We start from the raw sequence: 57,671 nt of genomic DNA, 5'->3' as shown, positions 1-57,671 counted from the left end.
TGTTCAGCGCGGGCGGCAACCTGACGCCATCGATGGCCTGGATGGACCAGCGCGCGCGCAGCAACCACAGCGCCACCGACGGGCGCTTCGTGATGCCGGCTATCCTGCGCGCGGCGGCGCCCAGCGGCAGCCTCTACTACGGCAACGCGAGTTCGGGCCAGCTGAACAACGGCCGCCCGGACCAGTCTCCGGTCGGGCTGGTGCTGGCGCCGTCGCCGGTGAGCCCGCGCTTCGCCGTGCAGGGCACCGGCGCGCTCGAACTGCTGGCGGGCGATTCCATCTACGCCGCAGGCTATGCGGTGACCCAGTCCGGCGCCGACCCCACGGCGTTGCCCAGCCCGTTCAACCCGGCCTTTGTCGGCGTCGTCGGGAAGGCCTGGTTCGGGGCCCACAATGTCGGCAACCTCGACCCGCAGGCGCTGGCGCCCAGCCTGATGTTCTGGAAGGGGCTGGAGAGCGCGCAGCTCTATCCGCTGTTCAGCCTCACCCCGCCGACGGCATCCGGCTACGCGCGCGTCGGGCAGCCGCCCGCGCGCTTCTATGCGAGTGACGGCGATATCGTCGGGCTGCGCACCGGCACCATCGTCTACCGCGGCAATTTGAATGGCGCGCCGGGCAACCATGAAACCTGGTACGAGGGCAGCGGACCGGTGGCGATCCGTGCCGGGCGCGATATCGTCAATGCCGGCACGCCCCTGGGCAGCTTCGAGCTGGCGCCGGAAAATGCGCTGGGCTGGCTCGGCGAGTTCTACAGGGGCGAGCCCGACGCGCCGCTGCGGCCCACCCCGATCTCGGGCGGCAGCGCGCGCGGCAACCTGATCGTGCATAACAACGCGGACGATGTCTCGGTGGTCTCGGCCGGCCGCGATGTCCGCGGCGGCAGTTTCTACGTGGCCGGCTCCGGCCTGCTGGAAGTGACCGCCGGGCGCGATCTCTACCTGGCCGACAAGGGCGAGCTCAAGAGCATCGGCGCGGTGGCCAATGTGACGCCGGGCGACCGCTCCAGCGGCGCCGGCATCGCGGTGGCCGCCGGGGTGGGCGCCAGGGGCCTCGACGGCCTCGGCTTCCAGGCCTTCGCCGCGCGCTACCTGGACCCGGCCAACCAGGCCGACGCCGGCCGCCCGCTGGCCGGGCAGCCGGGCAAGGCGGTGACCATCTACGGCGGCAAGCTGACACTGGCCGACTGGCTGCGCGCCGAATTCGGGTACGGCGGCGACGAAGCGGGCGCGCCCGCCTTCCTGGCCGGCAAGCAGGCCGAACTGGACCAGGCGCGCCAGCAGGCGCAGGCCGCCGGCACCAGTGCGGCCAACCGCGACCTGCAGCGCGAATACGGCCTGGCCGGCCAGCTGCACCTGGTCAACTGGCTCACCGGCCGCTTCGGCGGCAGCAATGGCCTGGGCCTGCATTTCGACGCGGCCACCATGGATGCGCGGCAGTTCTTCGCCGCGCTGCCGCCCGAGCAGCAGCGCGCCTACCTGCGCAATGTGTACTACGCCGAGCTCAAGGCATCGGGCCGCGAGTACAACGACGCCGAGGGTCCGCGCGCCGGCAGCTACCTGCGCGGCCGCGAGGCCATCGCCACGCTGTTCCCGGAGCAGGACCGGCAAGGCGCCAGGCTGGACTACCAGGGCGACCTGACCATGTTCAGCAGCGCGCGGTACTACATGAGCGGCATCAACAACCAGGATGGGATTTACACCACCCGTCCCAGGGCGGGCGTGAAGTACCTGACCAAGGCCGAGTGGGTGGCCGCGGGCAGCCCAAGCTACGAGGTGCCCTACTACGATGTGCTTGATGCCGGCATCCATACCAACTTCGGCGGCGACATCAGCGTGCTGACGCCGGGCGGGCGCACCCTGGTCGGCGTGGACGGCGGCTTCGTTCCGGGCGAGGGCTCGGGGATGCTGACCCAGGGCGCGGGCGAGGTGCAGATGTACGCGAAGGACAGCATCCTGCTGGGCCAGAGCCGCATCTTCACCACCTTCGGCGGCAATATCCTGGGCTGGTCCGAGCAGGGCGACATCAACGCCGGGCGCGGCTCCAAGTCCACCGTGGTCTACACGCCGCAGCGCCGCGTGTACAACGACATGGGCCTGGTCACGCTGTCGCCCACCACGCCGAACACCGGCGCGGGCATCGCCACGCTCAACCCGATCGCAGAGGTCCCGCCCGGCGACATCGACCTGATCGCACCGCTGGGCACCATCGACGCGGGCGAGGCCGGCATCCGGGTATCGGGCAACGTCAACCTGGCCGCGCTGCGGGTGGTCAATGCCGAGAACATCCAGGTGCAGGGCAAGTCGACCGGCATCCCGGTGGTGGCGGCGGTCAACGTCGGCGCCCTGACCAATGCCAGCGCCGCCGCCTCGCAGGCAGCCAGCGCCGCGCAGGATGCGGTGCAGCGCGACCGGGCCGCGGCGCGCCAGGCACTGCCGTCGGTATTCACGGTACGGGTGCTGGGCACCGGCACCGAGCCGGCCGAAGGCACGCCGCGCCCCCGCGAAGGCGCGAGCGCAACGCCGGCCAGCTACGATCCGAAGGGGCCGGTGCAGGTATTGGGGCAGATGGCGTTGAGCGAGGCGCAGCTGAGCCAGCTGACGCCGATCGAGCGCAGCAATCTGCGCTGATGGCGCCCTGACGATCGAGGGAGCGCTTTGGGGAGGCTTGCCTGGGCTCGGTACGAGCTCAGGCAAGCCTCCTCATTTTTTATCCGCTCATGGGCCATTGTCGGCCGGCCCAGGTGCCGGCGACAAAGGCCTGGGCTCGGCACGTGGCCAGCCGGCTTGCATCACGCCACCTTCGCCGCGACCGCCTCCGCCTGGCCGTCCGCCGCTTCGCGCTGGAGCGCTGAAGCGCGCTGCACCAGCTTGCTCAGGCTGGGGTTCATCGGCTTGAGCTCCATGCGCTCGGCTGCGAGCGCGCAGGCCAGGTTGGCGCGTTGGCCTCGCAACGCCGCCTCGATCAGCGTCAGGTTGATGAGATCGCGCTGGGCGTGGCTGCCGCCAAAGCGATGCGCGATCTGGCGTGCCGGCAGCAGCAACTCGATGGCGTGGTCGTAGTCTTGCCGCGAGAAGGAGAGCAGGGCTTCGGTCACCGGCAGGCCGACCTCGCGGGTCATCATCGCGTTGGAGCCACTGCCACCTGCCGCAGCGCGCATGCTGGCAAGCAGGCCGGCCAGGGCGCTGTCGCGCCCGGCGCAGAGATAGGCCATGGCGGCATGGGTGTCGTTGAAGGCGTAGTAGCCTTCGGCGCCGCGCGCCTGCCAGGTGTCGGCGACTTCGTTCCAGCGCTCGCCCACGTCGATGCCGCGCAGGTGCAGGCGCCACAGCATTGCGCAGGCATCGATCAGCTCCAGCGCCACCGCGGAGTGGTTCTCGCGGATGTGCGCGTCGTAGATGTCCAGCACCTGCCTGGTATGGCCGAGTTCGAGATGGAACAGCGCCAGGTGCCACCAGTTGTGCACGGCCATCATATTGTCCTGCGACCAGTCGGCGGCGCGCCCGCTCAGCCAGTCGATGCCTTCGTCCTGGCGGCCCTGCATTTCCATCACGTGGGCGACCGCATGAATGGCCCAGGGATCGCGCGGATTCAGTTCCAGGGCGAAGCGGCCGCGTTCCTCGGCTTGCTCGTACAAGTGCGTTTCCTCCAGGCCGAACGCATGCATGCCCAGGACGTAGCTGAAGCCGGGTATGCGCGTAGTCCAGTGGGGCAGCACCTGGGCGATGCGGTCGCGCAGCAGGGTGGACTGCCCGAGCAGGAAGTCGCCGATATGGGCGATCTGCAGCGCCAGGCTGTCGCGCGGATAGTCGACCACGATGTCGCCGTACAGCTGGATCGAGCGCGCGAAGTGGCCATCCAGCCAGGCGCGTGCCGCCGCGATATGCCGGCGCTCGCGCTCGTTGGCGCTGGCGGACAGCGCTTCGCCTGCCTCAATGCTCTGCCTGAGCATCGGCTCCACGCAGCCGTCGCCAGCCGTGATCATCATCCCCGCGCGCATGGCATGGCCCATCACGAAGCCCGGATCGTCGGCCAGGGCATGGTCGATCACCGTGAGCGGGTCGCCATAGTAGCCATGCAGCAATTCCAGGGCGGCTTCGAAGCGCTCCATTGAGTTGGTGTTGGTGCTCGAGACCGAAACACCGCGCGAGTCAGTATGTGTCATGACGCAATCCTTCCAGTGTGACCAAGGCAGCCCTTGCCTCGATGGCAGCCCCTGTTCGTCCGCTATGTCGGAGCCACGCGGCCCGGGGTTGTCGTCATACTAGGTAGCGGGCGTGAACGGGCCCGGCAATCCAGCGTGAAAGAAGCGTGAAAATTGCGGCAGGCCAGGAAGTACCGGCTTCGTATCTTTGCGCTGGCAAGGTGCGCGTGATCCTGTGCCGTCGCCTATAAATGATGGGCTTTCAGGTTTCCATATCATGGCCCGCGCCCGTCTTGACCTGTTCGGCGGCTTCCAGCTGAGTTCTGCAGGAGGAACGCCGATTCCGCTTACTGCCCGCAAAGCGCGCGCAGTGCTGGCCTATCTCGCGCTGGCGCAAGGGCGTGCCCAGCCGCGCGACAAGCTGGCCGCACTGTGCTGGGCCGAAAGCAATGCCGAGCAGGCGCGCAGCAGCCTGCGCCAGGCGCTCAGCGCGGCGCGGCGCGCGCTGGAAGAGGCTGGCCAGCACGTGGTGCTGGCAGAAGGCGACTGCGTGACGCTCGGCGAAATCGAGGTCGACGTGTGCGAGTTCGAGCAGTGTGCCCGTGAAGCCACGCCCGCGTCGCTGGCGCGCGCCGCGGCGCTGTACCGGGGTGACTTGCTGGATGGTTTTCATGCTGCCGCGCCGGCGTTCGACCACTGGTTGGCGATCGAACGCGAACGTCTGCGCGGCGTGGCATTGGGGGGCATGGCCAGGTTGCTGGCGCACCACGAACAGGCCGGCGAGACGGAGCAGGCCATCGCCAGTGCCACCCGCCTGCTTGCACTCGATCCGCTGCAGGAAAGCGTGCACCGGGCGCTGATCCGGCTGTATGAACGCCAGGGCCGGCAGGCGCTGGCGCTCAAGCAATACCGCTTGTGCCGGGCGGCACTGCAGCGCGAACTCGGGGTATCGCCTGAGCCCGAGACCGAGGCGCTGTACCAGGCAATGCTGCGGGCCCGCCGCGAGCCGGTGGCTGGCATGGCTGCGGCCGGTGACGACGGTGCCGCGGTGCCACCTGCTTCCGCCGTGATGGCTGCCGAGCCGCAGTTGCGCCACGCCGTGGTCCTGGTAGCCAGCCTGGACGATAGCAGCGCTGGCCTGGAGCCCGAGCCATTGCACGATGCCCTTGCGCGCTGGCGCCAGCATGCCAGGGCATTGGCCAGCGCCTGCGGCGGCCATATCACCGATGAAATCGGCACCCGGCTGACCATCGTGTTTGGCGTTCCGGTGGCGCATGGGAACGACGCCGAGCGCGCCCTGCATACCGCCGGGGCGCTGCATGCCGGTCTGGCGCGGCTGGCGGAATCCGCCAACGCCAGGCTGCTGGCGCGCGTAGGCCTGGCCAGCGGCCAGGTGCTGGCCGCCTGCGGCGCAAGCGGCATGACGCTGACCGGCGGGCCGGTTAGCGTGGCCTTGCAGGCGATGGAGCGCGCCGAGCCTGGCGCAACCATGGTGTCGAATCGGGTCTACCAGGCGCTGCCCGGACGCCTGGAAGCGGACTGCGTGGCGCACGCCGTGCTCCCCGGCGTGGCCGAACCGATTCCGCTCTGGCGCGTGCGGCGCTTTCTCGGGGTGGAACAGGCGCCGGCGCAGCACGCCTTCGTCGGGCGGCAAGCGGAACTGGCCCAGCTCGCCGGCGTTGCCGACAGCTGCCTGCGTTCCGGCCATGGCCGGGTCGTGCTGATCCGCGGCGAGGCCGGCATCGGCAAAAGCCGGCTCGCCGACCGCTTCGTCGCGCTGGCGCGCGAGCATGGCCTGGAGGCACACCGGGCGCTGGTGCTCGACTTCGGCGCCGGCAGCGGCGGCGATCCCTTGCGCATGCTCGCGCGCAGTCTGCTGGGCGTCGCGCCTCGCACGGGCGCGGATGGCGCCGCCGCCGAAGACGCGACAGGCGCGGCCATCGAGCAAGCGCTCGCGGCCTGGCAACTCGGCGAGGATGAGCTTGTGTTCGCCCGCGGCATGTTCGAGCAGCCCCAGTCCCAGGAGCAGGCCGCTGCACTGGCCGCGATGGACGCCGCCAGCCGGCAACGCGGCGCACAGCGATTGATGGTGACGCTGGCCACCCGCCGCAGTGCGGTGCGCGCGCAGTTGATCGTGGTCGAAGACGTCCACTGGGCCGAGCGCACGGTGCTCGATTGCCTGGCCCAGCTGGCCGCGGCAACCCGCAGCCATGCGCTGATCCTGGTGCTGACCGTACGTCCCGAGCACGACCCGCTCGATGCGGCCTGGCGGGCGACCAGCCAGGGAGCATCGCTGACCACCATCGACCTCGGGCCGCTCGACGATGCCGAGGCGCACGAACTGGCAGCCTGCCATCGGCAGGTCGATCCTGGCGTGGCCGCTACCTGCATTCGCCGGGCTGAGGGCAATCCGCTGTTTCTCGACCAGTTGCTGCGCGGCGCGGAGGCGGGTGCGGACGAGTTGCCCGGCACGCTGCAGAGCATTGTGCTGGCGCGGATGGACCGGTTCTCTACCGCCGACCGCCAGGCGCTGCAGGCCGCTGCCGTACTGGGCCAGCGCTTTGGCCCGGCCGCGCTGCGGCATTTGCTCGAGGATCCCGCGTACGCTTGCGAGCACCTGGTGCAGGAGGCCATGGCCCGGCCGGAAGGCGACGACTTCCTGTTCATGCATGCGCTGATCCATGAGGCGGTGTACGCGTCGCTGCTCAAGTCGCGGCGACAGAATCTGCACCGGCGCGCGGCCGCCTGGTACGAAGGGCGGGACCCGGCGCTGACGGCCGAGCACCTGGATGCCGCAGGCGATCCCGGCGCGCCCGAGGCCTATGCCGCCGCGGCGCGCCATGAGGCGGCGCACTTCCGCGGCGAGCGCGCATTGCGCCTGGTCGAGCGTGCGCAGCGCCTGGATAGCGACGACGCCTGCAGGCACACGCTTGCCTGCCTGCACGGCGAGCTGGCACTTGACCTGGGCCTGCCGACGCAATCGCTGCAGGCGTTCCGGCAAGCGCAATTGCTGGCGAGCGATGCGGCACAGCGGGCCCGGGTGTGGCTTGGCACGGCGGCCGCCTTGCGCCTGCTCGACCGCTATGTCGAAGCCCTGGCGGCGCTGCGCGAGGCGGAGCAGGCCGCCGCTGCGCTGGGCCAGCCCGAGCGGCTGGCCGAGATCGAATCGCTGCGCGGCAATCTCTATTTCCCGATGGGCGACATGGACCAGTGCCTCGCCGCCCACCAGCGCGCCCTCAGCCATGCCAGGGCGGCCGGATCGGTGCTGGGCGAGGCGCGTGCGCTGGGCGGCCTCGGCGATGCGTACTACCAGCAGGGCCGCATGCTGACCGCGCATGCGCATTTTGTCCGCTGCGTCGAGCTGGCGCGGGCGCACGGCTTCATCCGCATCGAATGTGCCAACCTGCCGATGGTGGGCGCGGTGGAACTGTTCCGCAACGAACTTGCGGCCGCGCAAGCCAGCTGCGAGGAAGGGCTGCGCCTGGCGCGGCGCATCAGCGATGCGCGCAGCGAGATGCTGGCCTACGACGTGATGACATCGACCGCACAGCTCGCCGGCGACTGGCCGCGAGCTGAAGCGCACGCGCGGCTGGCACTGGCGCTGACGCGGCGGCTGGAGGCCCGGCGCTTCGAGGCTGAAGTGCTGGCACGCCTTGGCCTGGCCATCGGCGCGCTCGGCCAGGTGCAGAAGGCAGAGTCCCTGCTCGACGAGGCGCTGCAGCTGAGCCACGCCAGCGGCGTGCGGTATTCAGGGCCAACCGTGCTGGCGTTCCTGGCGCGCACTACGCCCGATCCGGACAAGCAGCTCGACGCCCTGCGCCAGGGCGAGGCCATTCTGGCCCAGGGCTGCGTGAGCCATTGCCACGTCGACCTGCTCGAAGCTGCGATCGACGTTTCACTGGCGGCGCGCCGGTGGCAGGAAGCCGAACGCTACCTGGCAGCGCTGCAGGATTACATGCAGCATGAGCCGTTTCCCTGGGGAGACTTCCTGATCCGCAGGGGCCGCGCGTTGATCTGCGCCGGACGTGAAGAGGGTGGCGGGAGCACGCCGCCGCTTTGCGCCCGCTTACGGCTGCTCAGGGACGAGGCACACGCGGCCGGTCTGAATGAGTCCCTGGGTGCCATCGATGCGACACTGGAGCGGCTGACGGCGACATCGCGTATCGAGTAGGACGCATCAGGCCTGTCCTGATAGGTGCACGAAGCCGGCAAGGTGTGCGGGGGTGCCCATTGCCTGGTAAGCCGCGCAGAGCCCCTCGATCATGAGAGCGTTCCAGCCGGTGAGAATGACAGGGCGCCCGGCAAGCGCGTGGCTGGTTTCCGGCATCAGGCCACCCCAACCCCTTGTGACCAGCACTGGTATCGCCAGGTAAAGCCATCGCGCGGTGGCATGGTGTCGGCGGGTGCCCCACCGCCACGATAGGCGAAGGTGTACAGCACCAGCGCGGTGCGCCGCGAAGAATACCGGTCCCGCAGGGGCATGGCCTCCCTTGCGGGCCACCAGCGCGGTGCAAGCAGCGCGCCGCTGACATAGGCCAGGCCGCAGTGCCCCCAGCCGGCGGCCGACAGCTGCCACAGCCAGCGGTAGCCGGCGTCGGGAGGGCGTGAGCGAGCGCGCATGCGACTCCTTGTTTCAGTTCGGATCAGGTACGGCTCTGATCCGATCCGTCCACTTTTGCATTTCCGGACGGTTTGCCGAGCAGGGACTGCGATTGGTTAAGGCGACTGTGGCAAAAAAAGCTGTCCGGGGCAATGCAAGTTACAGTGCGCCTGCGGCACGTCACCAGCAGGACACCTAGAGGTTTGTCGTCAGCTTGGGCCCCGCTCAGATTCGGCAACCCGAATCACTCAATGGCGGCGCCCGCGAGGCGAGCGGTCAACGTCGTCCTGTATGCCGCCAATAAAAAAAGCACCTTCTTCAGGTGCTCAGCTTTCAACCATCGGGGTGAGTCCGAACCGGCTCAGCAACTTATGATCCGGTTCGGGCCTGCAGGCATATGTGGCCTGCACGATCACGCTTCATCTGGTAAACCTTCCAGGAAACATGATCGTTTCGCTGACTTACCTTCGCTTTATCAGAGCGTGTCTCAGTCAGCACTTTGATTATAGGGCAGCCGACGGTCAGGTCAACCTGAATTCGGATGTCCTGCCGTGCGAGCAGCCTGATCCATCGAGCTCCGCTACAGGGACGAGATGAACTCGTCCCACGGCGTCGCTTGCAGTGTCTCGGTCGCGGCGTGTCCATAGCCTCGGATGATCAACGCCGCCCGCTCGAGTTGCTTCAGGTCGTCCGTCTCAACAATGTCCACGACGTCAAAGCGCCCGAGTGTCAGATAGCTGTCCTTCCAGGTGACGGCGGGGCATTCGGCCTTGATTTTCTCGGCCACCGTGGCGGCGAGTTTCTTCATGTCCCTGGGGTCCGTGAACGCGTCAGGAGCGAGACGGCTCAGGATGACGTATGTAGTCATGGCATACCTCCGTGCAAGAAATTGCTCCGCAAACCGGCACGGCAGTCATGCGGGAACAACCAACCGGCCGCAGGTCTTTCAGTCTATGTCATCGTCGCTCGCCTGCTGCGACGTGTCCCCGAGCCCCGTGGGCCGGGCCATCAACGAACTCCCCGCGGCCATGGCTTTGATCAGCCATGCGCCTGCGAATGCAGTTCCACCACGTCTCGATCGGCTACCGGATGATCGGCGCCCACCTGCTGGCCGCTGAACTTGCCACTCCCCCAAATGCGGGCGAACTTGAACGTACGCGCGAGATCAGGGTGCACCTGCAAGGCGACATCCAGCACGGTGTCGCCGCGGCGCATCGTAAAAGGCCGACGCTGGTCGACGGGTTTCCCGGGTGCCTTGGTGTAGACACGCACGATGCCCAGAGCCTTGAAAAGGAACGGACCGACCTCGGCCAGTCCTCGCCCGCCGGTTGCCGAGGTTGCGAGCGCCGGAAAGCGTACATCGAGCAGGTCTTCGAGCACGGCCGCGTCTTCCGGGTTGGCGAGATCAGTCTTGTTGGCCAGCAGCAGCGCAGGGAGGTGAACACTGAACGGGTCAGCCGCCGGTTCCGCCGTCGCCCCAGGGCTGTCGGCCTGACCCGGCCAGCGCTCCGACAGGATGATCTTTGCCTCGGCGAGCCGCCGCAGAATCAGCGCCAACTGTTCTGTACAGTCTGGCGCACTCAGATCGGCCACGAGCAGTACGCCGTCTGTCGCCCGCAATATGTCAGTGAGCCCGGGTTGCATGAATACGACGGATACCGATGGCAGATCCACCAGCTGAAAAGCAATGTCGTCGAACGGCAACATGCCGGGGACCGGCAACTGCGTAGGGTGGGCGTAGGGCCCGACCTCGCTGCCCGATCCTGTCAGCCTTGCGTGCAGGCTGGATTTTCCCGCGCTGGGCGGGCCGATCAGACAGAGCTGGGCCGCACCTTCGGGATGCACCGCATGTGCCGGCCCTCTGTGAGCGGCCTTCCCGTGGCCCGCAGATGCCTGGGTGAGTTCCCTGATCCGCGACTTGATATCGGCCTGCAGATGCTCCGTCCCCTTGTGTTTCGGGATGACACGGAGCATCTCCTTCAGGCATTCGAGCTGCTCGCGCGGCTGGCGTGCCAGCCGATAGGCTTGTTCGGCCTGCTTGTACTCTGGAGTGAGGTTTGCTGGCATGGGCTGTCGCCAGAGTTTCAGCGTCCGGAAGCCGAAAGAGCGATCCAATCGCCAAAGGGCAGTTTGATTCTAGTCTGTCATCCGCGCTGCTAATGGCAGGCGGGGCCGGCAGTGGCGGCGCCGTAGCCGGTCTCCAGCCCGACCTTTCGCTCAGCACGCAAGGCAGCCCGCCGGCCCCGTACGGTGTTGACCCCGCACAGCAGGCCCAGCCCGACGACGAAGTAGCTGCCGGTGACCAGCAGCGCCTGCCGGTGATCGCCACCCGTCAGCCAGCTTGCCATGCCATAGGTCAGTGGCCCGGCAATCGAGGCCAGCTTGACCGCCAGGCCCCAGAGCCCGAAGAACTCGGCCGCGCGCGAGGGCGGGGCCAGCAGCCCCACCATGGCCCGTCCGGCGGACTGGGCCGCGCCCAGGCACAGGCCGGCCACGTTGGCGGCAAGCCAGAACAGCGGCGCTTCGCGCGCGGCGTGCGCTAGCACGATGGTCAGGATCCAGCCCAGCAGCGTCAGGGCAATGGCGCGCACGTGGCCGATGCGGTCCTGCACAGGTCCGAACAGGAAGGCGCCGGCCGCCGCCGTCAGGTTGACCACCAGCACCAGGGTCAGGGTCTGCTGCATGGTGAAGCCCATGGCCTGGTTGGCGTAGATGGCGGTCAGCGTGATCACTGCCTGGATGCCGGCCTGGTAGAACAGGGTGCACAGCAGGAAGCGGCGCAGGTCGCGGAACTGGCGCAGGTGGCCCAGGCGTTGCCATACCCTGGCCCAGGCCATGCCAGTCCCCTGTTCGCCAGCCGGCATGGCCGCAGCGACCTGCGCAGCGCCGCGGTCGCGCAGCAGCAGGAAGGTCGGCAGGCTCGCCAGGGCAAAGATGGCCGCCGTGATCAGCATGGTGACGGGTACGAACTGGCTGGCGACGTGGCCGCGTGCGGTGGCCCAGTTGACATAGAGCAGGCATGCGCCCAGCGTGACCAGGCCACCGATATAGCCAAGGCTCCAGCCCCAGCCCGATACCCTGCCCAGGGCGCGGGTGTTGGAGAGCGACGGCAGGAAGGCGGCGATCAGGTTTTCGCCGCTGCCGAAGAAGAAGTTGGACAGGACCACGCACAGGATGGCGACGCCAAGGGTGCCGGGCTGCGCAAAATAGAGCAGGGCGGTGAACACCACGCAACCCGCCGTCGTCACCGCAAGCAGTGGCTTCTTGGCTGCGCGCAGGTCGGCGTAGGCACCGACCAGGGGCGCGCTGAGCACCACCAGCCCATAGGAGAGCGAAAGTGCCGCGGTCCACGCCAGCGTGGCCCAGGGCGCATTGCCGGCCACCACGGCGACGAAGTAGGCATTGAACAGCGCGGTGATGACCACCGTGGTGTAGCCCGAATTGGCAAAGTCGTACATGGCCCATGCCCACACTTCGCGCGGCCGTACGTCGACGCCCAGGGCAGAGGGCACGCGGGGCGCGCGAGCGTGGCCACCCGGTTGGGGCACGGTCATGTTCCTTCCTCCACGATGCGGCGCCGCTTCAGCCGAAGCAGGACGCCATAGACGGCCAGCGCCGCGAACACGTGCTTGAGCGTGTGCCCGCTGACCAGCCCCGTCAGCGCCGCGATCTGGTGGTCCAGCACATCGCAAACCAGGGCCAGCACATAACAGCCGGTGATGGCCAGCACATCCCGGTCGCCAGTGTAGCGCGGCGCATAGAGGCAGAGCAGCAGCGGCACCACCAGCATGGCCAATGCCTGAACCAGGAGGTATGGGCGCAGGTCGCCGATGCCGCGCGCTTCGCTCCATGCCCAGTAGCCGACGCTGGCCGGCGCCGCGATCAACAGCAGCGGCAGCAGCCGCAAGCCCGCCTTCAGGCTGACCCGCTCGCACAGGTTGGCGCCCAGCCAGGACATCAGCGCGAACGCCAGCGGGGCCCTGTCCCACACCAGCCGCTGATTGTCCGGTGCGAGGTGGTAATAGCCGGAGCCCAGGCCAACCAGGAAGACGGCGCAAAAAAGCAGCCGGTAAGGCCAGGCCTCGGCCGGCGCGATGAAGGCGCGACTGGCAGCCGTGGTGCCCAGATAGCGCAGGCCGGCCGCGCCCGCGAGCAGGAACAGCAGATTGGAGCCGATGTCGAGGCAGTGGGGCGTGCCGAAGCACACGTAAGGGTCGGCATAACGATGGTATTGCGGCGGCTGCGCGATGCGCGGCAGCAGCCAGGCCGCGGTGGCCATGGCCGCGACCAGCAGCCAGACTGCTGCGGCCCTGGCGGCAGGGCGGGCTTGTCGGCAGGCGCGCATGATGGCCTCCTTCCGCTGGTGGGCGTCCCCGAGATTTCCATGCAGATTACGACGGTAGCACGCCGTGGCACGCACGATAAGACCTCAAGATATCCTGAGGTCAATGCATGAGGCGAGAAGGCATGCGGGATGTGCGCCACGGCCGGCCGGTGGCGCGGGTGCTCGCTGGCATCGTTCCAGCCACAGGACACTGCATCGCAATCCCACCGTCTACCGCGCGGCGGCCGCTGAATCTATCATTGGCCCATGGATCATTGCCTGCCACTATCGGCCGGCATACTCGGAGATCAGACATGAAGCGCATTCTGGGCGTCTACAGCGCACCGCGTCAGCACTGGGTCGGAGATGGCTTTCCGGTGCGCTCGATGTTTTCGTACATGAGCCACGGCAAGCAGCTGAGCCCGTTTCTGCTTTTGGACTACGCCGGGCCGGCCGACTTCACGCCGACGCAGCGCCCGCGCGGGGTTGGCCAGCATCCGCACCGCGGTTTCGAGACCGTGACCATCGTCTACAAGGGCGAGGTCGCGCATCGCGACTCGACCGGGCAGGGTGGCGTGATCGGCCCCGGCGACGTGCAGTGGATGACGGCGGGCGCCGGCATCCTGCATGAGGAATTCCACTCGCCGGCCTTTACGCAAAGCGGCGGCGCGCTGGAAATGGTGCAGCTGTGGGTCAACCTGCCGGCGCGCGACAAGATGACCACGCCTGGCTACCAGGCAATCGTCGACCGCGATATCCCGGTGGTGCCGATGCCCGATGGCGCCGGCACGGTGCGCGTGATCGCCGGCGAGTACGCGGGCAAGGCCGGTCCGGCGCGCACCTTCACGCCGATGCAGGTGTGGGATATGCGCCTGAACCAGGGTGCCAGCACGCGGCTGGCGCTGCCGGAGGGCTGGCATACCGCGCTGGTGGTGCTGCGCGGCAAGATCACGGTCAACGCGGAGGCGACGGTGCGGGATGCCGAGATGGTGGTGCTGGACGGTGCCGGCGAGGATGTGAACATCGAAGCCAGCACTGACGCGGTGGTGCTGTTGCTCAGCGGCGAGCCGATCGACGAGCCGATCGTCGGCCATGGCCCGTTCGTGATGAACACTGAAGAGCAGATCGCCGATGCCTTCCGCGACTTCAGCAGCGGTCACTTCGGCAGCATCGCGGCGGGCGGCCGGTAGGCGCCCGCTGCTGCAACGGGGCGAGGCTTGCGGCTCGCCCCGCTCCGGCATCAGAAGATCTGCCGGATCCCCACGGTCACGCCCACCATGCTCTTTTGCCCGGCCATGGTCGGGTACTTGAAGGCAAAGGCGGTGGCCGCGCCGTCGAAGCTCAGGCCGCCGTTGCGCGCATAGCCGGCCGACAGGTACACGTCGGTGCGCTTGCTGAAGTTGTAGTCGGCGATAAAGCTGACCTGCTGCATGTTGGACGGGTTGGTTTCGGCGGCCGTGGCGGTGGCGCGTGCGCCCTTCACGTCGGCGTAGTAGTAGGCCAGCGACAGGCCCAGTGCGGGCGTGGCCTGGTAGTTGACGCCGGCCCACCAGTAGTCGTCGCGCAGCAGCGTGTTGCCGTTGGCGAACTCTCCCTTGTTGTAGCGGTAACCGAGCGTGAACTTGAACGGCCCGGTGTTGTACAGCGCCGCCGCGCCCAGCTTGGTCATGGTCCCGGGCTGGCCGGTGACCGCGGCAGGGCGCCAGATGTCGGCAGCGATCGAGGCGCCGAAGCCGCTGCTGTTCAGGTACATCAGCGAGCCGCCGTAGGCGATGTTGTCGCTGAAGTGGCCCGGCACCTCGCCGGCACCGCCGTTGGCCAGCAGCACGGTGGCATTCTGCACGGCCACGCCGGCGCCGAACGAGAAGTGCGCGGCGGCCTGCAGCGGCCCGAACTTGCCGGTGTACTTGACCATGTTGTCCTGACGGTAGTTCAGGCCCATCCACCAGATGCCCGGCTCATAGGTGGCGGCAAAGCGCATCGGCGCGAAGTTGGCCATGCCGTCGAAGAACGACGTGTACTGGCGGCCGAAGGTCAGCTTGCCGAAGGTGTTGTTCTGCACGCCGACATAGGACTGGCGATTGAACAGCGGCGCGCTCTGCAGGTTGCCGCTGTCCCACTGGAAGCCGCTTTCCAGCACGAACAGCGCCTGGTTGCCGGCGCCAAGGTCTTCCACGCCGCGCAGGCCCCAGCGCGAGGCGGACAGGCCGCCGACCTGCGGCATGCCGATGCGCTTGCCGCCCTGCGTGGGCGTGGCGGCGGATGCGGCCACGCGGTTGACATACTCGATCGATCCGTCGATGACCCCATACAGCGTCACGCTGGACTGTGCATTGGCGCTGCCTGCAGCCGCGCCCAGTACAGCCAGCGTGATAAGCGATTTCTTCATGCTAAGTCGTCTCCTGTTGGTTTTTTATGGAAGGCGCTGGCCGGTTGCTACGCCCGGCTCTGTTCCATTAGACCTTTGTGCGTGGTGTCAGGCCCCCTCCTAAAAGGAGTGAATCGGGGTCTGGGTGTTGCCATGCCGCACGGTTGATGGCAGGAGGAGAGTCCCTATTGACTTAGAACCCGTTTCAGAATGAAAACGGGGCGCGAAGGCAGCTGCTGGCGAAGCACAAAAGAAAACGGGGGCTCGCCAATGCGAGCCCCCGCTTCGGTGCGGCTGGATTTACTGCACGTTGCCGGCGACCGCGATCACCTGGCCGGTGATGTAGTTGGAATCCGGCGAGCAGAACAGGTACACGCCGCCCGCGGCTTCTTCCGGGGTGCCCCCGCGGCCAAGCGGATTGCGCTGGGCGTGCGACTTCAGCATCTCCGGATTCAGCCCGACGCGGATTTCACGGCCTTCGATATTGACCGTGGCGCCGGCCTTGGCGTCGGCCGAGGTCATGCGGGTGTGGATCAGGCCAAACGCCACCGCATTCACGTTGACGTTGAAGCGGCCCCACTCGCGCGCCATGGCGCGGGTCATGCCGATCACGCCGGCCTTGGCGCCGGAGTAGTTGATCTGGCCGGCATTGCCGTTCAGGCCCGAGGTCGACGAGATATTGACGATCTTGCGGTACACCTCGCGGCCGGCTTCCTTGTCGGCGGCGGCCAGTGCCTTGATGTGCGGGTAGGCGGCGCGCAGGATGCGGAAGGGCGCGGTCATGTGGCAGTCCAGGATGGCGTACCACTGCTCGTCGCTCATCTTCTGCACCACGTCGTCCCAGGTAAAGCCGGCGTTGTTGACGATGATGTCGATGCTCTTGAAATTGCTCATCGCCGTGTTGATGAAGCGGTCGGCAAAGTCCGGTGCGGACACGTTGCCCACGCAGGCCACGGCTTCGACGCCCATTGCCTTCAGTTCTTCGACGGTCTGTTGCGCAGGCTCGGCGTCCAGGTCATTGATGACCAGGCGCGCGCCTTCGCGTGCCAGCCGCATGGCGATGGCGTTGCCGATGCCGCGGCCCGAACCGGTGACCAGTGCCACCTTGCCTTCAAGTGCTCCCATTTCAGACTCCTTGTGCTTGATTGGATTTACAGGGCAACGACGGCGTCGCCGAGGATCTTGCTTTCGCCATACTGGTTGGCGGTCTGGATTTCCAGCTTGACGCGTTTCTCGCCGTCGACTTCCAGCTTCTCCACCACGCGGCCGGTGCAGGTGATGCGATGGCCCAGGTGCGTGATGCCGACAAAGCGCACGCCGAACTGGCGCAGCTGGCGCTGGTCCACCCACTGCGTCAGCAGGCGGCCCAGGTAGGCCATCGACAGCATGCCGTGGGCAAACACGTCGGGCATGCCGGCCTTGCGGGCGTAGTCGGTGTCGATGTGGATGGCGTTGTGATCGTTCGAGGCGCCGGCAAACAGCGCCAGCGTGGTGCGGTTGATCGGTTCCAGCGTCAGCGGCGGCAGGGTGTCGCCCACCTTGACCTGGTCGAAGCTCAGTTTGCTCATGGGGGTTCTCCGGTTCAGCCGTTGCGATGCACCAGCACGCTGCGCAGGTCCGCCACGTGCTCGCCGTCCTGGTTGGCGACGCGCGTCTCGCGCACCACGAACTCCAGCGCGCCACCCTTCTTGTCGTAGATGTCGGTGATGGTGGTCTTGAAGTGCAGCGTGTCGCCCGCATAGGCCATGCGGTGGTAGTCGAAGGACTGCTCGCCGTGCAGGATGCGGTCCGGCCGGATGCCGAGTTCCTGGCGCCAGGTGCTGGGCGGCTGCGTCAGCTCCAGCGAGAACAGGAAGGTCGGCGGCAGCGGCAGGCCCGGGTGGCCGGCGTCGCGCGCGGCGGCCTCGTCGATATAGACCGGGTCGGTCTGGCCGGTGGCCTTGGCGAAAAAGCGCAGCTGGCTGGCCGGCGCGGAGGTGCGGAAGTCCGCAATCACCCGGCCGATATGTTTCTTGTCGATCATGGATGGGCTCCTGTGTCGGTGTGGGCTCAGGCGTGCTTCTGGTACAGCGTGACCACGCAGGCGCCGCCCAGGCCGAGGTTGTGCGTCAGGGCCAGGCGTGCGCCTTCGACCTGGCGCTGGTCGGCGGTGCCGCGCAGCTGCCGGACCATCTCGTAGCATTGCGCCAGGCCGGTGGCGCCCAGCGGATGGCCCTTGGACAGCAGGCCGCCCGACGGGTTGACCACCCACTTGCCGCCGTAGGTGTTGTCGCCGTCGTTGACCAGCTTCTCGGCGCCGCCTTCCGGGCACAGGCCGAGGCCTTCATAGGTCAGCAGCTCGTTCTGCGCAAAGCAGTCGTGCAGCTCGATCACGTCGATGTCCTGCGGGCCGACGCCGGCCTGCTCATACACCTGCTGCGAGCCTTCGCGCGTCATGTCGAAGCCGACCACGCGGATCATGTCGCGTGCGTCGTAGGTGCTGGGGCGGTCGGTGGTCAGCGACTGGCCGGCGATCAGCACGTCGGTCTTCAGCCCCTTCTCGCGGGCGAACTCCTCCGACACCACGATGGCAGCAGCGGCGCCGCAGGTCGGCGGGCAGGCCATCAGGCGCGTGAGCACGCCTTCCCACAGCGCCGGCGCGGCCAGCACGTCCTCGGTGGTCAGCACATTGCGGAACACGGCCAGCGGGTTGTTGGCGGCGTGGCGGCTGGCCTTGGCGCGAATCCTGGCGAAGGTTTCGAGCTTGGTGCCGTACTTGTCCATATGGGCCTTGCCGGCGCCGGAGAACTGGCGGATGGCATTGGGCAGGTCCTTGCGGTCGACCAGTTCGTCCACCAGGCCGATGGCGCGCTCCAGCGCCGGGGCGCGGTCGTCCCAGCGCGACTTCAGCGCGCCGGGCTGCATGAACTCGAAGCCGACGGCGAGCGCGCAGTCCACCGCGCCGCTCTGCACCGCCTGGCGCGCCAGGAACAGAGCCGACGAGCCGGTGGCGCAGTTGTTGTTCACGTTGATGACGGGGATGCCGGTCATGCCGACCTGGTACAGCGCCTTCTGGCCGCAGGTCGAGTCGCCATACACGTAGCCGGCGTAGGCCTGCTGCACGTCCTCATAGCTGAGGCCGGCGTCTTCCAGCGCCTGGCGCACGGCCGTTGCGCCCATCACGTCATAGGTGTCGCTGCTGCCCGGCTTCTTGAACGGGATCATGCCGGCGCCGGCGACGAAAACCTTGCGAGTCATATGTGTGCTCCGATGAGTGTTTGTTTTGGGGCCAGTGCTTACAGCTTGCGCGCGATCAGTTCGCGCATCACTTCGCTGGTGCCGCCGTAGATGCGGGTCACGCGCATGTCGGCAAAGGCGCGCGCCACCGGGTACTCCATCATGTAGCCGTAGCCGCCGTGCAGCTGCACCATCTGGTCCAGCGCGGTGCCCAGCACTTCGGTCGAATGCAGCTTGGCGATGGCGGCTTCTTCCAGCGTCAGGCGGCGGCGGATGTGCTCGCCGAGGTAATGGTCGACCAGCAGCCGCACCGAGATCGCCTGCGTCTTGATGTCGGCCAGCTTGAACTTGGTGTTCTGGAAGTCCCAGACGGTCTGGTTGAAGGCCTTGCGGTCCTTGACGTAGGCCAGCGTGTGTTCCAGGCAGACCTCCAGCTTGGCGGCAGCGCTGACCGCGATCGACAGGCGCTCCTGCGGCAGCTCGGCCATCAGGTAGGCAAAGCCCTTGCCCTCCTCGCCCAGCAGGTTGGCCACCGGCACGCGCACGTTGTCGAAGAACAGCTCGGCGGTGTCCTGCGCGTGCTGGCCGACCTTGTCCAGCTTGCGGCCGCGGCGGAAGCCCTCGCGGTCGGCTTCGACCACGATCAGGCTGACGCCGCGCGCGCCGGCGGCCGGGTCGGTCTTGCAGACCATGATGATCAGGTCGGCGTTCAGGCCGTTGCTGATGAAGGTCTTGCTGCCGTTGATCACGTACTCGTCGCCATCGCGGAGGGCGGTGGTGCGGATCGCCTTGAGGTCGCTGCCGGTGCCCGGCTCGGTCATGCCGATGGCGAGGATGTATTCGCCGGAGCAGACCTTGGGCAGCCAGCGCTGCTTCTGTTCCTCGTTGCCGATGCGGGCGATATACGGCGCGATGATGTCGGAGTGCACGCCGAAGCCGACCCCGCTCAGGCCGGCGCGGGCATACTCTTCGGCATAGATCGCGGAGTGGCCGAAGTCACCGCCGCCGCCGCCGTACTCGGTCGGCAGCGTCACGCACAGCAGGCCTTCGCGGCCGGCCTTGAGCCAGGTCTCGCGGTCGACCTTGCCGGCCTTGTCCCATTCGGCTTGCCTGGGCAGGCATTCGCGTTCCAGGAAGCGGCGTACGGTGGTACGGAACATCTCGTGGTCGTCACGATAGATGGTGCGGTTGATTTCCATTGGGTGACTCCGGATATCGGTCTGCGGGAGGTTGCCTCGGCCAAGGTATGCGGCCACTGGTATGGCGCTAAGGTACCGGGGAGGAGGGGGCCGCGAACACCACCCGCATCAGGTGGCCGGAGACAGCAAAGAGGGGGCCGCGCATGGGTTGCGCGGCGTTGGGGGGAGGGAGAGGGGGAGCGAGGGAGCGGCGGCGCCGTCAGTGCGGCGCGTCAGGCGGCTGGGCGCCGCCGGCATGGTTCAGCTCGCGGTCGCGGGCGCGGGCCACGGCCTCGTCGCGGCTGCTGACGCCCAGCTTGCGGAAGATGTTGCGCAAGTGCCATTTCACCGTTTCCGGCGACAGGCCCAGGGTACGCGCGATCTTCTTGTTGGGCAGGGCCTGGCCGAGCAGGCGCACGACATCGGCTTCGCGGTCGCTCAGTTCCTCGAAGCGCGCATCGGCCCTGGCCGGGCTGCCGGCGGGCGCGGCAGCCGCGGCGGTGCCGCCCGCTGCGCCCGCTTGCGCGGCGCGCGGCGGCACGGTGGCCTGCAGGCGTTCGACATAGAAGGCCAGCACCGGGTCCAGCGTGGTGTCCGCGGCCACGCGCACGATCTCGCCGAGTGCGCCGGGGCAGGCATCGATCACGCTGCGCATCAGGCCGAGCCGGTGGCCCCGGCGCAAGCCTTCCAGCACATGCGCGCGTGCCGCCTCGGCCTCGCCGCGGCGCGATGCCACCACGGCCGCCAGCATGTGCATCTGTGCCACATGACGTTGCCAGCCGCGCGCCTCGCAGTACGCGATCAGCGCTGCCGTGCGGGCCTCGGCCCCGCGCATGTCGTCATGCGCCAGGCTGAGCAGCAGGTGGGCGCGCTCGGTCACCATGTGGATGGCGTCCAGCGAGCCGCGCGGCGCGTTGCGATGGCGCGCGGCAATGGCGTCCAGGCGCGCCAGCGCGGCCTCGGCGGCGGCAATGTCGCCGCTGGCCAGGTGCAGCCGGATCTGGTTGGCCAGGCTCTGCGCGACCAGCCGGTCAAGGCGCAGTTGCGTGCCGTAGTCTTCCAGCCGCTCCAGCTGTGCGAAGGCATCGAGCCGGTGGCCGCAGATCCAGTGCGCGGCTGCCAGCACGGTGTGCACCCGCAGCACCGAGTCGGGGATCGATACCCGTTCGAGCACGTCGACCCGGTCTTCCAGCAGCCGGCGCGCGGCCTCCAGGTCGTTCTGCTCATACAGCGCCTCGCCCAGCAGTGCCGCGGCGAAGTACTCCGGCTCGGCGCCGGCGCCGCCGTGGCCCGCTTGCTCGACTTCGCGCAGCACGTCGCGGGCGACGCGCTCGGCCTGGATCATGTTGCCTTCCAGCGCATGGCTGAAGCCGATCATGCAGCGCCCGTTGAGCATGCCGCTGGCGGTGCCCAGCAGCGGCACGCCGTCGATCACCAGCGGCGGCGCCTCGGTCTGGATGCGGCGGGCGCGCTCGTAGTCGCCCAGGTGCATGTAGAGCCACGACAGCAGGTTGTTGCGCGAGCCGATAAACAGCGCCGGCATGTCGGCGGGCGCGCTCTCGATCTGCGGCAGCAGCGCCAGCGCGCCCTGGCTGTCGTCGCGCAGCAGCACCAGGGAAAAGCGCAGCAGCGCGAGCCGGTAGCGCAGCGAGGCGTCGCCCGGCGGGATATCGGCCTCCAGCCGGTCCGCGGCCGCGGCGCACGCGTCCAGGTCGCGCGAGAACATCTGCGTGCGCAGCGCCAGCAGGCGCAGTTCCGGGCGCGCCTGCACCTGGTCGGCGGGGATGGTGCGCAGCAGCCCGAGCGCCTTGCGCACCTCGCCGCGCATGATCAGGGTGTCGGCATAGCGCTGCACCAGGTCGGCGGCGGTGTCGGCATCGCCGGCCAGCACCGCATGGCGCACGGCCTCTTCCAGCATGCGATGGTCGCGGAACCAGCGCCAGGCCGCCGCGTGCACGGCGCGCTGCTGGGCCTCGCTGCGCGAGCGGAAACGCTGGGCCAGGGTTTCGCGCAGCAGCGGATGCAGCCGGTACCAGGATTCGCGCTCGGGGCCCTGCGCCGGGGTGATAAAGAGGTTCTCCTGTTCCAGCCGCGCCAGCAGCGCCAGGATCTCGCCTTCGCCCAGCGCCTGCTCGCCCAGGGCCTCGCACAGCGACGCGGTGAAGCGTTCGCACGCGGCGGCACGCACCAGCAGCTCGGCTTCGTCCGGCGCCAGGCGCGACAGCACCTCGCGTTCGAAATACTCGGCGAAGGCGCCGGCATCCTGCACGCTGGCCTGCACGAAGCCGGTGGCAAAGGTGAGGCCGCTGGCGTTCGCCTTCTTGCGTTTCCAGTGCGCGGCAAAGAGCTGCAGGCCGGCTACCCAGCCGTCGGTCAGCTCGTGCAGCATGCGCGCATCGCGCGGGCTGATGTCGCCCAGCTGGGCGCGCAGGAAATGCTGCGATTCAGCCAGCGTGAAGCGCAGGTCGCGCTGGTCCAGCTCCAGCAGCATGCCCTGGTCGCGCAGACGCCCGAGCGACAGTGGCAGCGCCACGCGCGAGGCCAGCACCACATGGAAATTGGCCGGGGCATAGTCGAGCAGCCACTGCAGCGGCTCCAGCACGCGCGGCGCCGTCAGGTGGTGCACGTCGTCGAGCACCAGGGTCACGTCGCGCGGGTGGGCGGCGATGCCGCGCACCAGCGCGATGATGGCGCGCTCGACGGCTTCGTCGTCCGGGCCGCGGTCGGCCAGCACCATGGCTTCCCGCGTCAGCGCGGGGCTGACCTCGGACAGGCAGCCGAGCAGGCGGTCCAGCCAGCGCTGGCGCTCGTTGTCGGCCGGCTCCAGCGTCAGCGCGGCCATGTCGAAGCCGAGCGCCAGCAGGTCCAGTCGCCATGCGGTCAGCAGCGCGGTCTTGCCGTAGCCGGCCGGGCCCTGCAGCACGATGCAGCGCCGGCGCCGCGCCTCGGTCAGCTGCGCCAGCAGGCGCTCGCGCGCGACCACACGCGCCGCGCTGCGCAGCGAGGCCGGCCGGGACGGCTGCGAGACTGGCGCGGCGGGCTGGCTACGGGGAGCGGCTGGCGGATTGGCTGGCGTCTGGGGCATGGGCGAGGCTGGAGGACGGTGCGGGTGAGGTGCGGAGGAAATGCGGGTGTGGCAGCGCGATGCGCGGCAAAGGCGGCACGTTGTCGCGATTGTACTGGCAGACGCGGCGCTGCAGCCAAGCCACGCCTGGCCAGCTGCCCGGGTGGCCAGGGTGAGACGCGCACAGCACCCGCAGGCCACCCGGAACAGGTGGGGAAGGGTTTGCCGGGTGTCAGGTCACAAGGCGTCCCCTTATATTCGCGCAGCGGCTAGCCCGCTGGCGAAGCGCGTGCCGTTTCACGCCTGCACGCCTTCGCCCCTTCGTTGCTTCGCCGCTTCGTCCCTTTGCCCCCGCTTCGATTGCGCACCGCTGGACGCCCATGGAAACCATACATGCTGCCGTCGCGACCCGCCTCGTACCGCCGCGCCAGAACCGGCGCTCGATTACGCGCGAGGTCCTGCTGCAGCGCCTGCACGATGCCAGGCATGGCCGGCTGATATTGCTGACTGCGCCTGCCGGCTATGGCAAGACCACCGTCATGGCGCAGTGGCGCCACCGCCTGCTGGCCGGCGGCGCGCGCGTGGCCTGGCTCACGCTCGCGCCGGAAGACGACGACCTGAGCCAGTTCCGCGCCAGCCTCGACGCCAGCCTGCGGCAGGCCGGCATCCGCCTGTGCCGCCCCGGCCCGGAGTTCGGTTACGACCCGGCGCATCCCGCCGCGTTGCTGCCCGCGTTCGTCGCGCTGCTGGACGGCGTGCCGGGCGAGGTCTACCTGATGCTGGACGGGCTCGACCGCCTGCGCCACCCGGCCACACTGGCCTTCCTGCAGGGCGTGCTGTGCGCGCGCCTGCCGCACCTGCATATCGTCGCCGCGGCGCGCGGCGAGGCCGGGCTGGCCCTGGCCCGGCTGCGCGCCGGCCGGGAGCTGGCCGAAGCCGGCCGCGCCGAGCTGGCCTTCAGCGTTGCCGAAACCCTGGCCTTCGTGGGCCAGCGCGTGGAAGGACGCACCGCGCGCCGGGAGAGCTCGCAAGCCGCCGTCGACACGGCGGTGGCGCTGCAGGAAGTCACCGAAGGCTGGCCCGCCGGCCTGGAGCTGGTTGCCGCATCGCTGCGCACGGGCCAGGTACCGGCGTGGCCGCATGCGCAATCCGCCGCCCTGCATGCCTACTGGCAGGAGGAAGTGACCGCCGGATTGCCGCCGGCGTTGCTGGACTTCATGCGTTGTCTCGCGGTGCCGCGCCGCATCCATGCCGAGCTGGCCGCGCTGCTTGCCGGCTGCGCGCAGGCGCCCGCGCGCCTTGCCGAGATCGCTGCGCGCGGCCTGTTCCTGGAGCCAGCCCCGGCCGAGCCGGATGAGGTTGCCGATGGGAACGGGCAGGGCTGGTACCGCTTCCACCCCTTGTTCCGGGCGTACCTGCTGCATGACCTGGAGCACGGCACGGGTCCCGGGCCGCATGGACTGCCCGAGCTGCAGCGGCTGCACGGGCTTGCGTCCGCGTGGCTGGACCGTTGCGGCAAGCCGGCGGAGGCGATCGGGCACGCGCTGCGCAGCGGCGACTTTGGCCGTGTGCTGGCGCTGGTGGAGGCCACCGCGGCCCACTTACCCGGCGTCAGTCCGCTGCGGGACTTCCTGCAGTGGGCCGACGGCATCGCACCCGCGCGGCTGGCGTTGCACCCGGCGCTGCTGCTGGCCTCGGCATGGGCGTGTGTGGTATCGGTGCGGCCGCAGCACGCCGAGCACTGGATCCGGCGCTGGGAAGCCAGTGCCGGGCCCGGCGTGGATGCCGTCGCGCACGCCACGGTGATGCGCGCGACCATTGCCGCGCAGCAGGACGATCACCTGCGGGTGCGGGCGCTGCTCGACAGCCTGCAGGGCAGTCCGCTGGGCAACCCCGCGCTCGAGCAGATCCGCGTGAGCCTGGCGCTGCGCTACGGCACCATGCTGGGCTGCCAGCCCCGCTCGCGCGCGCCGTACCGCTGCGCGGCGCAGCCGGGCGACACCGAGATCGCACTGATGGGTGCCGCCACGCTGGCTCTGGTGGCGTGGGTCGAGGGCAATGCCTACGAGACGCTGCGGCTCGGCACGGACGTGCTGGCCGCCGCGCAGCATGCCTATGGGCGCCGCTCGATCGCGGCCAGCATGTGCGCGGTGCCGGTGGCTGCCGCGTTGTACGAGCAGGACCGCATCGCCGAAGCCAGCGAAGCGCTGGCGGGCCGGCTGCAGACGCTGCGCACCGGCACCCCGGACGTGCTGATTGAAGCGGCGCTGTGCCATGCCCGGCTGCAATGGCTGGCCGGCGCGCGCCATGAAGCCCTGGCGGAACTGGTGGAAGCCGAAGCCATGTTCCACCGCCGTGGCCTGCCGCGCGGGGTGGCGCGCGTGGCGGCCGAGCGCCAGCGGCTGGCGCTGTTGGGCAAGGACCTGCGCCACGCGCAGCGGCTGCAGGCCTCGCTCGAGGAACTGGGCCGGCAGGATCCGGGCGATACGCCGCGCGCCCAGGAAATCGCCGCTGTGGCGGCGCTGGCCCGCGCACGGCTGGCGCTGGCGCAAGGCGAGCCCGCGCAGGCGCTTGCTGCGCTTGGCACCGTGCGTGGCCTGTACGTGGCTTCGGTCCGGGAACCGCTGCTTGTGACCGTCGACCTGCTGCAGGCCACCGCGCTCGACGACCTCTATCGTCCCGATGAAGCGGCGCTGTATCTTGAAGCCGCGCTGGCGGCGGGCGAGCGGCTGGGGCTGGTGCGCACCTTCATCGACGAAGGCGAACGTACCTTCGGCTTGCTGGCAGACATGGCTGGCAGGGAGGGCGGTGGCACGCCGGGGCGCGGGGCTTACCTGGCGCGCCTGCGCGAGGCCGCCGCGATGCCGGCGCCGCCGCCCGGGCCGGCCGAGCCCAGCGCCGAGCCTGCCGCGTTGCCGCCGGCCGACGTCGGCAAGGGCCGGCTGCTGACCCCGCGCGAGCGCGAGATCCTGGCGTTGCTGGAGCAGTCGATGTCGAACAAGCGCATTGCGCTGGTGCTCAACCTGAGCGTCGACACCGTCAAGTGGAACCTGCGGCAGATCTACGGCAAGCTCAATGTGTCGCGCCGCTACGATGCCATCCTGGTCGCGCGCAGCGCGTTGCAGCGGCCGGGCTGACCGCACTGGCCACCCGGCTGCGCGCTTGCCTTATTCCGCGGTGGCGCCGCTGGCCTTGATCATCTGGGCGACCACGGGCTCGGTCGCGTCGAACTCGCGCCGGAACTCCGCCGGCGAGTTGCCCACCGGATCCATGGCCAGCGCCTCGAGCCGCGCGCGCATGGTCGGCGACTGGATCGACGCCCGCGCTTCCGCTTCCAGCCGCGACAGCACCGCCGCCGGCGTGCCGGAGCGCGCGAACAGGCCAAGCCAGGCGGGCGAGCGCAGTTCCTGCTCTTTCAGCCCGGCCTCGGCCATGGTCGGCACGTCGGGCAACTCCTTGATGCGCTTGTCGCCCATCACGGCGAGGGCGGTCAGCCGGCCGCTCTTGATATGCGGGCCGAGCGTGCTCATCGAGCCGATCGCCCAGGCGACGTTGCCGGCGATCATGTCCTGCGCCATTGGCGCTTCACCCTTGTAGGCCACGTGCGCCATGTCCAGGCCGCGCACCTGGTTCAGGTGCGCGCCGACAAGGTGGGGGAAGGTGCCGACGCCATAGGAGCCAAAGCTGACCTTGCCCTTGTTCTTCGCGGCCCAATCGAGAAACTGCTGCACGTTTTTCGCCGGCACGTCCCGGTTCACGGCCAGCACGATCTTGCCGATGCACACCTCGGTGATAAAGGCCAGGTCCCGGCGCACGTCGTACGGCACGTTGCGGTACAGGTGCGGCGTGTTGATCAGCGGCGAGGAGTGGGTGAGCAGGATCGTGTAGCCGTCCGGCGCGCTGCGCGTGATGGCCTGCACCGCGATCACGCCCGCGCCGCCGGGCTTGTTGTCGACGATGATGGTTTGCCCGAGACGCTTGCCCATGTCCTCGGCCAGCGCGCGCGCCACGGTGTCGGTGGCGCCGCCGGGCGGGCCCGGGACAACAAAGGTGATGGGACGCGACGGGTAGCTCTGGGCACCGCAGGCGGCGCTCCACGCCATCGCAGCCATCGCGATCAGGGACTTCATGCGCATGATGTGATATCTCGGGAAAGGGAGTAGGAGACTGCGCAGCAAGAAGGGCTGCATGTGGGAAGTTATAGGATGCCCGGCACCTTGCCTGCCCCCCATTTCGGCTGGGCGGGATTGCCCTAGGTGGCGGTGCCAGTCAGCGGGGCAGCCATAAAAAGAAAGCTCCGGCACGGGGCCGGAGCAAAATACGCAGCCGGACGATGCCGGCCAGGTGGAGATTGCGTTGTACAGCGCGGCGCCTGCCGCGCGGGTGAGCCTTAGCGCTCTGCCATCAGCCCCAGGCCCTGTGCCTGCAGCTGGGCCACGCCATCGGCATCGAAGCCCCAGTCGCGCAGTGCGGCGGCGCCATGCTCGCCGCGCGCCGGCGCGGGCCCGGAGATCTCGGACGGCGTGCCGAGGAAGCGCGGCGCCGGTGCCGGCTGCACCACGCCCGCGACTTCGACGAAGCTGCCACGTGCGCGGTGATGCGGGTGGTTGGGCGCTTCGCTGAATGCCAGCACCGGTGCGATGCAGGCATCGCTGCCTTCGAACACGGTGCACCATTCGTCGCGCGTGCGGGTCAGGAAGACGGCCTCGAACTGCTCGCGCAGCACCGGCCAGCCGTTGCGGTCGTACTGGGCCGGCAGGTCCTTGCCGGCAAGGCCCAGCTTGTCCAGCAGCTCGGCGTAGAAGCGGCCCTCGACCGGGCCGATCGACATGTACTTGCCGTCGCGCGTGCGGTAGTTGTCATACCAGGGCGCGCCGCCGTCGAGCACGTTGGCCTGGCGCTCTTCGCGCCAGTTGCCGGAGGCCAGCAGGCCCCAGAACACCGCGCCCAGTTGCGCGGCGCCTTCGGTCATGGCCGCGTCGACCACCTGGCCCTTGCCGCCGCGCTGGACGTTGAGCAGTGCCGCCACCACGCCGAGCGCCAGCAGCATGCCGCCGCCGCCATAGTCGCCGACCAGGTTCAGCGGCGGCACCGGTGCCTGCCCGGCGCGACCGATACCCGACAACACGCCGGACAGCGCGACATAGTTCAGGTCATGGCCGGCACGGTCGGCCAGCGGGCCGGTCTGGCCCCAGCCGGTCATGCGCGCATAGACCAGCTTCGGGTTGAGCGCCAGCGCGGCGTCGGGCCCCAGGCCCAGGCGTTCCATGGTGCCCGGGCGGAAGCCTTCGATCACCACGTCGGCGCGTTCGACCAGCGCCAGCGCCGCGCGCTGCGCTTCTGGCTGCTTCAGGTCCAGCGTGACCGAGCGCCGGCCGCGCCCGGTGATATCGACGCGTTTGCCGGTGGCCGACTTGGGCCCCAGGTCGGCCGGTGCCGCCGGGCGGTCGACGCGCAGCACGTCGGCGCCCATGTCGGCCAGCAGCATTGCGCCGAACGGGCCCGGCCCGATGGCTTCGAATTCCAGTACGCGGATTCCGCTCAGTACACCCATGGTGGTTCTCCTCTTGCCCAGTCCTGTTTGCATGGGACGCACCCATGCCCTTGATTGCGCTTTTGCACTGGTTGCAAGTAGACCAAAAGCGGGCGCCCCCGAGCCCCACCCGTATCAGGTAGGAGGCCGCCCCCCTCCCTGCAGTGCACAAATGCGCTCCTATAATCGGTTCACCATGCGGCCGCAGTGCAGGCCGGAAGACGAAGTGAGCCGGAGCCAGAAGTGAGCAATACCCAGCGCGCAATCGCATCGCCAACGCGGGCACGGCAGGCCGCACGCCTGTTGCCGGTCCTGAGCGAACTCAGGCAGGAGGTGCGCTCGCTGAGCCGGCGTGCGCATCGTCTCGCGCTCGCGCAGGCCGACGGTGATGATGACGCCTGCCGCCATCAGCTGGCGCAGTTGTTCGAGCGCTGGATCGAAGACGGCTCGCCACGCGCGCAGGTGGTCTGCTTTGCCTCGGCCGCCGAGTTCGGCCTGCCGCTGCACCGGCATGCCGAGCGCTGCCGCGCCGCGGCGATGTGCGACGGCTCCGATGCGGTGCGCGCGTTGTACTGGGCGGCGCTGCACCGCACGCGCAGCCGCGTCGGCATGACCGCGCAGATGGAAGATGCGCAGGCCGCAGTGCTGCCCGCGGTGGCGCCAGCGCCCCCGCCTGCCGCGCAGCTGCGGGTGCTGCCCGCCGCATCGGTGCGGCCGCTGTGCCGCCGCTGCGAGCGGCTGCGCCTGGATGCGCGCTGCGCCAACGGCCACGGTGCGTTGCGTCCGCTGGGCGACATGCAGTGGCGCAGCCTGGCCGCCGGCGTGCAATGCCAGACGCGCGAGCACCAGTGCGACACCTGCAGCACACACTGGACCCAGCACCGCAGCGCGGCGGATCCCTTTACGGCCTGGACCATCAGCCGGCGCGGCAACGCAATGCCGGCAAGGGACGCATTGACGGCCTGAAAGCGATGCAACGGCCATGCTAGAACGGCGCGCCGGACCTTTCGGACCGGCGCGCTGTTTTATTTGCTGTGGTTCGGCAGCGGAGCGCCCTGCATCTCCTGCTCCTGCAGTTCGCGCCACGCGATCTTGCCGGTGGCGGAGCGCGGCAGGCGCTCGACAAACTGCACAATGCGCGGCGCCTTGTACGTCGCCATGCTGGTGCGGCACCAGGCCAGCAACTCTTCCTCGGAAATGCCGGCGCCGTCACGCCGCACGATCACCGCCTTCACGGTCTCGCCCCGGTGCGGATCGCGCGCGGCGATCACGCAGGCTTCCAGGATCGCAGGGTGGGTATGCAGGACCGCCTCCACCTCGGCCGGCCACACCTTGTAGCCAGAGGCATTGACCATGCGCTTGAGGCGGTCGCGCATGACGAAGTAGCCGTCGGCATCGACGCTGGCAAGGTCGCCGGTACGGAAAAAGCGCTTGCCGTCGATGCCGATAAAGCTCTCGGCATTGGCGCAGGGCTGGTTCCAGTAGCCCAGCATCACCTGCGCGCCGTGCACCACGATCTCGCCGACCTCGCCGCGCGGCACTTCGGCCAGCGTGGCGGGATCGATGACGCGCGCATCGACGCCGTAGGTCGGCACGCCCAGGTGCCCGGAGCGGCGAGCGGGTTGGCGATGATGAACGAGGCGGTCTCCGTCAGGCCGTAGCCTTCGACGAACTGCAGTCCGTAGCGCTCCTTCATCAGCCGCGCGGTGCTGTCGGGCACCGCCGCGCCGCCACCGACCACGCAGGCCAGGCTGCTCAGGTCAAATGACTCGATATCTGGCTGCGCGAAGAACTCAACCAGCATCGGCGGCGGCGCCGCCCAGAACGTGACGCGATGGCGCGCTACCAGCTGCGCCGCGGTGCGCCGGTCCCAGCGCGGCAGCAGCACGATGGTGCCGCCCATGTAGACCGGCGCGTTGACGCCGTTCTGCAGCCCGAGCAGGTGGAACATCGGCGCCACTGCCAGGAAAGTCGACTCGGCGTGCGAGCGCCGCCACAGCTGCGAGCCCGCCACCGACACCATCACCGTGCGGTGCGTGTGCATGCAGGCCTTGGGCGCCCCGGTGGTGCCCGAAGTGTAGGGCAGCATGCACAGGTCGTCCAGGCCGGCGCTTCGCGGCGATGGCGTGAAGCCGGCGGTCATGGCTTGCTGCCAGTGGACTGCGCCGGCCGGCAACGCCGCGCCGGACGAGCGCTGCTGCACCCAGTCCGGAATCGCGAGTCCGTCGTCGGGCTGCGCGGGCAGGGCATCGCCATAGTGATGCACGATCACGTGGCGCAGCGGCGTGGTGCCGACCAGCGGCGCCACCTGGCCGACCAGCTCGCTTGCGGCAAATGCGGCCACGGCACCGCTGTCGGTGACGATATGGCGCAGCTCGTCTTCCAGCAGCATGGCGTTGGCCGGCACCACCACGGCATCGGCGCGCAGGATCGCGTAGTAGGCCACGATGAACTGCGGGCTGTTCTGGCTGAGCAGCACCACGCGGTCGCCGCGGCGCACGCCGCATGCGTGCTGCAGGTAGCCGGCCATGCGCTCCACCTGCGCCAGCAGTTCGGCATAGCTGGTGGCGCCGTGGTAGAACTGGACCGCGACCTTGTCGGGAAAGCGCCGGGCCGAGATCTCAAGGTTCTCGGCCAGCGTGGTGTGCGGCATATGGAAGACGCGCGGCACGTCGCCGAGCACCACTGCGGCATCCACCGCAAGCGGGCCCGTGGGGGCGGTGGCGACGCCTGCCTCGGGCAGATGGTTGTGGGTCATGGTTGTCTCTTCTGTCATGTTGCAGTTGCCGTCAGAACGCGGTATCGCCATGCAGCAGCCGGCGGCCGTTCTCGTCGTAGATAGTGCGTTCGCTGCCGCTGCTCTCCTTGATAGGTTCAGGCCGGCCTCAGGCCAGCGTGAAAGTCGGTACCGGGGCGCCGCCATCGCTGGGCGAGAACTTCACCTGCACCGCCTGCCCGATCCGCACCGTGTCGAGGTCGCAGTCGACGATATGGGTCATCATGGTCACGCCTTCTTCCAGCTTCACGTAGGCGATGCAGAACGGATTGGGGCCGGCGCGGCGCGTCACGCTGAAGGTGTAGATGGTGCCGCGGCCGCTGGCCTGCTTCCATGAGGTGGTGCCCATGCAGAACGGGCACAGCACGCGCGGATACCAGTGGGGCTTGCCGCAGTCGTCGCAGACCTTGACCAGCAATTGCCCTTCGCGCGCGGCCTGCCAGAAGGGCAGGTTGTCGGGCTGTTCGTCGGGCGCCTTGTAGACGGTGGTGATGTGTGGGGTGGTCATGTCATTGCTCCCGCGCATTATTCACGTTCAAGGATCAGGGTGGCGCTGCCGTGGCGCGAGCCCAGGTAGCCGCCGGTGCCTTGCGCCAGCGCCAGGTCGCAGTTGGCGACCTGCACCGCCGGGTGGGCCTCGCCGCGCAGCTGGCGCACGGCTTCGATGACCTTGGTGATGCCGCCGCGGTTGGCCGGATGGTTGTTGCACAGACCGCCGCCGTCGGTGTTGAAGGGCAGCTTGCCGACGCCGGAGATCAGGTTGCCGTCGGCGACGAACTTGCCGCCTTCGCCCTTTTTGCAGAAGCCCAGGTCTTCCAGCTGCATCAACACGGTGATGGTGAAGCTGTCGTAGATCGACGCGTACTTGATGTCGGCCGGCGTAACGCCCGCTTCGGCAAACGCCGTCGCGCCCGAGAAGCGCGCACCGGACCAGGTCAGGTCGACTTCGCCACCGAGCTGGCCCTTGATGGTCTCGCCGGCGCCGCGGATCTTCACCTTGGGCCGCTTCAGGGTGGCGGCGATTTCCGGGCGCGCCACGATCAGCGCGCCACCGCCGTCCGATACCACGCAGCAGTCGAGCTTGTGCAGCGGATCGGAAATCATCGGCGAGTTCAGCACGTCTTCGACCGTGACCACGTCGCGCAGCATGGCATGGGGGTTGTGCTGCGCGTGGTGCGACGCGGCCACCTTGACCCAGGCGAGCTGCTCGGCGGTGGTGCCGTACTCGTGCATATGGCGCATGGCCGCCATTGCGTACAGGTTGACGGTGACCGGGCTGAAGGGGCTTTCGAACGGCGCGTCGGGCAGGTTGGCGCCCCAGTTGCGCGCCTGGGTGCCGCTGGAGCCTTCCGAGCGCGGACGGCCCGCCAGCGTGATCAGGGCCACATTGCACTTGCCGGCCGCGATGGCCTGCGCCGCGTGCGAGACATGGACCAGGTAGGCCGAGCCACCGGTGTCGGTGGAGTCGACATGGCGCACCTTGAGGCCGAGATAGTCGACCATGTTGACCGCGCCCAGCCCCGGCGCGTCGCCGGCGCAGAAGTAGCCGTCCACGTCAGCCAGCGTCAGGCCCGCGTCTTGCAGCGCGCCCTTGGCGCTTTCAGCGTGCAGCTGCGCCACCGACTTGTCCGGTGCCTTGCGGGTCGGGTGCTCATAGGCCCCGACGATATAGGCCTTGCCGTTGATGCTCATCATTTCTCCTCTCGTGCGTCAAATGGTGCTACGCATGGATATTGCAGCGGTTTGGTCATTCTGTCCCGAGGGACCTGGAGACCGGCCTACCGGATGGCCCCCGCCGCGCGCATGTCCACGATCTCTTGCTTCCCATAGCCCGCCGCCAGCAGGATCGCGTCGGTGTGCTCGCCAAGCATGGGCGCGCGCTGGCGCACCGCGCCGGGGGTGGCGCTGAGCTTGATCGGCACGCCGGCGATCCTGACCGGCGTGGCCGAGCCCGGTTGCTCAACGTCGACCAGCATTTCGCGCACGCGGTAGTGCGGATCCGCGAAGATTTCCGCCGAGGTGTAGACCGGACCGAACGGCACCTTGCCGCCCAGGCACTGTGCGATCTCGTCCTTGGTGCGCGCCGTGCTGAAGGCTTCGATGGCGTCGATCACCTGCTGCGCGTTGCGCACGCGCGCGGCGTTGGTGGCGAAGGCCTCGTCGGTGGCCATGTCGGGGCGGCCGATGGCGTGGGCCAGCTTGGCCCAGAACGCGTCGGTGGCGCAGGCGATCGAGACGTGGCCGTTGCGGGCGCGGAACAGGCCGAACGGGCACATCAGCGGGTGGCGGTTTCCTTCCGGTGCGGGCACGGTGCCGGTGTAGGAGGTCTGGTAGACGATGCGCTCGCACATGGCCAGCACGGCGTCGGTCATGGCCACGTCGACGAACTGGCCTGCGCCGGTCTCGCGCGCGCGATGTACGGCGGCCAGGATACCGATGCACAGCATCAGCGCCGGCACGGTGTCACCGACGCCGGGGCCGATCTTGGTCGGGGTGTCGCGGTCCGGGCCGGTGATTCCCATCATGCCGCCCATCGCCTGCGAGACCACGTCATAGGCCGGCCATTGCGCATAGGGGCTCTCGCCGCTACGCGGATCGCCGAAGCCGCGCACGGTGCCGTAGACCAGCCGCGGATTGGTCTCGCGCAGGGTTTCATAGGCCAGCCCGAGGCGTTCCATCACGCCGGCGCGGAAGTTCTCGACCACGATGTCGGCGCCGTCGATCAGCTTGCGCACGATCTCGCGGCCCGCGTCGGTCTTCAGGTCGACGGCGATCGATTGCTTGTTGCGGTTCACGCTCTGGAAATAGCCGCCAAAGTCGCGCAGCGTGTCGTCGGCGCAGAAGGGGCCAGTGACGCGCGTGCCGTCGCCAGTCATGGCTTCGACCTTGATGACTTCGGCGCCGTGGTCGGCCAGCACCTGCGTGCAGAACGGGCCGGCCAGCATCTGGGTGAGGTCCACCACGCGCAGGCCGGCGAGGGCGCCTTTGGTCATGGGAACGGACGGTTGGGGTTGATGCATGCTTGGCTCCGTGGGGGCGGCTGGCTCCGGCGTTCAGGCTTCGACCTTGCCCAGCATCGCATCGGAGATGATGCGCATCTGGATCTCGGAGGTACCCTCGAAGATCTTGGTCAGGCGTGCATCGCGCCAGTAGCGCTCGGCCGCGAAGTGCGTGGTGTAGCCGGCACCGCCGTGGACCTGCAGGCCTTCGCTGGTGACGCGCTCCGACATCTCGCTGGCGAACAGCTTGACCATGGCCGCTTCGCTGGAGCAGCGCTGGCCGTCGTCGATCTGCTCGCACACGGCGTAGAGCAGCGCGCGCGAGGCTTCGATCTGCGTGGCCATGTCGGCCAGCTTGAAGCGGATCGCCTGGAAGTTGCCGATGGGCGAGCCGAACTGGGCGCGGTCGCGTGCGTACTGGATCGCATCTTCCAGGCTGCCCTGGGCCAGCCCGATCGAGCGCGCGGCGGTGTGGGCGCGGGCGGTTTCCAGGCCCGCAGTGGTCAGGTAGAAGGCTTTGCCTTCCTCGCCGACCATCTTGTCGGCCGGCACGCGGCAGTTGTCGAACGCCAGCTCCCAGGTGCTCCAGCCGTAGTAGCCGATCTTGGGGATGGGGCTGCCCTTGACGCCCTCGGGCAGCTGGCCGCGCGGCTTTTCGATCATGAAGGCGGACAGGCCGCGGTGGCGGGCCTTGGGGTCGATCACGGGGTCGGTGCGGCAGACCACCAGGATGAAATCCGCCTCGTCGGCGAAGGTGCACCAGTACTTGCTGCCGGAGATGACCCAGTCGTCGCCGTCGCGCACGGCGCGGCACGAGATATTGGCCACGTCGGAGCCGGCGTTGGGCTCTGACAGCGAGAACGCGCCGAGGAATTCACCGCGTGCCATGCGCGGCAGGTAATCGGCCTTCTTCTCGGGCGACAGCCCCTTGAGCGCGCCGATCAGGCCGTTGCCGCGCGCGATCAGGCTGCCCACGCTCATCCAGCCGCGCGACAGCTGCTCGGCCACCAGGCAGTACTCATAGGCGCCCAGGCCCAGGCCGCCGTATTCCTCGGGAATCAGGATGCCGAAGTAGCCCAGCTCGGCCATTTCATCGATCAGCTCGCGCGGGATCTGGCCTTTCTCGGGGTCCAGCTTGTTGGCGATCGGCAGTACGCGGTCCATGGTGAATTGCCTTGCGGCTTCCTGGATCATGCGCCGCTCGTCAGTCAGTTTTTGCACGTTGCGCTCCTTTTATCGGTCCCTGCGATGTCCTGAATCGGACGATATGTACGTACATAGTAACGGATCTGAAGGGTTGGGAGGCAAGCCGAATCGGTGCGCCCACCCGGATCTGGTGGGAGAATGTGGCTTACATGTTGCGAACTACCGAGTTCTCCCGCCACGGTTGACATAGCCTGGTGTGTCATTCACTATGTACGTACATATAGACTGCGGAGGACGAGGTCTTCCGCCAGCCGAGGAGAGAAGGACCAATGCAGAAGAACCGGAGCGGCAACTTTTTTGAGGACTTCCGCGTGGGCATGCGCATGCGGCACGCCACGCCGCGCACGCTGACCGAAGGCGACCGCAGCCTGTACATCGGCCTGACCGGCAGCCGCGTGGCGCTGGGCACGGCCGACACCAATGCCGCGCAGCTCGGGCTGGCGCGCCGGCCGCTGGAAGACCTGCTGGTGTTCAACACCGCGTTCGGCAAGACCGTGCCGGATATCTCGCTCAATGCCGTGGCCAACCTGGGCTACGCCGATGTGCGCTTCCTGGCCCACGTCTATCCGGGCGATACGCTGTCGGTGGACAGTGAGGTGATCGGGCTGAAGGAGAACTCGAACCGCAAGAGCGGCGTGGTCTATGTGCGCTCCACCGCGCACAACCAGCACGGCGAATCGGTGCTGGCCTGGATCCGCTGGGTCATGGTGCACAAGCGCGACCACGCCGCTGCCTGTGGCGAGGCCGTGTTGCCCGCCACCGGGCCGGTGGTGCCGGCAGCGCGGCTCTGGCATGGCGGCTACGGCCCCGGCGTGCGTGAGATCTGCGCCATGACGGGCGTGGACGACCTGTGGGAAGACTACGCGGCGGGCGAGCGCCTTGACCACCCCGGCGCGATGACGGTCAACGACAGTGACCACAGCATTGCCACCCGGCTCTACCAGAACACGGCCCGGGCGCATTTCGACGGCTTTGCGATGGCGGCCAAGGGCGGCCAGCGCCTGGTCTATGGCGGCCACATCATCTCGCTGTGCAAGGCCCTGTCCTATGACGGCCTGGAGAACGGCCTGTCGATGCTGGCGATCAACGGCGGCAGCCACGTCAATCCCACCTATGCCGGCGACACCATCGCCTGTGCCACCCAGGTGGTGGAAAGGCTCGACCTCGGGCTGACGCATGTCGGCGCGCTGCGCCTGCGCACCATCGGCATCAAGAACGCTGCAGCCGGCACGGTGGTGTTTCCGCCCGCCGCCGACGGCAAGCCCGCGCATCCGGCCAACGTGGTGCTGGACCTCGACTACACCATCGCCATGCCGCGCCGCGGCCGCTGAGCCGGCTTGCTCACCCATTCCAATATCCGCTTCCAGGAGTCATCCATGACCACCACCCATCCGCGCGACGCGCTGTTTGCCGGCGAGAAATCCTTCCCCGTGCTGGCCGCGTGCGAGCACTTTGCCGGCAGCGAGAAGCTGATTGGCAAGGCCTTCGACCTGCAGGTCGAGTACGGCCCCGTCTTTGACGTGACCTGCGATTGCGAAGACGGCGCCGCCGCCGGCCAGGAGCGCGAGCACGCCGCCATGGTGGCGCGCATGATCGCGTCGGAGCGCAACCGCCATGGCCGCGCCGGCGCGCGCATCCACGATCCCGCGCATCCGGCCTGGCGCCAGGACGTCGACATCATCGTAGGCGAGGCCGGTAGCCGCCTGGCCTATATCACCGTGCCCAAGGCCACCAGCCACCAGCAGGTGGCCGAGGTGATCGAATACATCGGCCAGGCCACGCGCAAGGCCGGGCTTGGCCGCGACATCCCGGTCCACGTGCTGGTGGAAACGCATGGCGCGCTGCGCGATGTGTTCCAGATCGCGGCGCTGCCGCATATCGAGGTTCTGGACTTCGGCCTGATGGATTTCGTCAGCGGCCACCACGGCGCCATCCCGGCGGCGGCGATGCGCAGCCCCGGCCAGTTCGAGCACGCGCTGCTGGCGCGCGCCAAGGCCGACATGGTGGCCGCGGCGCTGGCCAACGGCATCGTGCCGGCGCACAACGTCTGCCTGAACCTGAAGGACGCGGAGGTGATCGGCGGCGATGCCACGCGCGCGCGCAATGAATTCGGCTTCCTGCGCATGTGGAGCATCTATCCCGCGCAGATCCTGCCCATCGTCAATGCCATGCGCCCCGATTTCACCGAGGTGGAGGACGCGGCCGGCATCCTGTGCGCGGCGCAGGATGCGGACTGGGGCCCGATCCAGTACAAGGGCGAGCTGCATGACCGCGCCACCTATCGCTATTTCTGGGGCGTGCTGGAGAAGGCCAAGGTCACCGGCATGACGGTGCCGGCCGAAGCCGACAAGCGCTTCTTCGCGGCCTGAGCGGCGCGGCTCCGGGTGCCGCTGCCGCTTGTCTTACAATGCGCGGACCCACTTCATGGAGCGGCCTGGGGCCAGCTCATCGCCATGCGCAACCAACTGAACGACAAGCGGACGGAAGCACCGGTGGCCCCTGGCGGGACGGCCTCGACCCGCTATGCCGAGCTGGCCAGCACCCTGGTCCGGGATATCGTCGAGGGCCGCCGCGTGGTCGGCAGCCTGCTGCCGACCGAGCATGAGCTGGCCGAACAGCATGGCGTCAGCCGCCATACCGTGCGCGCGGCACTCAAGCTGCTGCAGGACTGGGGCTATATTTCGCGCAAGAAGGCGGTGGGGACCATCGTCGAGAGCGCCAACCCGGACGCGTCGTACACCCAGTCGTTCGGCACTGCCGAAGACCTGGTGCGGGTGGCAGCCACCGAGATCCGTAGCATCGAGGCGGTGCGCAGCGTCACGCTGGACCGCGCCGAGGCCCGCCTGCTGGAGGCGCCGATCGGCAGCGAATGGCTGCGTTTTTCCGGCACGCGGGTCGATGCCCGCAAGGGCAGCACGCCGGTGGCGCACGCCGACATCTACATCGACGCCTCGCTGGCGCACCTGGCGGATACCATCCGCAACAACCCCAGGCTGCTGGTCAGCGCGCTGATCGAGCGCGATTGCGGCGTGGCCATTGCCGAGATCCGGCAGGTCATCCACGGCGTGCTGATCGATGAGCGGCTGGCAAGGGTGTTGGGCGCCGAGCTGGGTTCGGCCGGCCTGCGGCTGATCCGCCATTACAAGGACGCGCAGGGCAGGATCCTTGAAATTACCGACACGATCTACCCGGCGGACCGGGTGACCGTGGCGTTCCAAATGAAGCGCAGCCGGGTGCAGGCGTAGGCAGGATTGGGGGGGCGCGGCGCTCAGTTCACCGCACGCGTCTTGCCTTCCCAGTGCGGTGCGCGCAGGTCGCGCTTGAGGATCTTGCCCGCGCCGGACAGCGGCATTGCCTGGCGGAACTCCACCGTCTTGGGGCATTTGTAGCCGGCAATATGCGCGCGGCAATGTTCCTGGATTTCCGCTTCGGTCGCCTGCATGCCGGGCTTGAGCACCACTACCGCGTGCACGGCCTCGCCCCATTTCTCATGCGGCACGCCGATCACGGCGCTCATCGCCACGGCGGGGTGGCGGCCGAGCACGTTCTCCACTTCCGCGGAATAGACGTTTTCGCCGCCGCTGACGATCATGTCCTTGAGGCGGTCGACGATAAAGATATAGCCCCGGTCGTTCATGTAGGCGCCGTCGCCGGTGTGCAGCCAGCCGTCCTGCAGGGCTTTGGCAGTGTCTTCCGGACGGTTCCAGTAGCCAGGCGTGACGCCGGCGCTGCGCACCAGGATCTCTCCCACGGTGCCGCGCGGCACCTCATTGCCCTCGGGGTCGACGATCTTCACTTCGATGCCGATGCCGGCGCATCCGGCGGACAGGTGCAGGCCCTGCGCGCGCGCCGCGGGGCTGTGGTTCTCGGGCGGGTTGGTGGTGACGATCATGGACTCGGTCATGCCGTAGGAATGGGCGAAGTCCACGCCGGGCAGCTTTTCCATGGTCTGCTCCAGCACGGCTGCGCTGATTGCGGAAGCGCCATAGCCGAGCCGGCGCACGCTGCCGAGATCGTGCTTCGGGAAATCCGGGTGGCTGATCAGCATCTGGACCATGGTCGGCACCAGCGCCAGTTCGGTGATGCGCTCGCGCTCGATGGTCTCCAGCATCTCGCGCGGCTCGAACATCGGCATGATCACGTGCGTCTCGCCCGCCAGGAACTGGTTCAGCACGCGTGCCATCGACGCAACATGGAAGAACGGATTGACATGCAGCGCACGGCCGCCGCGCAGCGGCGGAGTATCCGCCATGCGCTGCAGGCAGCCGCACCACAGCGTGCTGTGGGTCTGCATCACGCCCTTGGGGAAGCCGGTGGTGCCGCCGGTGTACATGATGACGGCAAGGTCGTCGCCGCCGCGCTGGGCGTCGGGAATCGGGGCGCTTTGCGCGACCAGCTGCTCGAACGACAGCATGCCGTCGGGCGCATCGCCGTCGCCGGCGTGGATCAGCACCGGCGTGCGTTTGGCCGTGTCGCGGATGCCCGCGGCCATCGGCAGGAACTGGTCGTCGATCACCAGGATGCCGGTATCGCAGTCATCCAGCGAATAGACCACTTCAGGCACGCTCCAGCGCACATTGACCGGATTGAGCACGCCGCCGCCCCACCAGGCAGCCATGGCGTATTCGAGGTAGCGGTCTGAGTTCAGCGCGAGGATGCCGACGCGGTCGCCCGGCCGCATGCCGAGCGTCTGCAGTGCACCGGCCAGGCGCGCCACGCGGTCGCCGAATTCACGGTAAGTGCGGTGCCGGCCGCGGAAGATGGTGACGACTTGGTCGGGCTGTTGCTGCAGGGAGCGGTGCAGGGCTCTGGTCAGGTACAAGGTTGTCTCCGTTATTTCTGATCTGTGCACGAAGTGCCGCGAGGATTGCCGATCATAAGCCGGGGTTTGGATTCGGAATTGCCAGATTGTGGAAGGCGCAGGTGATGCCCCCATGGCCAGAGGCTTCTGTCTGATTCATCCTTCTTCGCGGCGCTCGTGCATCGCCTGTCGGTGTGACGCAGTGCATACCGAATGTTTGCTGCGACCGCTACAATTCGCGATGGGACATTTACGAACATGGCGAAGAAGGATCGATGACCTACATCGTTGAAGCGGTGGACGAAGCCCTGGGCTTGCTGATGCTGGTGGCCGAGCACCCATCGCTGGGCGTGACCGAACTGGCGCGGCGTGCCGGGCTGACCAAGGCGCGCGCCTTCCGCCTGCTGACCACGCTGGAGCACCGCGGCCTGATCGCGCGCGAGTCGCCGGCGGCGCTCTACAAGCTCAGCTACAACGCGCTGCTGGTGGGCAATGCCGCGCACGAGCAGTTCGACCTGGTCAAGCTGGTGGCGCCGCGGCTGGCGGCGATCGGCGCGGCCTGCGGCGAGAACGTGATCGTGCGCGTGCGCGACGCGCTGGAGTCGGTGTGCGTGGCGCGGCATGAGTCGACCCAATCGGTGCGCGTGCATACCGAGATCGGCAACCGCCGGCCGCTGCATGTGGGGGCCTCCGGCAAGCTGCTGCTTGCCTTCGCCGCGCCCGAGGTGCTGGACGCCGTGCTGGCGCACCAGCTTGAACGTTTCACGGCCAAGACCATCATCGAGCCGCAGGCCCTGCGCGACGAGCTTGCGGCGATCCGCGCCGCGGGCTATGCGGTGTCGCTTGGCGAGCGCGATGCCGATGCCGTCTCTGCAGCCGCGCCCCTGCGCGACCACGGCGGCGCGGTGGTCGCGTCGCTGAGCATCGCCAGCCCGGCCAGCCGGACCACGCAGGAGGCGCTGGACCGGCATGTGGCGATGGTGGTGGCGGAGGCCGCCCCGCTGTCACGCGCGCTCGGCTATACCGGCGGCTGAACCCGGCTGGGCGCGGCCGGGCCGCGCAAATCCCCGATATCTCAAAAGCGGCGCTTCGGCGCCGCTTTTTCTTTGCCCGCGCGGATCACAGGGGGTAAACCCGGCTTATCGATATCGACCTTGATGTCTTATCCTTCGATACGCGGTATCACTGAATGAAACATTGTTTCGAGAAACGAACCAGATCCCCATGTCTCACCTTGCTGTCCACCTGGCGTCACGTATCGCCGCTGCCCTGGCTGCCTTCGCGCTGCTCGCGGCCGGCCACGCCGCGCATGCCGCCGACCTGCGCATCGGCTACAAGGCCGAGATCAGCGCCGCCGATCCCCACGTCCTGGACGCCGCCGGCCGCAACCTGTGGGGCCACGTGTACGAGACCCTGGTCGGCCTGGACAATGCGCTGCGCCCGGTGCCCCAGCTGGCCACGGCATGGCGCCAGCTGGGCGACCGCAACTGGGAATTCCAGCTGCGCCCGGGCGTGCGTTTCAGCAACGGTGAGCCATTCACTGCCGAGGACGCGCGCTACTCGATCGAGCGCGCCATGAAGCTGCCCGGCGCGCGCACCTTCCGCACCTACCTGAAGTCGGTCGCGGCGGTGGAGGTGACGGGGCCGCTGACGCTGCGCGTGCGCACGCGCTCGCCCAACCCGGTGCTGCCGCAGAACATCGGCATGGTGGCGATGCTGCCGCGCTCGCTCGGCAAGGCCGTGCGCGAGGCCGACTTTGCCCATGGCAGTGCCAGCATCGGCACCGGCCCTTACCGGCTGGTGGTTTGGGAGCACGGCCAGCAGCTGACGCTGGCGCGCAATCCGGGCTACTGGGGCGGACCGCAGCCGTGGCAGCGGGTGGTGTTCCAGTTCATCCCGAAAGAGCCGGCGCGGGCCTCGGCGCTGCTGTCGGGGCAGGTGGATGTGATCGACGCCTCGTCGGCCAGCATCGCCGAAGCCTTTGCGCGCACCAACGGCCGCATCCGCACCGTATCGGCCACCTCGTACATGCTGAACTACCTGCAGCTGGACCAGGCGCGCGCGGTGTCGCCTTATGTGCAGGACAACGCGGGCCAAGCGCTGGCGGCCAATCCCTTGCGGGACGCCCGGGTGCGCCAGGCCATCAGCCTGGCCATCGACCGCGACCTGATCGCGGCGCGCGTGACCAAGGGCGATTCCGTGCCGGCCGGGCAGATGGTGCCGCAGGGTTTCTTCGGCTTTGCCCCGGCCGTGCCGGCGCCGCGTGCCGATGCCGCGCGGGTGCGCCGCCTGCTGGCCGAGGCCGGCTATCCCCAGGGTTTTCGACTGACGCTGCATTGCCCCAACGACCGCTACCTGAACGACGCCAAGACCTGCGAGGCGGTGGGGCAGATGCTGACCCGCGCCGGCATTCGCACCGAGGTGCGCACGCTGCCGTATTCCGTCTACATCACCCGCGCCACCTCGGGTGGCGAGGGCGGCAAGCCTGAGTTCAGCGCCTTCCTGCTCGGCATCGGCGCGGTCAGCGGCGATTCGCTGGAGCCGCTGGTGGCGGTTGCGCATGCGCAGGACAAGGGCGCCGGGCTGGGCGCCAACAACCGCAGCGGCTATGCCAACGCGGCAGTGGATGCGCTGATCGAGGAATCGATGCACACCATGGCGCCGGCGCCGCGCGACCAGGTGCAGCAGCGCGCGGCCGAGCAACTGGCCGCCGATGCGGGCATCGTGCCGCTGCATCACCTGCGCGCGGCGTGGGCCTATCGCGACGGGCTCGCCGTGCAGCCGCGCAGTGACGGCTTCACCTATGCCAGCAATATCCGCCCGGCGCCGCTTGCCGCCCCGCAACGCTGATCCGCGCCACGGACTATCCCGCCCTTAACCATCATGCTCGAAACCCTTCTCAAACGGCTGCTGCAGAGCCTCGTGGTGCTGTGGATCATGTCGGTGCTGACCTTCTGCGCCGTCAACCTGATCGGCGACCCGGTGCACCTGCTGGTCAGCCCCACCGCCACCGAACAGGAGATCACCGAGGCGCGCCACGCGCTCGGCCTGGACCTGCCCATGCCGCAGCAATACCTGCGCTTCCTGCAGGGCGCCCTGCACGGCGACCTGGGCGATTCCTTCATCTACAACCGGCCGGCGATCGAGCTGATCGTCAGCCGCGTGCCGGCCACGCTGGAACTGGCCGTGACGGCGCTGCTGCTGTCGCTGGGCATCGGCATCCCGATGGGCGTGTTTGCGGGCCTCAAGCCGCATAGCCGGCTGGCGCGGATGCTGATGGCGTGCTCGCTCGGCGGCGTGATCATGCCGACGTTCTGGATCGGCATGATCGGCATCCTGGTGTTCTCGGTGAACCTGGGCTGGCTGCCATCGGGCGGGCGCGGCCCGGTCAGCACGGTGCTGGGCGTGCCGCTGTCGGTGACCAGCTGGGAAGGCATCCGCTTCCTGCTGCTGCCGGCGCTGACGCTGTCGCTGTTCAAGATCTCGCTGGTGGCTCGGCTGACCGAGGCCGGCACGCGCGAAGTCGCCGGGCAGGAGTACATCAAGTTTGCCCGCGCCAAGGGCGTGGGCGGCGCGCGGCTGGTGCTGCGCCACGTGGTGCCCAACGTGCTGATCCCGATCGTCACCGTGGTCGGCCTGGAGTTCGGCCACCTGATCGCGTTCTCGGTGGTGACCGAGTCGGTGTTCTCCTGGCCCGGCATGGGCAAGCTGATCATCGATTCGGTGCTGGCGCTGGACCGCCCGGTGGTGGTGGCCTACCTGCTGGTCACGCTGGTGCTGTTCGTGGTGCTGAACCTGGTGGTCGACCTGCTCTACGTGGTGCTGGACCCGCGCCTGCGGCACAAGCCGGCCTAGGCGCCGCGTCCGCTGCCGCTTTTCTCCCGACAAAAGAACGAGACTGAACCGATGTCCCTGCCTCTGCCTGTATCCGAAACCGGTGAAGCCGACACTGCCGTGCCCGCGCTTGCGCCGGCCGCGGCGGAACCGGCACCTGCCGCCGCGCCGCCCGCGGCACGGCCCTCGCTGCTGCGGCGCTTTTGCGCCAAGCGCGTCTCTGCTGCCGCGCTGGCCTTGCTGGTGGCGCTGCTGCTGGTGGCCGTGCTGGCCCATGTGATCAGCCCGCAGAATCCCTATGACCTCGCCACGGTGTCGGTGATCGATGCCGAACTGCCGCCGGGCAGCGTCGGCTACGAAGGCCAGTCGCACTACTGGCTGGGCACCGACGGTGCCGGGCGCGACCTGCTCAGCGCCATCTTCTATGGCATCCGCATCAGCGTGGGTGTTGGCGTGATCAGCGCGGTGGTGGCGTTGATGGTGGGCAGCGCGGTGGGCCTGGCCGCGGCGTACTTCGGCGGGGTAGCGGATGCCGCCATCATGCGCGTGGTCGACCTGCAGCTGAGCCTGCCCGCGGTGCTGGTGGCGCTGATCCTGCTGGCAGTGCTGGGGCAGGGCGTGGACAAGACCCTGCTGGCGCTGGTGATCGTGCAGTGGGCCTACTTTGCCCGCACCGTGCGCGGCGCGGCGCAGGTGGAGCGGCGCAAGGAATATGTCGAGGCCGCGCTCGGCCAGGGTCTGCCGGCGCTGCGCGTGATGTTCCACCATATCCTGCCCAACTGCATGGCGCCGCTGGTGGTGACCGGCACGCTGCAGATCGCGCATGCGATCACGCTGGAGGCCACCATGAGCTTCCTTGGCATCGGGCTGCCGCGTACGCAGCCGTCGCTGGGCATGCTGATCGCCAATGGCTTCGAATACATGCTGTCGAACAAATACTGGATCAGCATCTTCCCGGGCGTGGCCCTGGTGCTGCTGATCGGCTCGATCAACCTGGTGGGCGACCGCCTGCGCCGCGTGCTCAATCCGCGGCTGGAAGGGTAAGGAGCCCGGCATGGCACTACTGGAAGTTACCGGCCTGAGCACCAGCTTCGCGTTCGCGCGCGGGGCGGTGAAGGCGGTGGATGGCGTGTCGTTTGCGCTGGAGCCGGGCGAGATCCTCGGCATCGTCGGCGAGTCGGGCTCGGGCAAGTCGGTGACGGCGTTTTCGCTGATGAACCTGCTGGACCCGCCCGGGCGCGTCACTGGCGGTTCGGTCCGCTTCAAGGGCCAGGAGCTGCTGGCGTGTTCGCCGCGCCAGTGGCAGGCGCTGCGCGGCGACCGCATCGCGATGGTGTTCCAGGACCCGATGATGTCGCTCAACCCGGTGATGCGCGTGGGCGACCAGCTGGCCGAGACCGTGCTGGTGCATCACCGCCGCACCCGTGCGCAGGCGCACGCGCAGGCAGTCGACGCGCTGACGCGCGTGGGCATCCCGGCGCCGGAGGAGCGCATGCGCGCCTATCCGCACGAGCTGTCGGGCGGCATGCGCCAGCGCGTGGCGATCGCCAATGCGCTGATCAACCGCCCGGACCTGATCATTGCCGACGAGCCCACCACCGCGCTGGACGTCACCATCCAGGCGCAGATCCTCTACGAGATGAAGCAGCTGGTGCGCGAGACCGGTGCCGCCGCGATCTGGATCAGCCATGACCTGGCCGTGGTCAAGGACCTGGCCGACCGCGTCTGCGTGATGTACGCGGGCAGGGTGGTGGAGCAGGGCCCGGTCGCGGCGCTGATCGAGCGGCCGCTGCATCCCTATACACGCGGGCTGCTGGATTCGCTGCCCACGCCGGCCATGCGCGGCGAAACGCTGCGCGCGATTCCGGGCGCGGCACCGGCGCTGGCCGCGCTGCCGCCGGGCTGTGCCTTTGCACCGCGCTGCCCGCGCGCGCAGGACGCTTGCCGCCATGCCCCCCCTGAAACCACCGTGCGCGGCCGGACGTTGCGCTGTTTTTTTCCTCTGGAGGCGGCATGACAGTCATGCTCGAAGCGCGCAACCTGCAGAAACGCTTCTCGCTGAAGCCCGGTCTGCTCGGGCGCATGGCTGGCAAGCCGATGCAGGCGGTGCATGCCGTCAATGATGTCTCGCTGCAGGTGAGGAAGGGCGAGGTGCTGGGCGTGGTCGGCGAGTCCGGCTGCGGCAAGTCCACGCTGGGGCGCATGCTGGCGGGTCTGCTGCCGCAGACAGGCGGCGAGATTGCGTGGGAAGGCAGGCGCGCCGATGTCGCGTCGCCCGGCTATCACCGCGCCGTGCAGATGGTGTTCCAGAACCCCTATGCCTCGCTCAACCCGCGGCTGCGCATCGGCCAGGCCATTACCGAAGGCGCGGTCTACCACGGCATGGTCAAGCGTGCGCGCGCCGCGTCGTTCGCCGGCGACCTGCTGCTGCAGGTGGGGCTCGATCCCGGCTATGCCGAGCGCTTCCCGCATGAGTTCTCCGGCGGCCAGCGCCAGCGCGTGGCCATTGCCCGCGCACTGGCGCTGCGCCCGCGCCTGCTGATCTGCGATGAGGCCGTGTCCGCGCTCGATGTCTCGGTGCAGGCGCAGATCATCAACCTGTTCATGCAACTGCGGCGCGAGCATGAACTGACCTATGTCTTCATCAGCCACAACCTGGCGGTGGTGGAGCATATGTCGGACCGCGTGGTGATCATGTACCTGGGCCGCATTGTCGAGAGCGGCGCTGCGCGCGAGGTGTTCGCCGCGCCCAACCATCCCTATACCCGCGCGCTGCTGGCCGACGCGCCGCGCCTGGGCGCCAGCCCGCCCACGCACCAGCCGATTCGCGGCGAGCTGCCCAGCCCGCTGGCGCCGCCCACGGGCTGCGCCTTCCATCCGCGCTGCCCGCATGCGAGCGCGCGTTGCGCGGCCGAAGTACCGGTGCTGCGCGATATCGGCGGACGGCTGTCCGCCTGCCATCTGAATGACTAGATAGCCGCCGCCCGGCGCGGCCAGCTCACGCTCCCCTGTGCATCGATGCCATCCCGCCCCGCGCGGGGAGGGCGGGGAGCGTGCGCGCTGCGCGGGCAGATAACGCGGCAGTTGGGACCACCCGAGGGGGACTTGTGCGTTGGCACACAACAAGAGAGGGAGCAGAAGCATGAAGGGTATCCAGACCAAGAGCGCGCTCGGACGCGCCTGCATCGGCGGCGCGCTGGCGATGCTGTCGGCGGCGGCCGACGCATCGGTGACGCTCTACGGCCGCCTCGACACCGATATCGAATACCAGAAGGGGCCGGACGGCCGCGCTACGCAGATGATTGACAACGCCTCGCGCTGGGGCATGCGCGGCAGCGAAGACCTGGGCGGGGGCTTGCGCGCCGCGTTCGGGCTGGAACAGGGCTTTGCCGCCGACAGCGGCACAGCCACCAACCCGCAGTTCCGCAACGCCTTTGTCGGCCTGCAGGGCGGCTTCGGCGCGATCGCGCTGGGGCGGCTGGATTCGGCGACGATCGTGGGTTCGCCGATCTATTCGCAGGTGACGCAGAATATCGACTTCGCCATCCATGATGCGGGCGCTACCGCCATCGGCACCAAGGTGCTGAACGCGCGCAACCGCGTGTCGAACGCGCTGGGCTACATGACGCCGGAGTTCGGCGGCTTTTCCGTGCGGGCGCGCGTGAACCTGGCGGGACCCGATCCGGCCACGCCCAACGCCAGGTCGCCGGTGCAGGCCGAGGACGATTTCCGCCAGTACGATCTTGGCCTCAATTACGCCGCCGGCAACTTTGCCGCGGGCGTGGGCTATTCGCGCGATGCCAAGACCGGCGGGCTGGTGGCCAATGATTTCCGCGACAAGGTGCAGGCCGCGGCGTCGTACGACTTTACCGTGGTCAATATCTACGGCATCTACGGGCGCGACCGCTACGCAGGCACTGCCGCCACGCGCACCGACGTGCCTTACTGGCTGGTTGGCTTCACCGTGCCCTATGGCGCCCACAAGCTCACCGTGAACTACATGGAGCGCGCAGTACAGCGCGACCCGCAAGGCAGGCTCAAGAAGGTGCAGGCCGGCTACGGCTACAGCCTGAGCAAACGCACCATGCCCTACGTCTTCTTCGATCGCGAGGATCCCAACTCGCGCAAGCCCGGTGACACCGTGACCACGGTCGGCATCGGCATCCAGCACAAATTCTGATAATGGCTTTTCCTTATTCGCTGACCGAACCGGCTGGCGCGGCACTGCCGCTGGTGGTGGATTCCCCGCACAGCGGGCTGGTGCATGCCGAGACCCTGCCGCTGGCGGCGCCCCCCGAAGCCCTGCTGACGGGGTGGGACGCCTATGTCGACCAGTTGTTCGCGCATGCGCCGATGGTGGGCGGCACGCTGCTGTGCGCGGGCTTTCCGCGCTGGATGGTGGATGTCAACCGCGCCCGCGATGACATCGATCCCGCGCTGATCGACGGCGCCATGCCCTATGCCGTGCAGCCCAGCGACAAGTCCGGACGCGGCATGGGCGTGCTGCGCCGGCTGGCGCTGCCGGGCGTGCCGGTGTACGCCGCGCCGCTGTCGCCGGACATGGCGGAGTACCTGCTGAAGACCTACTACGATCCCTACCATGCCGCGCTGTCCGGCCTGCTGGCGCAGCGCCATGCGCGTTCGGGCGCGGTGTGGCATATCGACTGCCATTCGATGAAGTCGCGCGGCAATGCGATGAACGTGGACAATGGTGCGGAACGGCCTGACTTTGTGATCAGCAACGGCGACGGCGCCACCTGCTCGGACGCGTTTATCGACCTGGTGGCGCAGTGCCTGCGCGGCTACGGCTACCGGGTAGGCATCAACTGGCCGTACAAGGGCGCGGAGCTGATCCGTGCCTATGCCGACCCGGCGCACGGCCGCCACAGCCTGCAGATCGAAATCAACCGCGCGCTATATATGGACGAGACAAGGTTCTCGCCACACGAAGGCTTCGCCGTGCTGCGCGGCCATCTCGACCAGTTGCTGGAGGAGGTGGCGGCATATATCCGCGAGGCACTGGCGCGATGATGGCGCGGCGCGCTCAGATCACCTTGCCCGGATTCATCAGCCCCTGCGGATCGAGCGCCCCCTTGATCGCGCGCATCATCGCCAGCTCGACCTCGCTCTTGTAGAGCCGGTTTTCCTCGCGCTTGAGCTGGCCCAGCCCGTGCTCGGCGGAAATCGAGCCGTTATGCGAGCGCACGCTGTCGTGCACGATGCGGTTGACCTGGTCCTGGTGGGCCAGGAAGGCGTCATGGTCGACGCCTTCCGGCGGCGACACGTTGTAGTGCAGGTTGCCGTCGCCGAGGTGGCCGAAGGTCACCATGCGCGCGCCGGGGAAGGCGTTCTGCAGCAGCGCGTCGGTGGTCTCGATAAAGTCCGCCACGCGCGACACCGGCACGGCGATATCGTGCTTGATGTTCTTGCCGTCTTCCACCTGCGCCAGCGGGATATGCTCGCGCAGGTTCCAGAAATCGCGCGACTGCTGCACCGATTCCGCCACCACCGCGTCGGCGACCACGCCGGCATCGAAGGCGGCCGACATCATGGTTTCGAAGATGCCGCGCGCATGGGCTTCGCTTTCGCTGTCGGACAGTTCCAGCAGCACCAGCTGCGGGTGGATGTCTGCGAACGGATAGCGCAGCTGCGGGAAGTGCCGCGTCACCAGCGTCATGCTGAGCGCGGACATCAGCTCGAACCCGGTCAGCATGGCGCCCGCATGCGATTGTGCGATGGCCAGCAGCGCCAGCGCGGCGCGCGGGCTCTGCACCGCGGCCAGCGCGGTGACCGAGACGCGTGGCAGCGGGAACAGCTTCATCACCGCCGCGGTGATGATGCCCAGCGTGCCTTCGGCGCCGATAAAGAGGTCGCGCAGGTCGTAGCCGGTGTTGTCCTTGCGCAGCCCGCGCAGGCCGTGCCAGATCTCGCCCGACGGCGTCACCACTTCCAGGCCCAGGCACAGCTCACGCGTGTTGCCGTAGCGCAGCACCGCGGTGCCGCCGGCATTGGTCGACAGGTTGCCGCCGATGGTGCAGCTGCCTTCGGCCGCCAGGCTCAGCGGAAACAGCCGGCCGTGCTCGCGCGCCACCTCCTGCAAGTGCTGCAGCACCACGCCGGCCTCGACCGTGATGGTGTTGTTGAGCGGATCCACCTGGCGGATGCGGTGCAGCCGTTGCAGCGAGATCACCACCTGCTCCTGCCCGGCCACCGGCGTGGCGCCGCCGCACAGTCCGGTGTTGCCGCCTTGCGGCACCACGGCGATCTTGTGCGCATGGCAGGCATGGACCACCTCTGCGACCTCCTCGGTGGTGCCGGGGCGCAGCACCGCCAGCGCCTCGCCGCGATAGCGCTTGCGCCAGTCGGTCAGGTAGGGTGCCTTGTCGGCTGCGTCGGTCAGCACGTGCTGCGCACCCAGCGCGGCGCGGCACAGTGCGAGGAAGGAGTCTTGAGGCGAGGTCATGGCGATGGCGGAATGGGGGTCAGGACTTGGGCGGGGCGGCCTTGCTGGCCGCCCGGGCGCGGCGCTTGTAGGGGCGCAGGTACAGGATGGTGCTGGTGAAGAACACCAGCGTCAGCGCCACCTCCACCCACGCCAGCGTGGACGAGGGGGCGCGGTCGCTGGTGGCGCGCACGATGCCCTCGGTGAAGAACAGCAGGATCAGCATCGACGACCACTGCATGGTGTAGCGGTTGCGCGTCAGCACGCCGCGCAGCGGCAGCAGCAGGGGCAGGAACTTGATGATCAGCCACGAACCCCCGGGGCGCAGCGGCGCCAGGAACCATTCCCAGGCAATGCACAGCACCATCAGCGCCAGCAGGCTGCCCACGCTGAACCGGTACAGCCAGGGACTGTGCAGCGCCTGGTCGCTGTTGGCAACGGGGGTCATGCCGCGTCTCCCGCCAGGCGCAGCGCGGTCTGCGCCAGCCGCCGGCCCATGGCGATGGCCAGTCCCGATTCGTCTTCCGTGACCGGGCCGCGGTTGTCGCCGTGGGCATGGTGGCTGGGGCCGTAGGGCGTGCCGCCTGAGGCCGTGGTCATCAGGCCCTTCTCGGAATACGGCAGGCCCAGGATCAGCATGCCGTGGTGCAGCAGCGGCAGCATCATCGACAGCAGCGTGGTTTCCTGCCCGCCGTGCAGGCTGCCGGTGGCGGTGAACACGCAGGCCGGCTTGCCGGTCAGCGCACCCGACAGCCACTGCGCCACGGTGCCGTCCAGGAAGTACTTCATCGGCGCGGCCATGTTGCCGAAGCGGGTGGGGCTGCCCAGGGCCAGGCCGGCGCATTCCTCCAGGTCGCGCAGCTCGGCATAGGGCGGGCCGTCGGCCGGGATATCGGACGCGGTGGCCTCGCACACGGTGGAAACCGGCGGCACCGTGCGCAGCCGGGCCTGGGCGCCGGGGACGCTGTCGATACCGTTGGCGATCAGTTCGGCAAGTTTGCGGGTGCTGCCGTGGCGGCTGTAATACAGGACGAGGATGTCGGTCATGGAGCGGGATGGCCGGCGGTGGCGGGGTGGTGTTGCGCAAAGGGTGCCGGAAGCAATGCGCGTATTATAGATGCGCCCCCCGCGCCATCTCCCATCGGCTTCGCGCCCCCGGTGCCGCGGGCCGCCTGTTTATCCGTCAGAACCAGATCCAGGAGGTTGTTTGCGCATGATTGGACCCCGCGTTGCCCGCCTGCGCCGGGAATGGAACCTGCAGAAAGTACGCGCCCTGGCGCGCTATGCACTGCGCCGCGCCGGCGAAGACCGGCTGCCGCAGGTCTCGGCCAGCCTGACCTTCACCACCGTGCTGGCCGTGGTGCCGGTGTTGACGGTGGCGTTCGCGCTGCTGGCCGCGTTCCCGGTGTTCCGCGACTTCCGCAACGCCATCGAGGCGTTCCTGTTCCAGAACCTGATTCCCGGCAACGTCAGTGAATCGATCCAGCGCTACCTCGGCATGTTCGCCAAGAGCGCGCGCGGGCTGACCGCAATGGGCCTGGGCGGACTGATGGTCACCTCGGTGCTGACCATGCTGACCGTGGAAGACGCGCTCAACGCGATCTGGCGCGTCAAGCAACGCCGCCCGCTGGCGCAGCGGGTGCTGGTGTTCTGGGCGGTGCTGACCTTCGGGCCGGTGCTGATCGGCGCGAGCCTGTCGATCAGCTCCTACCTGATCTCGGTCTCGGCCGGCTATGTCGGCACCATGCCGGTGGGGCTGGGGCTGCTGGTGGGCGCGACGCCGGTGCTGCTGTCGGCGCTGGCCTTCGCCTTCCTGTACACGGCGGTGCCCAATGCCTATGTCGAATGGCGCGATGCCATCGTGGCCGGCCTGGTGGCGGCGGTCGCGTTCGAGTTTGCCAAGCGCGGCTTCGGCTATTTCATCACCGAGATCCCGGCCTACACCGCGGTCTATGGCACCTTCGCCGCGCTGCCGCTGTTCCTGCTGTGGATCTACCTGAGCTGGCTGGTGACGCTGCTGGGCGCGACCATCGCCGCCAACCTGCCGGTGATCCGGCAGGGCTACTGGCGCCGCCGCACCTTTGCCGGCAGCGAGTTCTTCGACGCGCTGGGCGTGCTGCTGCTGCTCTACCGCGCGCGCGACGAGGTGCCGCGCAGCGTCGGCGAACTGGATCTGGGCCGCAAGCTGCGGGTCGAGGCTGATTACCTGTCGGGCCTGCTGGGCAAGCTCAAGGCCATGCATCTGATCGGACGCCTGCAGCAGGAGCGTGGTCAGGCCCACTGGGCGCTGCTGTGCGATCCGTCGCAGGTGACGCTGCGCACGTTGCATGACCGGTTGGTGCTGAACCTGCCGCGGCTGCCGCGCACCGCGCTGGCACAGCAGCTGCGCGGTGCCAATGCGCTCAAGTCGATCCTGGACAATCCGCAGCTGGACCAGACGCTGGAGGCGGTGTTCCGGCAGCAGCCGGCCGATCTGCCGCCGACTGAAGGGGACGGGGGGAGCCACCCCCAGCGGCGCACGCTGGAAGTGGTGCCGCCGGGCTGGCATGGGCAGGTGTAAAGGCTCGGACCACCCCTGCGACAGTGAAGTTGCTTAGAACGGAATCCTGCCCCGCCAGATATCGGCATACATCACCCAGTCTCCCATCAGGCTGTAAACCGGATGCCGGAACGTCGCCGGCCGGTTCTTCTCGAAACCAAAGTGCCCGACCCAGGCAAAGGCGTAACCTGCCAGCACAGCGGCGAGCAGCCACCACGCATTGCCGGTAACCACCAGCGCCACCAGGCACAGCAGCGTTACCGTCGACCCGGCAAAATGCAGCCGCCGGCAGGTACGGTTCTGGTGTTCGCTCAGGTAATAGGGATAAAAGGCCGCGAAGTTCTCGAACTCGCGCGCGCGGGCGTGGGCCATGGCTGTCTCCGGCAGGTCTTGTTTTGTGCAGTGTAGACCTTCCGCGCCAAGGTGTCGGGAGGATGGCCGGCGTGGCCGGCCAGCCATCCGCGGCCAGGCTTAGCCGGCCGCGACCACCTTGCGCGCAAAGGCCGCCAGCGCGTCCAGCACTTCATCCGGGCGTTCGCCCATCAGCGCGTGGCCGCACGGCACCGTGACCAGGCTTGCCTTGGCCATCTTGCCGGCCAGCGCCTGGGCCGCCTTGGGCGACGTCATCATGTCCTTGGTGCCGGTGATGAACAGCGCGGGGCAGGCCACCGCGGCCGCGGCCTCTTCGCCATGGGCGTAGGCATTGCAGGCCGAGAAGTCATTGTGGAACACATGGGCCTGCGGGTTGTTGCGCGACACGCGCTCCATCAGCCGCTGGCTGCCGCCGTGCATCCACGCGCCCGGCCCGGGCGAAGACGGCTTGTTGGCCAGGCTCGAATGCGACCAGGTGGTGACCATGGCGATGGCGTCGCCTTCGCGGTTGAGCGAGGCGTCCAGCAGCGCGTCCGAGACCTTCATCGGGTAGGCCGTGGCCAGCAGGCCGATGCCGCGCACCGCCTGCGGATGCCGCGCCGCGCATTCCAGCGCGATCAGCGAGCCCATGCTGTGGCCGAACACGAAAGCCGGCGTCTTCACGCCGGCGGCCGCCACCAGCGCCATGACCCAGTCGGCCATGGCCTCGACGGTAGCCAGCGGCGCGCCCTTGCTGCGGTTGTGGCCCGGCAGGTCCACCGCCAGCACCGAGAAGCCGTGATTGGCAAACCAGCGCGTCTGCAGGGCCCACACGCTGTGGTCGTTCTGCGCGCCGTGGACGAACACGGCACAGGGCAGGGCGGGATCGAAGGGTTTGCCGCCGGTATAGGCGTAGGCCGGCTGGCCTGCAATGGTCAGTTCCATCAGGCTTGCCCTCCCTTGCCGCTCATCGCCTTCTCGGCCGCCTTCAGGCCGCGCTTGAGATCGTCGATCAGGTCATCCGGGTCTTCCAGCCCGATCGACAGCCGGATCGTGCCCTCGGTGATGCCGGCCGACTGCAGCGCCGCCGCGTCCATGCGGAAGTGCGTGGTCGAGGCCGGGTGGATCACCAGCGAGCGCGCGTCGCCCACGTTGGCCAGATGCGAGAATAGCGACATGCTTTCGATAAAGCGCTGGCCGGCGATGCGGTTGCCCTTCAGGTTGAAGCTGAACACCGCGCCGCAGCCGCGCGGCAGCAGGCGCTTGGCCAGTTCGTAGTCGGGGTGCGATTCCAGTTCCGGGTAGGACACCGATTCCACCATTGGGTGCGAGACCAGGAACTGCACCACCTTGCGGGTGTTGTCGACATGCCGGCTCATGCGCAGCGGCAGCGTCTCCACGCCCTGCAGCAGCTGCCAGGCGGCCATCGGGTTCATGCAGGCGCCGAAGTCGCGCAGGCCCTCGCGGCGCGCGCGCAGCAGGAAGGGCGCCACCGTGCTTTCCTCGGTGAACACCATGTTGTGGAAGCCCTCATACGGCTCGGACAGTTCCGGGAAGCGCCCGGAGGCCTCGAAGTCGAAGGTGCCGCCTTCGACCAGCACGCCGCCGATGGTGGTGCCGTGGCCGCCCAGGAACTTGGTGGCCGAATGGTAGAGCAGGCCGGCGCCGTGGTCGAACGGGCGCAGCAGGTAAGGCGTGGTGAAGGTGGAATCCACCAGCAGCGGGATGCCGTTGTCCTGGCCCAGTTGCGCCAGCGTGGGGATATCCAGCACGTCCAGCCCCGGGTTGCCCAGGGTCTCGCCGAACAGCAGCCGGGTGTTGGGGCGGATCGCGGCGCGCCAGGCGTCGATGTCGCGCGCCTTGACGAAGGTGGTCTCGATACCGAAGCGGCGCAGCGTGTAGTGCAGCAGGTTGTGCGAGCCGCCATACAGCGCCGACGAGGCCACCACGTGCGAGCCCGCGCCCATCAGCGTGGCCACCGCCAGGTGCAGCGCGGCCTGGCCCGAGGCCGTGGCGACGGCGCCGGCGCCGTTCTCCAGCGCGGCGATGCGCTCTTCCAGCACGGCCACGGTGGGGTTGGAAATACGGGAGTAGACGTGCCCCGCTCGCTCCATGTTGAACAGCGACGCGGCGTGCTCGCTGTCGCGGAACACGAAGGACGTGGTCAGGTGGATGGGGGTGGCGCGGGCCCCGGTGGCGGGGTCTGGCGCGGCGCCGGCGTGCAGCGCCAGCGTGTCGAATCGGGTTCCGGACATGGTCGGTCGGCCTTGAGTTGTCTCCGGCCAGCATCGTAGCACCGTGCGCCCGCCGACGCCCGCAAACCGGCCTCCCGCTTTACTTTGACGGCGGGTTTGGGCTAGGATCGGCCAACGGGGCGCTACGATGCAGAGTGCGCCCGCACACCCATAGACAGATAACAATGTGACCGGTATCGCCCCCTGTGCCCCCGGCCGGAGCGATGCCCTCAGTTTGAGCGCAGGCAGCGGAGACCAACATGAAAGTCAGCGACATCCTCCAGATCAAGGGCAATACGCTCTATACCGTGACGCCTGACGCCTCCTTGCTGGTAGCCGTCCACACCATGGCCGAGCACGATATCGGCTCGCTGGTGGTGATGGAATACGGCGACCTGGTCGGCATGCTGACCTTCCGCGAGATCATCGAAACGCTGGCCCGCAATAATGGCAACGTCGGCACCACCAGCATCCGCAAGGTGATGGACGATGCGCCGCTGACCTGCACCATGGAGACCGACGTCAACGAGGTCCGCCGCATGATGCTGGAACGTCACACCCGCTACCTGCCGGTGCTCGACAACCGCACGCTGATGGGCGTGATCTCGTTCTATGACGTCGCGAAGGCCGTGGTCGAGGCCCAGAGCTTCGAGAACAAGATGCTCAAGGCCTATATCCGCGACTGGCCGGAAGAGCACGCCGAGTAATTGCGCCGGGCCGCCCGGGCTGAAGCTTCCTTCGGAAATACCCTCGGTTGGCGCCACGCGGCCGTGGCGGGGTGGCGGCCGAACGCCGGCTCCGGCACACTAGCCGGCGTTCCCATTTCCGCGGTCCCTGACCGACCGGCCCATCCATGAGCCAAAACAGCCAGTTCCGACTGCTCGGCCTGCGCCGCTTCGCCCCGTTCTTCTGGACCCAGTTCCTGGGGGCGATGAACGATAACGTCTTCAAGGTCGCCTTCACCTCGCTGGTGACCTACCACACGGCGCTGTTCGAGGGCGTGGACGCGCGCAGCGCGGCCTTTCTGATCTCGGCCATCTTTATCGCGCCGTTCGTGCTGTTTTCCGCCACCAGCGGGCAGATTGCCGACAAGCTGGAGAAGTCGCGCCTGATCCAACTGGTCAAGTCGCTGGAAATCGCCATCATGGTGCTGGGCCTGGCCGGCTTTGCCTGGCACAGCGCGCCGCTGCTGTACGCCGGCACCTTTCTGATGGGGCTGCATTCCACGCTGTTCGGCCCGGTCAAGTTTGCCTACCTGCCGCAGCACCTGGATGAAAGCGAGCTGGTCGGCGGCAACGGCATGGTGGAGATGGGCACCTTTGTCGCGATCCTGATCGGGACGCTGATCGGCGGCGAACTGGCCGGGCTGCAGCAGGGCGGCACGATCGTGGGGCCGATGTACGTGGGCGCGGTGTGCGTGGTGATCGCCGTGGCGGGGCGCCTGGTGTCGGGCCGCATCCCGGTCTCGCCGGCGCCGCAGCCGGACCTGCGCATCAACTGGAACCCGTTCTCCGAGACCTGGCGCAACCTGGTGCTGGCGCGCGGCAACCGCACGGTATTCCTGAGCATGCTCGGCATTTCGTGGCTGTGGTTCCTGGGCGCCACCTTCCTGACCTCGTTCTTCAGCTATGCCAAGGATGTGCTGGGCGGCGACCAGAACGTGGTGACGCTGCTGCTGGCGGTGTTCTCGCTGGGCATCGGCACCGGTTCACTGCTGTGTGAGCGCTTGTCCGGGCGCCATGTCGAGATCGGCCTGGTGCCGTTCGGCTCGATCGGCATGACGGTGTTCGCGGTCGACCTGTACTTTGCCAGCCAGGGGCAGGCACCCGTGGCGCTCAGCGGCATCGGCAGCTTCCTGGCCGAGCCGCGCCACTGGCGCGTGCTGGTGGACCTGTTCCTGCTGGCCATGTTCGGCGGCTTCTACAGCGTGCCGCTGTACGCGCTGATCCAGAGCCGCAGCGCGCCCACGCACCGCGCCCGCATCATCGCCGCCAATAACATCCTGAACAGCTTCTTCATGATTGCCGCTTCGCTGCTGGGCGTGGCGATGACGCAGGCGGGCTAC

The 57,671-nt window shown here is 68.5% G+C and carries 45 protein-coding genes and 1 pseudogene (2 of these 46 running past the window's edge); 19 read left to right on the top strand and 27 right to left on the bottom strand.

The features are described 5' to 3' along the window. Positions 1–2,627, top strand: the 3' end of a protein-coding gene (locus ACW4E8_RS07355; protein WP_456803903.1) for a filamentous haemagglutinin family protein. It extends 11,038 nt beyond the left edge of the window; only the last 2,627 of its 13,665 coding nucleotides appear in the window; its start codon lies off the left edge, out of view; its stop codon occupies positions 2,625–2,627. A 161-nt stretch (positions 2,628–2,788) separates the two neighbouring features. Here the strand turns inward: ACW4E8_RS07355 and ACW4E8_RS07350 are convergent, their stop codons facing one another. Beyond that, positions 2,789–4,162, bottom strand: a complete 1,374-nt coding sequence (locus ACW4E8_RS07350; protein WP_456803902.1) for a tetratricopeptide repeat protein — start codon at positions 4,160–4,162, stop codon at positions 2,789–2,791. Between the two features lie 256 nt (positions 4,163–4,418). Between ACW4E8_RS07350 and ACW4E8_RS07345 the strand changes: the two genes are divergently transcribed. Beyond that, positions 4,419–8,312 (top strand): BTAD domain-containing putative transcriptional regulator, encoded by a 3,894-nt coding sequence (locus ACW4E8_RS07345; protein ID WP_456803901.1) that lies wholly within the window; start codon positions 4,419–4,421, stop codon positions 8,310–8,312. 155 nt (positions 8,313–8,467) lie between these two features. Here the strand turns inward: ACW4E8_RS07345 and ACW4E8_RS07340 are convergent, their stop codons facing one another. From ACW4E8_RS07340 to ACW4E8_RS07320, 5 genes are all read right to left on the bottom strand, one after another. Beyond that, the gene (locus ACW4E8_RS07340) at positions 8,468–8,761 is read right to left on the bottom strand and encodes a hypothetical protein (RefSeq protein WP_456803900.1); all 294 of its coding nucleotides are present in this window, start codon (positions 8,759–8,761) and stop codon (positions 8,468–8,470) included. A gap of 560 nt (positions 8,762–9,321) precedes the next feature. After that, positions 9,322–9,609 (bottom strand): GYD domain-containing protein, encoded by a 288-nt coding sequence (locus tag ACW4E8_RS07335; RefSeq protein WP_456803899.1) that lies wholly within the window; start codon positions 9,607–9,609, stop codon positions 9,322–9,324. Between the two features lie 170 nt (positions 9,610–9,779). After that, positions 9,780–10,808, bottom strand: a complete 1,029-nt coding sequence (locus ACW4E8_RS07330) for a TGS domain-containing protein (RefSeq protein WP_456803898.1) — start codon at positions 10,806–10,808, stop codon at positions 9,780–9,782. A gap of 89 nt (positions 10,809–10,897) precedes the next feature. Continuing rightward, positions 10,898–12,295: an MFS transporter gene (locus tag ACW4E8_RS07325; protein WP_456803897.1), complete on the bottom strand. Its 1,398-nt coding sequence runs from the start codon at positions 12,293–12,295 to the stop codon at positions 10,898–10,900. After that, positions 12,292–13,086: a hypothetical protein gene (locus tag ACW4E8_RS07320; RefSeq protein WP_456803896.1), complete on the bottom strand. Its 795-nt coding sequence runs from the start codon at positions 13,084–13,086 to the stop codon at positions 12,292–12,294. Before ACW4E8_RS07320 ends, ACW4E8_RS07325 begins: the two co-directional genes overlap by 4 nt. 293 nt (positions 13,087–13,379) lie before the next feature. Between ACW4E8_RS07320 and ACW4E8_RS07315 the strand changes: the two genes are divergently transcribed. Continuing rightward, complete coding sequence (locus tag ACW4E8_RS07315) at positions 13,380–14,255, top strand: pirin family protein (protein WP_456803895.1); 876 nt, start codon at positions 13,380–13,382, stop codon at positions 14,253–14,255. A 50-nt stretch (positions 14,256–14,305) separates the two neighbouring features. Here the strand turns inward: ACW4E8_RS07315 and ACW4E8_RS07310 are convergent, their stop codons facing one another. From ACW4E8_RS07310 to ACW4E8_RS07280, 7 genes are all read right to left on the bottom strand, one after another. Then, positions 14,306–15,454, bottom strand: coding sequence for a porin (locus ACW4E8_RS07310; protein ID WP_456803894.1), 1,149 nt, complete (start codon positions 15,452–15,454; stop codon positions 14,306–14,308). A 279-nt stretch (positions 15,455–15,733) separates the two neighbouring features. Continuing rightward, positions 15,734–16,558, bottom strand: coding sequence for an SDR family NAD(P)-dependent oxidoreductase (locus ACW4E8_RS07305; RefSeq protein WP_010808912.1), 825 nt, complete (start codon positions 16,556–16,558; stop codon positions 15,734–15,736). Positions 16,559–16,584: 26 nt separating this feature from the next. Then, entirely contained in the window at positions 16,585–17,001 is a 417-nt protein-coding gene (locus tag ACW4E8_RS07300; protein WP_035819039.1) for a MaoC family dehydratase, read from the bottom strand. A 14-nt stretch (positions 17,002–17,015) separates the two neighbouring features. Further along, on the bottom strand, positions 17,016–17,456 hold the full coding sequence (locus ACW4E8_RS07295) for a MaoC family dehydratase N-terminal domain-containing protein (RefSeq protein ID WP_035819041.1): 441 nt from the start codon (positions 17,454–17,456) through the stop codon (positions 17,016–17,018). Positions 17,457–17,482: 26 nt separating this feature from the next. After that, positions 17,483–18,670, bottom strand: coding sequence for a lipid-transfer protein (locus ACW4E8_RS07290; RefSeq protein ID WP_456803893.1), 1,188 nt, complete (start codon positions 18,668–18,670; stop codon positions 17,483–17,485). 38 nt (positions 18,671–18,708) lie between these two features. Continuing rightward, positions 18,709–19,848, bottom strand: a complete 1,140-nt coding sequence (locus ACW4E8_RS07285; RefSeq protein ID WP_456803892.1) for an acyl-CoA dehydrogenase family protein — start codon at positions 19,846–19,848, stop codon at positions 18,709–18,711. 199 nt (positions 19,849–20,047) lie between these two features. Continuing rightward, positions 20,048–22,912, bottom strand: a complete 2,865-nt coding sequence (locus tag ACW4E8_RS07280; protein ID WP_456803891.1) for a LuxR C-terminal-related transcriptional regulator — start codon at positions 22,910–22,912, stop codon at positions 20,048–20,050. A gap of 359 nt (positions 22,913–23,271) precedes the next feature. Here ACW4E8_RS07280 and ACW4E8_RS07275 point away from each other — a divergent pair, with 359 nt between their 5' ends. Next, the gene (locus ACW4E8_RS07275; RefSeq protein ID WP_456803890.1) at positions 23,272–26,028 is read left to right on the top strand and encodes a LuxR C-terminal-related transcriptional regulator; all 2,757 of its coding nucleotides are present in this window, start codon (positions 23,272–23,274) and stop codon (positions 26,026–26,028) included. A gap of 30 nt (positions 26,029–26,058) precedes the next feature. Here ACW4E8_RS07275 and ACW4E8_RS07270 read toward each other — a convergent pair whose 3' ends face one another. Beyond that, positions 26,059–27,027 (bottom strand): Bug family tripartite tricarboxylate transporter substrate binding protein, encoded by a 969-nt coding sequence (locus ACW4E8_RS07270; RefSeq protein WP_456803889.1) that lies wholly within the window; start codon positions 27,025–27,027, stop codon positions 26,059–26,061. A 254-nt stretch (positions 27,028–27,281) separates the two neighbouring features. Beyond that, complete coding sequence (locus ACW4E8_RS07265; RefSeq protein ID WP_456803888.1) at positions 27,282–28,445, bottom strand: CaiB/BaiF CoA transferase family protein; 1,164 nt, start codon at positions 28,443–28,445, stop codon at positions 27,282–27,284. Between the two features lie 222 nt (positions 28,446–28,667). Between ACW4E8_RS07265 and ACW4E8_RS07260 the strand changes: the two genes are divergently transcribed. Beyond that, on the top strand, positions 28,668–29,390 hold the full coding sequence (locus ACW4E8_RS07260) for a hypothetical protein (protein WP_456803887.1): 723 nt from the start codon (positions 28,668–28,670) through the stop codon (positions 29,388–29,390). A 59-nt stretch (positions 29,391–29,449) separates the two neighbouring features. Here the strand turns inward: ACW4E8_RS07260 and ACW4E8_RS07255 are convergent. The 5 genes and pseudogenes from ACW4E8_RS07255 to ACW4E8_RS07235 all read right to left on the bottom strand — a co-directional run bounded on the left by ACW4E8_RS07255 (position 29,450) and on the right by ACW4E8_RS07235 (position 35,420). Next, positions 29,450–31,182, bottom strand: a pseudogene (locus tag ACW4E8_RS07255) (long-chain fatty acid--CoA ligase). 127 nt (positions 31,183–31,309) lie between these two features. Beyond that, the gene (locus ACW4E8_RS07250) at positions 31,310–31,708 is read right to left on the bottom strand and encodes a Zn-ribbon domain-containing OB-fold protein (RefSeq protein WP_456803886.1); all 399 of its coding nucleotides are present in this window, start codon (positions 31,706–31,708) and stop codon (positions 31,310–31,312) included. Positions 31,709–31,725: 17 nt separating this feature from the next. After that, positions 31,726–32,892 (bottom strand): thiolase domain-containing protein, encoded by a 1,167-nt coding sequence (locus ACW4E8_RS07245; RefSeq protein WP_456804105.1) that lies wholly within the window; start codon positions 32,890–32,892, stop codon positions 31,726–31,728. An 86-nt stretch (positions 32,893–32,978) separates the two neighbouring features. Next, positions 32,979–34,220, bottom strand: a complete 1,242-nt coding sequence (locus ACW4E8_RS07240; RefSeq protein ID WP_456803885.1) for a CaiB/BaiF CoA transferase family protein — start codon at positions 34,218–34,220, stop codon at positions 32,979–32,981. A gap of 33 nt (positions 34,221–34,253) precedes the next feature. Further along, positions 34,254–35,420, bottom strand: a complete 1,167-nt coding sequence (locus ACW4E8_RS07235) for an acyl-CoA dehydrogenase family protein (RefSeq protein WP_456803884.1) — start codon at positions 35,418–35,420, stop codon at positions 34,254–34,256. 254 nt (positions 35,421–35,674) lie between these two features. Between ACW4E8_RS07235 and ACW4E8_RS07230 the strand changes: the two genes are divergently transcribed. The 3 genes from ACW4E8_RS07230 (at position 35,675) to ACW4E8_RS07220 (ending at position 38,650) form a co-directional block, all read left to right on the top strand. Further along, complete coding sequence (locus ACW4E8_RS07230; protein WP_456803883.1) at positions 35,675–36,736, top strand: MaoC family dehydratase; 1,062 nt, start codon at positions 35,675–35,677, stop codon at positions 36,734–36,736. 45 nt (positions 36,737–36,781) lie between these two features. Further along, the gene (locus ACW4E8_RS07225) at positions 36,782–37,774 is read left to right on the top strand and encodes an HpcH/HpaI aldolase/citrate lyase family protein (RefSeq protein ID WP_456803882.1); all 993 of its coding nucleotides are present in this window, start codon (positions 36,782–36,784) and stop codon (positions 37,772–37,774) included. 84 nt (positions 37,775–37,858) lie between these two features. After that, entirely contained in the window at positions 37,859–38,650 is a 792-nt protein-coding gene (locus ACW4E8_RS07220; RefSeq protein WP_456803881.1) for a GntR family transcriptional regulator, read from the top strand. 23 nt (positions 38,651–38,673) lie between these two features. On the opposite strand, the gene ACW4E8_RS07215 is transcribed toward ACW4E8_RS07220, so the two are convergent. Beyond that, entirely contained in the window at positions 38,674–40,227 is a 1,554-nt protein-coding gene (locus ACW4E8_RS07215) for a long-chain-fatty-acid--CoA ligase (protein ID WP_456803880.1), read from the bottom strand. A gap of 254 nt (positions 40,228–40,481) precedes the next feature. Here ACW4E8_RS07215 and ACW4E8_RS07210 point away from each other — a divergent pair, with 254 nt between their 5' ends. The 8 genes from ACW4E8_RS07210 (at position 40,482) to ACW4E8_RS07175 (ending at position 49,071) form a co-directional block, all read left to right on the top strand. Next, positions 40,482–41,240 carry an IclR family transcriptional regulator gene (locus tag ACW4E8_RS07210; protein WP_456803879.1) on the top strand — a complete coding sequence of 253 codons (759 nt, stop codon included), beginning with the start codon at positions 40,482–40,484 and terminating at the stop codon, positions 41,238–41,240. A gap of 190 nt (positions 41,241–41,430) precedes the next feature. Next, the gene (locus ACW4E8_RS07205) at positions 41,431–43,056 is read left to right on the top strand and encodes an ABC transporter substrate-binding protein (RefSeq protein ID WP_456803878.1); all 1,626 of its coding nucleotides are present in this window, start codon (positions 41,431–41,433) and stop codon (positions 43,054–43,056) included. Between the two features lie 33 nt (positions 43,057–43,089). After that, entirely contained in the window at positions 43,090–44,061 is a 972-nt protein-coding gene (locus ACW4E8_RS07200; RefSeq protein ID WP_456803877.1) for an ABC transporter permease, read from the top strand. 57 nt (positions 44,062–44,118) lie between these two features. Further along, positions 44,119–45,084: an ABC transporter permease gene (locus ACW4E8_RS07195; protein WP_456804104.1), complete on the top strand. Its 966-nt coding sequence runs from the start codon at positions 44,119–44,121 to the stop codon at positions 45,082–45,084. Between the two features lie 10 nt (positions 45,085–45,094). Further along, positions 45,095–46,057: an ABC transporter ATP-binding protein gene (locus ACW4E8_RS07190; protein WP_456803876.1), complete on the top strand. Its 963-nt coding sequence runs from the start codon at positions 45,095–45,097 to the stop codon at positions 46,055–46,057. Next, entirely contained in the window at positions 46,054–47,013 is a 960-nt protein-coding gene (locus ACW4E8_RS07185) for an ABC transporter ATP-binding protein (protein ID WP_456803875.1), read from the top strand. Before ACW4E8_RS07190 ends, ACW4E8_RS07185 begins: the two co-directional genes overlap by 4 nt. A gap of 169 nt (positions 47,014–47,182) precedes the next feature. Further along, complete coding sequence (locus ACW4E8_RS07180; RefSeq protein WP_456803874.1) at positions 47,183–48,220, top strand: porin; 1,038 nt, start codon at positions 47,183–47,185, stop codon at positions 48,218–48,220. A gap of 2 nt (positions 48,221–48,222) precedes the next feature. Further along, positions 48,223–49,071 carry an N-formylglutamate amidohydrolase gene (locus ACW4E8_RS07175; RefSeq protein ID WP_456803873.1) on the top strand — a complete coding sequence of 283 codons (849 nt, stop codon included), beginning with the start codon at positions 48,223–48,225 and terminating at the stop codon, positions 49,069–49,071. 13 nt (positions 49,072–49,084) lie between these two features. Here ACW4E8_RS07175 and ACW4E8_RS07170 read toward each other — a convergent pair whose 3' ends face one another. Genes ACW4E8_RS07170 through wrbA form a run of 3 tightly spaced genes read right to left on the bottom strand, consistent with a single transcriptional unit; the run spans position 49,085 to position 51,529 of the window. Further along, a complete protein-coding gene (locus ACW4E8_RS07170) occupies positions 49,085–50,503 on the bottom strand; it encodes an FAD-binding oxidoreductase (RefSeq protein WP_456803872.1) in 1,419 nt (472 codons plus the stop codon). Positions 50,504–50,522: 19 nt separating this feature from the next. Beyond that, a complete protein-coding gene (locus ACW4E8_RS07165) occupies positions 50,523–50,930 on the bottom strand; it encodes a DUF2069 domain-containing protein (RefSeq protein WP_456803871.1) in 408 nt (135 codons plus the stop codon). Then, positions 50,927–51,529, bottom strand: a complete 603-nt coding sequence (wrbA, locus tag ACW4E8_RS07160; RefSeq protein WP_013956294.1) for an NAD(P)H:quinone oxidoreductase — start codon at positions 51,527–51,529, stop codon at positions 50,927–50,929. The genes ACW4E8_RS07165 and wrbA overlap by 4 nt, the downstream gene beginning before the upstream one ends. Before the next feature lie 166 nt (positions 51,530–51,695). Here wrbA and ACW4E8_RS07155 point away from each other — a divergent pair, with 166 nt between their 5' ends. Beyond that, entirely contained in the window at positions 51,696–53,042 is a 1,347-nt protein-coding gene (locus tag ACW4E8_RS07155) for a YihY family inner membrane protein (protein WP_456803870.1), read from the top strand. Between the two features lie 33 nt (positions 53,043–53,075). On the opposite strand, the gene ACW4E8_RS07150 is transcribed toward ACW4E8_RS07155, so the two are convergent. The 3 genes from ACW4E8_RS07150 to ACW4E8_RS07140 form a co-directional block, all read right to left on the bottom strand. Continuing rightward, positions 53,076–53,393 (bottom strand): Mpo1-like protein, encoded by a 318-nt coding sequence (locus ACW4E8_RS07150; protein ID WP_456803869.1) that lies wholly within the window; start codon positions 53,391–53,393, stop codon positions 53,076–53,078. Between the two features lie 99 nt (positions 53,394–53,492). Beyond that, positions 53,493–54,317 carry an alpha/beta fold hydrolase gene (locus ACW4E8_RS07145; RefSeq protein ID WP_456803868.1) on the bottom strand — a complete coding sequence of 275 codons (825 nt, stop codon included), beginning with the start codon at positions 54,315–54,317 and terminating at the stop codon, positions 53,493–53,495. Further along, positions 54,317–55,627, bottom strand: coding sequence for an O-acetylhomoserine aminocarboxypropyltransferase (locus tag ACW4E8_RS07140; RefSeq protein WP_035817514.1), 1,311 nt, complete (start codon positions 55,625–55,627; stop codon positions 54,317–54,319). Before ACW4E8_RS07140 ends, ACW4E8_RS07145 begins: the two co-directional genes overlap by 1 nt. Before the next feature lie 239 nt (positions 55,628–55,866). Here ACW4E8_RS07140 and ACW4E8_RS07135 point away from each other — a divergent pair, with 239 nt between their 5' ends. Both ACW4E8_RS07135 and ACW4E8_RS07130 read left to right on the top strand, forming a co-directional pair. After that, on the top strand, positions 55,867–56,313 hold the full coding sequence (locus ACW4E8_RS07135; RefSeq protein ID WP_456803867.1) for a CBS domain-containing protein: 447 nt from the start codon (positions 55,867–55,869) through the stop codon (positions 56,311–56,313). Between the two features lie 146 nt (positions 56,314–56,459). After that, a protein-coding gene (locus ACW4E8_RS07130; RefSeq protein ID WP_456803866.1) for an MFS transporter crosses the window boundary here: on the top strand, positions 56,460–57,671 show its 5' portion. 687 nt of this gene lie beyond the right edge of the window; the window shows 1,212 of its 1,899 coding nt (coding positions 1–1,212); its start codon is at positions 56,460–56,462; the stop codon falls past the right edge of the window.

This window comes from Cupriavidus sp. CP313, assembly GCF_054072015.1.
Note: the sequence above shows the minus strand (reverse complement) of the source record. Positions and strands in the feature narration are given on the sequence as shown.

Bases quoted from the DNA above. Each gene is read 5' to 3' on its own strand.
- ACW4E8_RS07140 (WP_035817514.1), bottom strand. From the start codon at position 55,627: ATGTCCGGAACCCGATTCGACACGCTGGCGCTGCACGCCGGCGCCGCG.
- ACW4E8_RS07225 (WP_456803882.1), top strand. From the start codon at position 36,782: ATGACCACCACCCATCCGCGCGACGCGCTGTTTGCCGGCGAGAAATCC.
- ACW4E8_RS07150 (WP_456803869.1), bottom strand. From the start codon at position 53,393: ATGGCCCACGCCCGCGCGCGCGAGTTCGAGAACTTCGCGGCCTTTTAT.
- ACW4E8_RS07280 (WP_456803891.1), bottom strand. From the start codon at position 22,912: ATGCCCCAGACGCCAGCCAATCCGCCAGCCGCTCCCCGTAGCCAGCCC.
- ACW4E8_RS07340 (WP_456803900.1), bottom strand. From the start codon at position 8,761: ATGCGCGCTCGCTCACGCCCTCCCGACGCCGGCTACCGCTGGCTGTGG.
- ACW4E8_RS07170 (WP_456803872.1), bottom strand. From the start codon at position 50,503: ATGACCTCGCCTCAAGACTCCTTCCTCGCACTGTGCCGCGCCGCGCTG.
- ACW4E8_RS07175 (WP_456803873.1), top strand. From the start codon at position 48,223: ATGGCTTTTCCTTATTCGCTGACCGAACCGGCTGGCGCGGCACTGCCG.
- ACW4E8_RS07220 (WP_456803881.1), top strand. From the start codon at position 37,859: ATGCGCAACCAACTGAACGACAAGCGGACGGAAGCACCGGTGGCCCCT.
- ACW4E8_RS07290 (WP_456803893.1), bottom strand. From the start codon at position 18,670: ATGACTCGCAAGGTTTTCGTCGCCGGCGCCGGCATGATCCCGTTCAAG.
- ACW4E8_RS07320 (WP_456803896.1), bottom strand. From the start codon at position 13,086: ATGCGCGCCTGCCGACAAGCCCGCCCTGCCGCCAGGGCCGCAGCAGTC.
- ACW4E8_RS07345 (WP_456803901.1), top strand. From the start codon at position 4,419: ATGGCCCGCGCCCGTCTTGACCTGTTCGGCGGCTTCCAGCTGAGTTCT.
- ACW4E8_RS07300 (WP_035819039.1), bottom strand. From the start codon at position 17,001: ATGAGCAAACTGAGCTTCGACCAGGTCAAGGTGGGCGACACCCTGCCG.
- ACW4E8_RS07250 (WP_456803886.1), bottom strand. From the start codon at position 31,708: ATGACCACCCCACACATCACCACCGTCTACAAGGCGCCCGACGAACAG.
- ACW4E8_RS07240 (WP_456803885.1), bottom strand. From the start codon at position 34,220: ATGCATCAACCCCAACCGTCCGTTCCCATGACCAAAGGCGCCCTCGCC.
- ACW4E8_RS07265 (WP_456803888.1), bottom strand. From the start codon at position 28,445: ATGGGTGTACTGAGCGGAATCCGCGTACTGGAATTCGAAGCCATCGGG.
- ACW4E8_RS07185 (WP_456803875.1), top strand. From the start codon at position 46,054: ATGACAGTCATGCTCGAAGCGCGCAACCTGCAGAAACGCTTCTCGCTG.
- ACW4E8_RS07310 (WP_456803894.1), bottom strand. From the start codon at position 15,454: ATGAAGAAATCGCTTATCACGCTGGCTGTACTGGGCGCGGCTGCAGGC.
- ACW4E8_RS07325 (WP_456803897.1), bottom strand. From the start codon at position 12,295: ATGACCGTGCCCCAACCGGGTGGCCACGCTCGCGCGCCCCGCGTGCCC.
- ACW4E8_RS07230 (WP_456803883.1), top strand. From the start codon at position 35,675: ATGCAGAAGAACCGGAGCGGCAACTTTTTTGAGGACTTCCGCGTGGGC.
- ACW4E8_RS07295 (WP_035819041.1), bottom strand. From the start codon at position 17,456: ATGATCGACAAGAAACATATCGGCCGGGTGATTGCGGACTTCCGCACC.
- ACW4E8_RS07335 (WP_456803899.1), bottom strand. From the start codon at position 9,609: ATGACTACATACGTCATCCTGAGCCGTCTCGCTCCTGACGCGTTCACG.
- ACW4E8_RS07165 (WP_456803871.1), bottom strand. From the start codon at position 50,930: ATGACCCCCGTTGCCAACAGCGACCAGGCGCTGCACAGTCCCTGGCTG.
- ACW4E8_RS07275 (WP_456803890.1), top strand. From the start codon at position 23,272: ATGGAAACCATACATGCTGCCGTCGCGACCCGCCTCGTACCGCCGCGC.
- ACW4E8_RS07155 (WP_456803870.1), top strand. From the start codon at position 51,696: ATGATTGGACCCCGCGTTGCCCGCCTGCGCCGGGAATGGAACCTGCAG.
- ACW4E8_RS07305 (WP_010808912.1), bottom strand. From the start codon at position 16,558: ATGGGAGCACTTGAAGGCAAGGTGGCACTGGTCACCGGTTCGGGCCGC.
- ACW4E8_RS07205 (WP_456803878.1), top strand. From the start codon at position 41,431: ATGTCTCACCTTGCTGTCCACCTGGCGTCACGTATCGCCGCTGCCCTG.
- ACW4E8_RS07180 (WP_456803874.1), top strand. From the start codon at position 47,183: ATGAAGGGTATCCAGACCAAGAGCGCGCTCGGACGCGCCTGCATCGGC.
- ACW4E8_RS07145 (WP_456803868.1), bottom strand. From the start codon at position 54,317: ATGGAACTGACCATTGCAGGCCAGCCGGCCTACGCCTATACCGGCGGC.
- ACW4E8_RS07270 (WP_456803889.1), bottom strand. From the start codon at position 27,027: ATGCGCATGAAGTCCCTGATCGCGATGGCTGCGATGGCGTGGAGCGCC.
- ACW4E8_RS07200 (WP_456803877.1), top strand. From the start codon at position 43,090: ATGCTCGAAACCCTTCTCAAACGGCTGCTGCAGAGCCTCGTGGTGCTG.
- ACW4E8_RS07210 (WP_456803879.1), top strand. From the start codon at position 40,482: ATGACCTACATCGTTGAAGCGGTGGACGAAGCCCTGGGCTTGCTGATG.
- ACW4E8_RS07330 (WP_456803898.1), bottom strand. From the start codon at position 10,808: ATGCCAGCAAACCTCACTCCAGAGTACAAGCAGGCCGAACAAGCCTAT.
- ACW4E8_RS07190 (WP_456803876.1), top strand. From the start codon at position 45,095: ATGGCACTACTGGAAGTTACCGGCCTGAGCACCAGCTTCGCGTTCGCG.
- ACW4E8_RS07245 (WP_456804105.1), bottom strand. From the start codon at position 32,892: ATGAGCATCAACGGCAAGGCCTATATCGTCGGGGCCTATGAGCACCCG.
- ACW4E8_RS07135 (WP_456803867.1), top strand. From the start codon at position 55,867: ATGAAAGTCAGCGACATCCTCCAGATCAAGGGCAATACGCTCTATACC.
- ACW4E8_RS07350 (WP_456803902.1), bottom strand. From the start codon at position 4,162: ATGACACATACTGACTCGCGCGGTGTTTCGGTCTCGAGCACCAACACC.
- ACW4E8_RS07315 (WP_456803895.1), top strand. From the start codon at position 13,380: ATGAAGCGCATTCTGGGCGTCTACAGCGCACCGCGTCAGCACTGGGTC.
- ACW4E8_RS07285 (WP_456803892.1), bottom strand. From the start codon at position 19,848: ATGGAAATCAACCGCACCATCTATCGTGACGACCACGAGATGTTCCGT.
- wrbA (WP_013956294.1), bottom strand. From the start codon at position 51,529: ATGACCGACATCCTCGTCCTGTATTACAGCCGCCACGGCAGCACCCGC.